46 protein-coding genes (2 of these 46 only partly in view) are annotated in these 57,671 nt (G+C 62.9%); 22 read left to right on the top strand and 24 right to left on the bottom strand.

Going from position 1 to position 57,671, the window contains the following annotated elements; translation table 11 throughout:
* The 4 genes from AB7290_RS11750 to AB7290_RS11735 all read right to left on the bottom strand — a co-directional run.
* A protein-coding gene (locus AB7290_RS11750) for an AI-2E family transporter (protein ID WP_063981849.1) crosses the window boundary here: on the bottom strand, nucleotides 1-754 show its 5' portion. 335 nt of this gene lie to the left of the window's left edge; only the first 754 of its 1,089 coding nucleotides appear in the window; the start codon lies at nucleotides 752-754; its stop codon lies beyond the left edge, outside the window.
* Nucleotides 755-1,005: 251 nt separating this feature from the next.
* The gene (locus tag AB7290_RS11745) at nucleotides 1,006-1,878 is read right to left on the bottom strand and encodes an ABC transporter permease (protein ID WP_063981848.1); all 873 of its coding nucleotides are present in this window, start codon (nucleotides 1,876-1,878) and stop codon (nucleotides 1,006-1,008) included.
* The gene (locus tag AB7290_RS11740) at nucleotides 1,875-2,816 is read right to left on the bottom strand and encodes an ABC transporter permease (RefSeq protein ID WP_028149199.1); all 942 of its coding nucleotides are present in this window, start codon (nucleotides 2,814-2,816) and stop codon (nucleotides 1,875-1,877) included. The genes AB7290_RS11745 and AB7290_RS11740 overlap by 4 nt, the downstream gene beginning before the upstream one ends.
* Before the next feature lie 57 nt (nucleotides 2,817-2,873).
* Nucleotides 2,874-4,385, bottom strand: coding sequence for an ABC transporter substrate-binding protein (locus AB7290_RS11735; protein WP_283017296.1), 1,512 nt, complete (start codon nucleotides 4,383-4,385; stop codon nucleotides 2,874-2,876).
* Between the two features lie 231 nt (nucleotides 4,386-4,616).
* Between AB7290_RS11735 and AB7290_RS11730 the strand changes: the two genes are divergently transcribed.
* Genes AB7290_RS11730 through AB7290_RS11710 form a run of 5 tightly spaced genes read left to right on the top strand, consistent with a single transcriptional unit; the run spans nucleotide 4,617 to nucleotide 11,115 of the window.
* On the top strand, nucleotides 4,617-5,825 hold the full coding sequence (locus AB7290_RS11730) for an ROK family transcriptional regulator (protein WP_354096543.1): 1,209 nt from the start codon (nucleotides 4,617-4,619) through the stop codon (nucleotides 5,823-5,825).
* Entirely contained in the window at nucleotides 5,822-6,598 is a 777-nt protein-coding gene (gene nagB / locus AB7290_RS11725) for a glucosamine-6-phosphate deaminase (RefSeq protein ID WP_231142809.1), read from the top strand. The genes AB7290_RS11730 and nagB overlap by 4 nt, the downstream gene beginning before the upstream one ends.
* On the top strand, nucleotides 6,595-8,190 hold the full coding sequence (ggt, locus tag AB7290_RS11720) for a gamma-glutamyltransferase (protein ID WP_283017297.1): 1,596 nt from the start codon (nucleotides 6,595-6,597) through the stop codon (nucleotides 8,188-8,190). The genes nagB and ggt overlap by 4 nt, the downstream gene beginning before the upstream one ends.
* A 36-nt stretch (nucleotides 8,191-8,226) precedes the next feature.
* Nucleotides 8,227-9,852, top strand: a complete 1,626-nt coding sequence (locus tag AB7290_RS11715) for a dipeptide ABC transporter ATP-binding protein (RefSeq protein ID WP_231142813.1) — start codon at nucleotides 8,227-8,229, stop codon at nucleotides 9,850-9,852.
* Between the two features lie 33 nt (nucleotides 9,853-9,885).
* The gene (locus AB7290_RS11710) at nucleotides 9,886-11,115 is read left to right on the top strand and encodes a Gfo/Idh/MocA family protein (RefSeq protein ID WP_028149204.1); all 1,230 of its coding nucleotides are present in this window, start codon (nucleotides 9,886-9,888) and stop codon (nucleotides 11,113-11,115) included.
* Between the two features lie 92 nt (nucleotides 11,116-11,207).
* Here AB7290_RS11710 and AB7290_RS11705 read toward each other — a convergent pair whose 3' ends face one another.
* From AB7290_RS11705 to madL, 4 genes are all read right to left on the bottom strand, one after another.
* Complete coding sequence (locus AB7290_RS11705) at nucleotides 11,208-12,356, bottom strand: ABC transporter substrate-binding protein (protein ID WP_283017298.1); 1,149 nt, start codon at nucleotides 12,354-12,356, stop codon at nucleotides 11,208-11,210.
* A 466-nt stretch (nucleotides 12,357-12,822) separates the two neighbouring features.
* Nucleotides 12,823-13,509 carry a GntR family transcriptional regulator gene (locus tag AB7290_RS11700; RefSeq protein WP_085402438.1) on the bottom strand — a complete coding sequence of 229 codons (687 nt, stop codon included), beginning with the start codon at nucleotides 13,507-13,509 and terminating at the stop codon, nucleotides 12,823-12,825.
* Complete coding sequence (madM, locus tag AB7290_RS11695; protein WP_063981840.1) at nucleotides 13,510-14,274, bottom strand: malonate transporter subunit MadM; 765 nt, start codon at nucleotides 14,272-14,274, stop codon at nucleotides 13,510-13,512.
* Nucleotides 14,271-14,711 (bottom strand): malonate transporter subunit MadL, encoded by a 441-nt coding sequence (gene madL, locus AB7290_RS11690; protein WP_028149209.1) that lies wholly within the window; start codon nucleotides 14,709-14,711, stop codon nucleotides 14,271-14,273. Before madL ends, madM begins: the two co-directional genes overlap by 4 nt.
* A 193-nt stretch (nucleotides 14,712-14,904) precedes the next feature.
* Between madL and mdcA the strand changes: the two genes are divergently transcribed.
* From mdcA to AB7290_RS11655, 7 genes are read left to right on the top strand one after another with little or no spacing between them, the layout of a single operon-like run.
* Complete coding sequence (gene mdcA, locus AB7290_RS11685) at nucleotides 14,905-16,551, top strand: malonate decarboxylase subunit alpha (RefSeq protein ID WP_283017299.1); 1,647 nt, start codon at nucleotides 14,905-14,907, stop codon at nucleotides 16,549-16,551.
* A 10-nt stretch (nucleotides 16,552-16,561) separates the two neighbouring features.
* Complete coding sequence (mdcC, locus tag AB7290_RS11680; protein ID WP_071911406.1) at nucleotides 16,562-16,879, top strand: malonate decarboxylase acyl carrier protein; 318 nt, start codon at nucleotides 16,562-16,564, stop codon at nucleotides 16,877-16,879.
* On the top strand, nucleotides 16,876-17,790 hold the full coding sequence (locus AB7290_RS11675; protein WP_283017300.1) for a biotin-independent malonate decarboxylase subunit beta: 915 nt from the start codon (nucleotides 16,876-16,878) through the stop codon (nucleotides 17,788-17,790). Before mdcC ends, AB7290_RS11675 begins: the two co-directional genes overlap by 4 nt.
* Entirely contained in the window at nucleotides 17,777-18,517 is a 741-nt protein-coding gene (mdcE, locus tag AB7290_RS11670) for a biotin-independent malonate decarboxylase subunit gamma (RefSeq protein WP_354096545.1), read from the top strand. The genes AB7290_RS11675 and mdcE overlap by 14 nt, the downstream gene beginning before the upstream one ends.
* Nucleotides 18,510-19,157, top strand: coding sequence for a malonate decarboxylase holo-[acyl-carrier-protein] synthase (gene mdcG, locus AB7290_RS11665; protein ID WP_283017302.1), 648 nt, complete (start codon nucleotides 18,510-18,512; stop codon nucleotides 19,155-19,157). Before mdcE ends, mdcG begins: the two co-directional genes overlap by 8 nt.
* The gene (gene mdcB, locus AB7290_RS11660) at nucleotides 19,154-20,017 is read left to right on the top strand and encodes a triphosphoribosyl-dephospho-CoA synthase MdcB (protein ID WP_283017303.1); all 864 of its coding nucleotides are present in this window, start codon (nucleotides 19,154-19,156) and stop codon (nucleotides 20,015-20,017) included. The genes mdcG and mdcB overlap by 4 nt, the downstream gene beginning before the upstream one ends.
* Nucleotides 20,017-20,937, top strand: a complete 921-nt coding sequence (locus tag AB7290_RS11655; RefSeq protein WP_354098183.1) for an acyltransferase domain-containing protein — start codon at nucleotides 20,017-20,019, stop codon at nucleotides 20,935-20,937. The genes mdcB and AB7290_RS11655 overlap by 1 nt, the downstream gene beginning before the upstream one ends.
* Here AB7290_RS11655 and AB7290_RS11650 read toward each other — a convergent pair.
* A complete protein-coding gene (locus AB7290_RS11650; protein ID WP_283017305.1) occupies nucleotides 20,877-21,902 on the bottom strand; it encodes a hypothetical protein in 1,026 nt (341 codons plus the stop codon). The two genes, AB7290_RS11655 and AB7290_RS11650, sit on opposite strands and share 61 nt — an antisense overlap.
* Nucleotides 21,903-22,250: 348 nt before the next feature.
* Here AB7290_RS11650 and AB7290_RS11645 point away from each other — a divergent pair, with 348 nt between their 5' ends.
* From AB7290_RS11645 to AB7290_RS11630, 4 genes are all read left to right on the top strand, one after another.
* A complete protein-coding gene (locus tag AB7290_RS11645; RefSeq protein WP_283017306.1) occupies nucleotides 22,251-23,687 on the top strand; it encodes a hypothetical protein in 1,437 nt (478 codons plus the stop codon).
* Between the two features lie 250 nt (nucleotides 23,688-23,937).
* Nucleotides 23,938-24,396, top strand: coding sequence for a hypothetical protein (locus AB7290_RS11640; protein ID WP_028150787.1), 459 nt, complete (start codon nucleotides 23,938-23,940; stop codon nucleotides 24,394-24,396).
* Between the two features lie 141 nt (nucleotides 24,397-24,537).
* A complete protein-coding gene (locus AB7290_RS11635; protein WP_283017307.1) occupies nucleotides 24,538-26,274 on the top strand; it encodes a type I secretion system permease/ATPase in 1,737 nt (578 codons plus the stop codon).
* Complete coding sequence (locus tag AB7290_RS11630) at nucleotides 26,271-27,743, top strand: HlyD family type I secretion periplasmic adaptor subunit (protein ID WP_063981831.1); 1,473 nt, start codon at nucleotides 26,271-26,273, stop codon at nucleotides 27,741-27,743. The genes AB7290_RS11635 and AB7290_RS11630 overlap by 4 nt, the downstream gene beginning before the upstream one ends.
* 55 nt (nucleotides 27,744-27,798) lie before the next feature.
* Here the strand turns inward: AB7290_RS11630 and AB7290_RS11625 are convergent, their stop codons facing one another.
* The 3 genes from AB7290_RS11625 to AB7290_RS11615 form a co-directional block, all read right to left on the bottom strand.
* Complete coding sequence (locus AB7290_RS11625; protein WP_441253419.1) at nucleotides 27,799-28,581, bottom strand: helix-turn-helix transcriptional regulator; 783 nt, start codon at nucleotides 28,579-28,581, stop codon at nucleotides 27,799-27,801.
* 1,096 nt (nucleotides 28,582-29,677) lie between these two features.
* Nucleotides 29,678-30,238: a hypothetical protein gene (locus tag AB7290_RS11620; protein WP_063981830.1), complete on the bottom strand. Its 561-nt coding sequence runs from the start codon at nucleotides 30,236-30,238 to the stop codon at nucleotides 29,678-29,680.
* Between the two features lie 264 nt (nucleotides 30,239-30,502).
* Nucleotides 30,503-32,284: a caspase family protein gene (locus AB7290_RS11615; protein ID WP_085402427.1), complete on the bottom strand. Its 1,782-nt coding sequence runs from the start codon at nucleotides 32,282-32,284 to the stop codon at nucleotides 30,503-30,505.
* A 211-nt stretch (nucleotides 32,285-32,495) separates the two neighbouring features.
* Here AB7290_RS11615 and AB7290_RS11610 point away from each other — a divergent pair, with 211 nt between their 5' ends.
* The 3 genes from AB7290_RS11610 to AB7290_RS11600 all read left to right on the top strand — a co-directional run bounded on the left by AB7290_RS11610 (nucleotide 32,496) and on the right by AB7290_RS11600 (nucleotide 36,654).
* Nucleotides 32,496-33,266 (top strand): methyltransferase family protein, encoded by a 771-nt coding sequence (locus AB7290_RS11610; RefSeq protein WP_441253418.1) that lies wholly within the window; start codon nucleotides 32,496-32,498, stop codon nucleotides 33,264-33,266.
* A 383-nt stretch (nucleotides 33,267-33,649) separates the two neighbouring features.
* A complete protein-coding gene (locus AB7290_RS11605; RefSeq protein WP_231142830.1) occupies nucleotides 33,650-35,527 on the top strand; it encodes a caspase family protein in 1,878 nt (625 codons plus the stop codon).
* 140 nt (nucleotides 35,528-35,667) lie between these two features.
* Nucleotides 35,668-36,654 (top strand): hypothetical protein, encoded by a 987-nt coding sequence (locus AB7290_RS11600; protein WP_063981828.1) that lies wholly within the window; start codon nucleotides 35,668-35,670, stop codon nucleotides 36,652-36,654.
* Nucleotides 36,655-36,671: 17 nt separating this feature from the next.
* Here AB7290_RS11600 and AB7290_RS11595 read toward each other — a convergent pair whose 3' ends face one another.
* The 3 genes from AB7290_RS11595 to AB7290_RS11585 form a co-directional block, all read right to left on the bottom strand.
* Nucleotides 36,672-37,229 (bottom strand): DUF4384 domain-containing protein, encoded by a 558-nt coding sequence (locus tag AB7290_RS11595; RefSeq protein ID WP_224580845.1) that lies wholly within the window; start codon nucleotides 37,227-37,229, stop codon nucleotides 36,672-36,674.
* Nucleotides 37,230-37,337: 108 nt separating this feature from the next.
* Nucleotides 37,338-39,119, bottom strand: a complete 1,782-nt coding sequence (locus AB7290_RS11590) for a caspase family protein (protein ID WP_063981826.1) — start codon at nucleotides 39,117-39,119, stop codon at nucleotides 37,338-37,340.
* Nucleotides 39,120-39,176: 57 nt separating this feature from the next.
* Nucleotides 39,177-40,901, bottom strand: a complete 1,725-nt coding sequence (locus AB7290_RS11585) for a hypothetical protein (protein WP_063981825.1) — start codon at nucleotides 40,899-40,901, stop codon at nucleotides 39,177-39,179.
* Between the two features lie 157 nt (nucleotides 40,902-41,058).
* On the opposite strand from AB7290_RS11585, the gene AB7290_RS11580 reads away from it, so the two are divergent.
* A complete protein-coding gene (locus AB7290_RS11580) occupies nucleotides 41,059-41,340 on the top strand; it encodes a hypothetical protein (protein WP_028156828.1) in 282 nt (93 codons plus the stop codon).
* 98 nt (nucleotides 41,341-41,438) lie between these two features.
* The gene (locus tag AB7290_RS11575) at nucleotides 41,439-42,422 is read left to right on the top strand and encodes a DUF4424 domain-containing protein (protein ID WP_441254526.1); all 984 of its coding nucleotides are present in this window, start codon (nucleotides 41,439-41,441) and stop codon (nucleotides 42,420-42,422) included.
* A 9-nt stretch (nucleotides 42,423-42,431) separates the two neighbouring features.
* Here the strand turns inward: AB7290_RS11575 and AB7290_RS11570 are convergent, their stop codons facing one another.
* Genes AB7290_RS11570 through AB7290_RS11530 form a run of 9 tightly spaced genes read right to left on the bottom strand, consistent with a single transcriptional unit; the run spans nucleotide 42,432 to nucleotide 56,021 of the window.
* Nucleotides 42,432-44,240, bottom strand: coding sequence for a protein kinase domain-containing protein (locus AB7290_RS11570; RefSeq protein ID WP_441253417.1), 1,809 nt, complete (start codon nucleotides 44,238-44,240; stop codon nucleotides 42,432-42,434).
* A complete protein-coding gene (locus AB7290_RS11565) occupies nucleotides 44,237-45,013 on the bottom strand; it encodes a PP2C family protein-serine/threonine phosphatase (RefSeq protein WP_014493500.1) in 777 nt (258 codons plus the stop codon). Before AB7290_RS11565 ends, AB7290_RS11570 begins: the two co-directional genes overlap by 4 nt.
* A gap of 6 nt (nucleotides 45,014-45,019) precedes the next feature.
* On the bottom strand, nucleotides 45,020-45,721 hold the full coding sequence (tagF, locus tag AB7290_RS11560; protein ID WP_441253416.1) for a type VI secretion system-associated protein TagF: 702 nt from the start codon (nucleotides 45,719-45,721) through the stop codon (nucleotides 45,020-45,022).
* Nucleotides 45,718-49,260 (bottom strand): type VI secretion system membrane subunit TssM, encoded by a 3,543-nt coding sequence (gene tssM, locus AB7290_RS11555; RefSeq protein WP_063981821.1) that lies wholly within the window; start codon nucleotides 49,258-49,260, stop codon nucleotides 45,718-45,720. The genes tagF and tssM overlap by 4 nt, the downstream gene beginning before the upstream one ends.
* Nucleotides 49,261-49,303: 43 nt before the next feature.
* Entirely contained in the window at nucleotides 49,304-50,830 is a 1,527-nt protein-coding gene (tssL, locus tag AB7290_RS11550) for a type VI secretion system protein TssL, long form (RefSeq protein WP_063981820.1), read from the bottom strand.
* Nucleotides 50,827-52,164, bottom strand: coding sequence for a type VI secretion system baseplate subunit TssK (tssK, locus tag AB7290_RS11545; protein ID WP_014493496.1), 1,338 nt, complete (start codon nucleotides 52,162-52,164; stop codon nucleotides 50,827-50,829). The genes tssL and tssK overlap by 4 nt, the downstream gene beginning before the upstream one ends.
* A 48-nt stretch (nucleotides 52,165-52,212) precedes the next feature.
* Nucleotides 52,213-53,571 (bottom strand): type VI secretion system-associated FHA domain protein TagH, encoded by a 1,359-nt coding sequence (gene tagH / locus AB7290_RS11540; protein ID WP_063981819.1) that lies wholly within the window; start codon nucleotides 53,569-53,571, stop codon nucleotides 52,213-52,215.
* Between the two features lie 12 nt (nucleotides 53,572-53,583).
* Nucleotides 53,584-54,147 carry a DUF6931 family protein gene (locus AB7290_RS11535; RefSeq protein WP_063981818.1) on the bottom strand — a complete coding sequence of 188 codons (564 nt, stop codon included), beginning with the start codon at nucleotides 54,145-54,147 and terminating at the stop codon, nucleotides 53,584-53,586.
* A gap of 5 nt (nucleotides 54,148-54,152) precedes the next feature.
* Entirely contained in the window at nucleotides 54,153-56,021 is a 1,869-nt protein-coding gene (locus AB7290_RS11530; RefSeq protein ID WP_063981817.1) for a type VI secretion system Vgr family protein, read from the bottom strand.
* A 352-nt stretch (nucleotides 56,022-56,373) separates the two neighbouring features.
* Here AB7290_RS11530 and AB7290_RS11525 point away from each other — a divergent pair, with 352 nt between their 5' ends.
* Nucleotides 56,374-57,671: the 5' portion of an ImpA family type VI secretion system protein gene (locus AB7290_RS11525; RefSeq protein ID WP_085402486.1), read on the top strand. Its footprint extends 16 nt past the window's final position; the window shows 1,298 of its 1,314 coding nt (coding positions 1-1,298); the start codon lies at nucleotides 56,374-56,376; the stop codon falls past the right edge of the window.

The raw sequence follows: 57,671 nt of genomic DNA, 5'->3' as shown, positions 1-57,671 counted from the left end.
GGACGAGGAATGCCAGCAGGCCGGCACTCGGGGCGCCTGCGAGCTTGAAGCCGATGCCGGCCAACAGCGACTGCACGATTGCGACACCGATGATGCCCTGCGACACCGCGCGGATGGTCGCGCCGGCGAGCTCCAGAAAATGCTCGCTCTGCTCCGGTACGACCCGGAACAGGAAGCCGCGCACCGCGTCGACGAGCTGCGGACCGTAGGGAAAGAGGAAGCCGGCGACGAATACCGACAGCAGGAACTGGAGCGTGCCGACACCGGCATCACCGGCGAGCGACAGCATGATCCCGGCAAGCGGTTTCAGATACGGCATCACCTCGCTCAGCGCCGCGCGAATATTGCTGTTGGCCTGGGTCCAGAGATCGTAGAGCTGGGTGCCGATCAGCGGCCAGCTCTTGATCTGTTCGGGCGCCTCCGTAAGCGTGAGATCGCCGCTGCTGATCTGGCCCGCGAGATCCTTGATCCCGTCGACTGCGCTCATGCCGAGCCAGGCCGCAGGACCAATGACGATGCCCAGCGTAACCAGCGTGAGAATGGACGCGGCGGTGCGCGGGCGGCCCCCGAGGCGCTTGGCAAGCCAGCCGAAGACTGGATAGAACGCCACCGCGAGCACCGCACTCCAGGCCAGGATTGGCACGAAGGGGCGGATGATGAGGAAAGTCCACAGGATCAGCAGCGCCAGCAATCCGAGCCGGATCACGAGCTGGATGACTCCGTCGATAGACCGATGCTGGCGAAGAGTGTTCAAGGCCTGTGTCCGGGCAGCGCTCCTGCTGGAAGCCTAGCGGCCCCTATCCCGCGGCGGGCTTGATACAGATCAATGGCGCGCCCAATGCTCGCGCCAATACACGCTAGTCTACGACGAGCACGTCATCGACCTGTGTCATCGGATCTGCGCGCTGCAGCGCTCGGACAAGACAGGCTTTGGTCTGCCGCCTGAAATCAAACAGCCCTAGGCCACGCCGCGGAGTCCCTCAGCGGAACAGGCTCGCCTTCCACCTAGTGCCTGGGATTGAGGGCATCATTCAGGCCGTCACCCATCAGGTTGAAGCCGATGACGAGCGCAATGATCGCGAGCCCCGGCCAGAAGGCCATCCATGGCGCCTCGCCGAGAAATTGCCTGGCAACGTCAAGCATGGCGCCCCATGACGGGGCCGGGGGAAGCTGGCCAAGCCCCAGAAAGGCCAGGCTCGCCTCGGCGAGAACTGCAATCGCCATGGTCAGCGTCGCCTGCACAATCGTGGGGGCAAGCACGTTCGGCAGCACCTGTCCGGTCAGGATGGCGAGATGGCCGAGGCCCTGGGACCGGGCCGCGGCGATGTAATCCTCGGTGCAGACAACCAGCGTCTCGGCACGCGCGACACGAACGAACACCGGCACGGCGGAAATGCCGATGGCAATCATCGCATTTTGCAGGCTGGGGCCCAGGAACGCGGCGAGCGCAATCGCCAGCACCAGAAAGGGGCAAGCGAGCAGCGCATCGGCGAAGCGCGAGATCACCATGTCGGTGAGGCCGCCGAAATAGCCGGCCATGAGACCAAACGGAAGGCCGATCAGCACCGCGACCGTCACGGAGACGATGCCGGCGGAAAGCGAGGCTTGCGTGCCGAAGATCACGCGCGACAGCACGTCCCGACCGAGATCGTCGGTGCCGAACCAATGTGCCGCACCGGGTGCCGCGCGAATCGCCATCCAGTCCGGCGAGTTTGGATCGTACGGCGCAATCCACGAGGCAAACACCGCCAGCACGACGAAGAACAGGATGATCGTGGCCCCGATGACGGCGGATGGTTCGCGCAACAGGCGACGAATTTCCGAAGGAGCGGCGGCGCGTGCCTGACTTGCGACCGGCACCGTCTCAATCGAGCTCATGACCTGAGCCTCGGATTGAGCAGCACATACGCCACGTCGGCAATCAGGCTCATCAGGAGGAATACGGCTGCTGTGCAGAGCACGACCGCCTGAACCACGGCATAATCGCGGCTGAACACGCCGTCGACGACCATCTTGCCGAACCCCGGGATGGAAAAGACCTGCTCCGTCAACACCGCGCCGGCCAGCAGTTCGCCAAATTGCAGTGTGCCCAGCGTGACCACGGGAATCAGCGCGTTCGGCAGCGCATGACGCAGCACGATGGTGCTTTCGCGGACGCCCTTCGCGCGGGCGGTGCGCACGTAGTCCTGCTTCATCGCCTCGATCATCGCGCCGCGGACATGGCGCATCATGATCGCAGCGGTGCCCGTGCCGAGCACCAAAGCGGGCATCAGCATCGAAAGCAGGTTGCCTCCCACGCTCTCGGACGGCGGAACGAAACCTCCGGCCGGAAGCCAGCCGAGATTCACCGAGAACAGAAGGATCAGCATGATCCCCAGCCAGAAATGCGGGATCGACAGTCCGGCAAGCCCGAACAGACTGGCGCCGTAGTCGAAGGGCGTCCCGCGCCCCAGCGCCGCGAAGATCCCGATCGGCAACCCGACGAGCAGCGCGACCAGCATCGACAGCATCGCGAGCTCAGCGGTCACCGGCAATTTTTCCGCCAGCATGGTGCCGATCGGCAATCGGGTGCGTACCGACGTGCCGAAGTCACCGTGCACCAGGGCTTTCAGCCAGACGGCGTATTGCACCGGGATCGGATCATTGAAGCGATACTTCTGCCGAAGATACTCAACGACTTCGGGATTACGCTCTTCTCCGGCGAGCGCCAGCGCAGGATCGCCGGGCAGCAGTTTCTGCAGACCGAACACCATCATCGACACCAACAACAGGGTCGGCAGCAGGACGGCAAGCCGGCGCAGAAGCAAACTCTTCATCGGGCCAGACTGGTCCTCACCAGGGCGAGCGCATCGGCGGGCGCGAGGCGTTGCGCATCAATTCACGGGCCTGACACCGACCAGACGCAACAGACCGTCCGGCACCATGACGATGCCGCCGACCGATTTGCGGGCCGCAAAGAACCAGTTCGGGTGATGGAGCGGAATCGACGAGAGCGCCGTCAGGTAAATGTCCGTCGCTTTGGCGTAGAGTGCCTTGCGCTTGGCTTCGTCAGCCTCGCCCCGGGCCTGGTTCAGGATCGCATCGAGATCCTTGTTGCAGTACTTGTTGACGTTCTGGGAGCCCGCGCAACTGAAAAAGGCGACCAGTGTCGGGTCCGGGTCAGCGCGGCCGCTCCAGTTGCCGATATAGGCTTCGAAATTGCCGTTCATGTAGCGCTCGATGGCCGTGGTCGTTTCCATGGGCAGCAGCTTGACGTCGAAACCGGCCTCGCCCGCCATCGACTGTATGATCTGTGCGACCCGGGAATCGCCGGCCGTATTCTCGTACTGGATCTCGACCGGCACGCGAGTCATTCCGGCGGCGGCAATCATTGCCTTGGCCTTGGCAACATCGCGAGCCGGCGCCTTGCGCGCGCTATCGTAGAACGGAGATGACGGCGGGATCATCTGGTTATCCGCCAGGAACTCGCCGTTGAAGGCGACGCGGTTGATGACATTGCGATCGATCGCCAGCTCAAAGGCCTGACGCAGCGTCGAGTTCTTGCCGAGTGGCGTATCGGCCTTCGCGCCCGCGCCGACATTGAACATCAGATGCGAGACGGCAAGTCCCTGGCCGGAATGCAGGGCGAGGTTGGGATCGTCGCGCACGGTCTTGAGATCGGTCGGCGCGATACGCTCCGCGAGATCGAGATCGCCCGCCCGGACACGCGACAACCGCACGGTCGAGTCGGGAACGTAGTAGTAGACGACCTCGTCATAGCCGACCCGTGCAGCGTCCCAGTAGCCGGGATATTTCTTGACCCGAATGAGGTCGCGCGACTTGCGCTCGGCAAATTGATACGGACCGGCACAGACCGGCGCGGCTGCAAATTCCCCGGCTTTCTCCGTGGCGGCCTTGGGCGAGACCATCATGCCGGCACGATCGCTGAGATTAGCAAGCAGCGGCACGAACGGCTCCGACAGGTTGAACTTCACCTTGTCCGCGGCAAGCGCTTCGACGCTCGCGACCGGCGCCAGCTCCGCCTTGCGCTTGGAATCCGGCATCGACTTCATGCGCTCGATATTGAACTTGACTGCCGCTGCATCGAACGCGGTGCCATCGTGGAACGTGACATTCTTGCGCAGCGTAAACGTGATCGACTTGCCGTCCGCGGACCACTCCCAAGCCTCCGCCAGCTGCGGCACGATCTTGAGGTCGGGGGAGATATCGACAAGCTTGTCGCACAGCGCCGCAAACACGAAGCGGCCGGAGTATGTGCCGCTGAGTGCCGGGTCGAGCGCATCGGGATCGTCCTGGATGCCAACCCGCAATGTCGCGGCACTCGCCGAAACAAGGCCCGATGCGATCATCAGAATTGCCGCCAACGCCGTGCCCGTCCGCTTCATACGGAATTCCTTTCGTCGCACGCCTATCCCAAAGCTTCCAAGGCTCTGCTGTTGAAGGTCAAGACAAGCACGACTGAACCTATTTGTAAACATCTCGAACAAATCACCCTAGGATATGGAACTAAATTACAACACATCGCTCTTGGAGGCGAAAAATCCTTACACCACGCCCCTTGACGGCAGATCAGGCGAGGTATTAGTTCGGCATATTGACTAATTGGATTGAGGCCCATGCCAGACGCCCCCTCATCGCCCGTTGCGCGACAGCAATCCGTGCGCCTTGTGGTTGAGCGCCTGCTGCGTGATCGCTCGGTATCGCGCGCCGAAATCGCCCGCAGCACGGGCCTGTCCAAGCAGACCATCTCCGAAGTGATGCGTGATCTCGAGCGCGACGGCTGGGTCCATGAGGACGGTCAAATCCAGGGCAGCGTGGGGAGAAGCGCCGTCACCTATGCGCTCCGGCCGGACGCCGCCTTCGTGTTGGGTATCGACCTTGGCGGCACAAAACTGCACGTCGCACTTGCCGATCTGCACGGTGAGATCGTCGCCGAGAGCATCGAACCGACATCCTGCGACGGCGGCGCTGCCGTGGTCGCACAGATCGATCGCATGAAGGATGCCCTGCTTCAGCGTGCGTCCGTATCGGCGCAACGCTTGCGCGGCGGCGTGATGGGAAGTCCGGGGATGGTCGACCCCGCGTCGGGCAGCATCGCCATCGCGCCCAATATCCCCGGACTGGATAGCCTGGACGTGAGGGCCGCGCTGCGCGAACGGCTCGGAATCGACGTCGCCATCGAAAATGACGTCAATCTCGCCGCAATCGGGGAGCATTGGCGCGGCAACAGCCGCAAGGCGCGCAGTTTCGCCTTCATCGCAGTCGGCACCGGCATTGGCATGGGCATCTTTTCGGACGGTTATCTCGTGCGTGGTGCACGCGGGGCGGCCGGCGAGATTGCCTACCTGCCGCTTGGGGGCGATCCCTACGATGCGCGTGGCCTTCGGTTCGGCACCCTGGAAACCGCGATCGGCAGCGCCGGCATTGTCGAACGCTACATCGGGCTCGGCGGCGCGCCCGGCAGTACCGTGCGCGATGTCTTCGATCGGCTCGCGGTCGAGGAGGCGGCACGAGTGACGATCGACGAAGTCAGCCGGATCCTCACGACCGCGATCCTGGCGGTGCACAGCATCCTCGATTCGGAAATCATCATCATGGGCGGCAGTATCGGCGCGCGGCCCGAGTTGAAGGTCCGGATCGATGAACATCTGGGACGCTGCATGCGCGAGCCTGTTCGTATCGAGCTCAGCGCGCTCGGCAATCGCGCCACGCTGATCGGCGCGATCGGCAGCGCGATCGACCTCGTGCATCGCTCGCTGTTTGGCATCGGCAAGGATGCGGGCCCACTGGCTCTTCCTTTCACGGCAGCAGATGTCGCGGCATGAGAGAGCAGGCGCCGAGAATCGAGATTGTCGGCAATGCCGCCGCCGTCGCGGAACGAGCAGCCGCGCTTGTCATCGCGCGGCTGCACGATCGACGGCCGGTTACCCTCGGTCTTGCGACCGGAGCGACAATGGCGCCGCTCTATGCCCGCCTTGTCGCCGCGACCCGCGCCGGCCTCATCTCATTCCGAACGGTGTCGAGTTTCAACCTCGATGAATATGTGGGCGTCGCCCCCCAATCGGCCGGAAGCTTCCATGCCTACATGCAGCAGCATTTGTTCGGGCATGTGGATATGGAAGCCGGTCGGGCAAAGATCCCCGATGGCACGGCCGACGACGTCGCCGCCGAGGCCGCGCGCTATGAGGCGCAGATTGCGGCTGCCGGGGGCATCGACCTCCTGCTCCTCGGCATCGGCGCCAACGGCCATATCGGCTTCAATGAGCCAGGTTCGGATTTCGCTTCACGTACCCGCGAGGTCAGACTCGATGAAGCAACCCGCATCGCGAATGCCATTAATTTTCCCGATCCGGCGTCGGTTCCCGAACGTGCGATCACAATGGGCATAGCAACAATCCTGGAGGCTCGGAGCATCCTCCTGATCGCCAAGGGGCCGGAGAAAGCAGCCGCACTCGCAGCCGCGATCGAGGGTCCGATCACAGCAGCTTGTCCTGCCTCGGCACTCCGCCTGCACGGCAACGTCGATATCCTTTGCGATGAACCGGCTGCCGGAGCCCTCGCCACGCGGCCCCACAACAACAATCGGAGAAGGGCATGAGCTGGGGACAGCGCGATTTCATGGTGCCGGGGCGCTCACTGGCGGTGGGCGACCGGGGCATGGCCGCGACCTCTCATCCGGCCGTCACGCTCGCTGCGGTCGAGATCCTGCGCAGTGGCGGCAATGCGGTCGATGCCGCCATTGCCGCGATCGCCCTCCAGGGTGTCATTGATCCGCATATGACCGGCATCGGCGGCGACTGTTTTGCGATCTATGCTCCCGCCTCCGGCAAGCCCGTCGCTGTCAACGGCTCGGGCCGAGCGCCGGCGAAGGCCGAACTCGGCTGGTTTCGGCAACGCGGGCTGGCGTCGATCCCGGACGATTCACCCCATGCAGTCACAGTTCCGGGTGCGGTCGATGCCTGGTGCCGCCTCTCTGGCGACTATGGTTCAAAAGGCCTGGACGAGGTTCTGGCGCCGGCGATCCGCGCGGCCGAGACCGGCTTTGTGGTGACGCCCCGCGCCGCGCTGGATTGGGCACGCTACGCCGATCGCATCGAACGACATCGGACTGGCGTACCGGTCTATCTGCCCGGTGGCGCTGCGCCCGCCGTCGGTAGCAAGCTCAATCATCCCGCACTCGGCGCGACGCTGCGCCGGATCGCACGCGAGGGGCGCGCCGCGTTTTACGAAGGTGCCGTCGCCGAAGAAATCGTCGCGACATTGAAGGCGCTGGGCGGAATGATGCAGCTTGAAGATCTCGCAAGTGCCCGATCGGAGTACGTCGAGCCGATCAGCGCCGACTACCGCGATCATCAAATCCTGCAATGTCCGCCTAACGGACAGGGCGTCGCGGCGCTGCTGATCGCCCGCATCCTTGCCGGCTTCGACATGGCCAATCCGGCGCTCGGCGAGGCGGATCGCATTCACCTCCTTGCCGAGGCAACCAAGGCGGCCTACCGGCAGCGCGACGCGCTGGTAGCCGATCCGGAATTCCGTCCGCTCGATGTCGACTCGCTGCTCTCGGAGTCGTCAGTCGCGGCATTGCGCTCCTCCATCGACCGGAAGCGTGCCGGCGCATCAGCAGATTTTGACATGCCTGTTCATCGTGACACGGCTTACGTTGCGGTCGCCGACCGCGACGGCAACATGGTATCTTTCATCAATTCGCTTTTCTTCGCGTTCGGCAGCGGCATCTACGCTCCGCGCGCTGGCGTGCTATTACAGAACAGGGGTTCGGGATTCTCCCTTCTCGAAGGACATCCCAATGCGATTGCGCCGCGAAAACGTCCCTTTCACACCATCATTCCGGGTCTGCTGGCGAAGCATGGCAAGCCGATCATGGCCTTTGGCGTGATGGGTGGACAATACCAGGCGGCGGGACATGTGCAGATCCTGAGCGGCGTGCTCGACCGTGGGCTCGACATTCAGCAGTCCTCGGATGCGCCGCGCAGCTTTGCGTTTGATGGTACGCTGAGCCTCGAACCCACGATTCCCGGCTCCGTCGCCGACGAATTGATTGCGCGCGGTCACCGCGTGATCAGGGCGGACGAACCGCTCGGAGGCTGTCAGGCCGTGCACGTCGATCTTTCCAGGGGCGTCATTCTCGGCGCGTCGGACCATCGCAAGGACGGCATTGCACTGGCGGCGTGACCAGGATGAGAAAGACGTGATGTCGGATCGGGCAGCATGAGCGAGACAACGGAGGCGATCCTGTCGATCGAGCGGCTGACGCTGGCGCTGCCCGCCGGCGGAGATCGCGCCTCTGCCGTCGAGGACGTTTCGCTTGCCCTGTATCCGCGGCAAATCCTCTGCGTCGTCGGTGAATCCGGCTCCGGTAAATCGGTCTGCGCCTCTGCCGTAATGGGCCTGCTGCCCAGGGCTATTCGCCCGGTTGCAGGGGCCATACACTTTGAGGGACGCGATTTGCTGAACCTCCCCGCAGCAGAATGGCGGACGTTGCGCGGGCGACGCATTGCGATGATCTTCCAGGAACCGATGACAGCGCTCAATCCTGTGATCAGGATCGGCGACCAGATCATGGAAGCGTTCGAGGCGCACGGACAATTCACGCCAACTGAGCGGCAAACCCACTTGCGCGCCCTCCTCGAAGAGGTAGGCATGCGCGACCTCGAGCGGATCATCCATAGCTACCCGCATCAGTTGTCGGGTGGCCAGCGTCAGCGTGCCATGATCGCAATGGCCCTTGCGCTCGAACCATCGATCCTGGTCGCGGACGAACCAACCACGGCACTCGACGTCACGACACAGGCACAGATCCTTCGATTGATCCGGGACATTCAGCAGCGGCGCGGCATGGCGGTGCTGTTCATCACCCATGATTTCGGCGTCGTCGCCGACATCGCGGACCGCGTCGCGGTCATGGAGAAGGGTCGCGTCGTCGAACAGGGATCCGTGGAGGACGTGCTCGAACGCCCGCAGCATCCCTATACGCGCCGGCTGCTCGCCGCGGTGCCCGGCGGGACCCCGCCGGTCCGGGCCCGGGTCCAGGACGAACCGATCGCCTGCGCCGCGACCGGACTTGCGAAGATCTATCGTGGCAGCGACTGGTTCAGCTCGCAGACCGAGGTCGCAGCCGTAAAGAATGTGACCTTCGAAATCCGGCGCGGCGAGACGCTCGGCCTCGTCGGAGAGTCCGGCTCGGGCAAGAGCACGATCGGTCGGCTGGTGATGCGTCTCACCGACGCCGATGCGGGCGTGGTCCGTATCGGCGAACTCGATTTCTCCAAGGCTCGCGGTGCCCGCCTGCGGGCCGCCCGCAAGCATGTCCAAATGGTGTTCCAGGATCCCTTCGCCTCGCTCAATCCACGCCGCCGCGTCGGGCGAATTATCGCCGACGGGCCGATCGCGCACGGCGTCCCGCCGGCGCAGGCCTTCGCGCGTGCCGAGGAACTGCTGGCGCTCGTGGGTCTCGACCCGAGCGCCGCGCGACGCTTTCCGCATGAATTCTCCGGAGGGCAACGCCAGCGGATCGGAATTGCGCGCGCGCTGGCGCTCGACCCGGAGGTGCTGGTGGCCGACGAACCGGTGTCAGCGCTCGACGTCTCTGTCCAGGCGCAGGTGCTCACCTTGCTCGAGACATTGAAGGCGCGGCTGCGGCTGGCAGTGCTGTTCATCACCCACGATCTCAACGTCGCGGCCCAGGTCTGCGATAGGATCGCAGTGATGCGCCTCGGAGAAATCGTCGAGATCAGGCCGACGGTAGATCTGCTGGAACGGCCGGAGCATCCCTACACGCAGGCACTGCTGGCCGCGATCCCGGGCAGGCAACGCAGAACGTCCACGTCGGTCTGAACCACCACATTTTCATTGAAGGAGGTCTCTGACATGCAGAAGCTCACGGAACTTCCAATGCTGCGCATCGGCCTTGTCGGCAGCGGCTTCATTGCCGCGTTCCATCTGCAGTCCATGCTCGGCGTGCGCAACGTCAGCGTCGGCGGCGTCTACAGCCGTTCCGCCGAACGGCGGACGCGCATTGCCGACAAGGCGCGCAATCTTGGCCTTGGGCCGGCGCATGTGTTTGACAGCATCGAGGCGATGGCAATGTCCGGCGAGGTCGATGCGCTTTGGCTGCTGACGCCGAACGACAGCCGTCTCGACATCATGCGCGAGATCCACCGCGTGACCAAGGCCGGGGCTCCCCTGCGCGCCATTGCTTGCGAAAAGCCGCTCGCCCGCACGCTTGCCGAAGCACGGGAAATGCGCAGGCTCGTCGAAGATGCAGGCCTGCTTCACGGTTATCTGGAGAACCAGCTTTTCTCGACCGCGGTGATGCGCGGCAAGGACATCATCTGGCGCCGAGCCGTACCCGGAAGTGGACGCCCCTATCTCGCGCGTGCCGCCGAGGAGCATTCAGGACCGCACGAGCCATGGTTCTGGCAAGGCGACAAGCAAGGAGGGGGCGTGCTCTCCGACATGATGTGCCATTCAGTCGAGGTCGCACGCTTCATGCTGACCGCGCCCGGCGCAAAGCGCGACTCCTTACGGCTGGTCAGCGCCAGCGCCACGACGGCCAATCTCAAATGGACGCGCCCCCACTACGCTGCCGACCTCAAGAGGCGAATGGGTGTCGATTTCACCAAACGTCCGGTCGAAGATTTTGCGCGCGGGATACTTACGATGGAAGATACCGACGGGCATCAATTGATGATCGAGGCGACAACCTCATGGGCATATGTCGGTGCCGGCTTGCGCATCCAGCTTGAATTGCTTGGTCCCGAATATTCGATGGAGTTCTCCTCGCTCTCGACTGGCCTCAAGGTCTTCCTCTCCCGCGCGATCAGCGGATCAGAGGGCGAGGATCTCGTCGAGAAGCAGAATTCCGAGCAAGGTCTGATGCCGGTGGTCGAGGACGAAGCCGGCATCTACGGCTACACCGACGAGAACCGCCATATGGTGGAGGCATTCAGGCGAGGCATGAGTCCGGCAGAAACCTTCGATGACGGGGTCGGCGTCATGGAAATGCTTATGGGGCTCTATCGCTCCGCGGAGCTTGGCCGGACGATCCATTTCCCCGATCCCGAACTCGAACACTATGTTCCTCTCGTGGCTCGCTGACGGCATGAAGCCTTGTCCTTCAGGCCGAGGAGTCGAGATCACCGACGAGAAGCTCGGCTTCAACATCGTGTCTTCCCGAGGATGGCGCGCTGCTATTTCGCCAAGCGGAACTTCCCACCCTCGACCTTGATCAAAAAGGCTGAGCGTTCATCATAGCCGTTGTGGTCGGTCTTGCTCATGTTCGATAGCCCGTTGTTGAGATAGACGTTCTCCCCGCGCTCGAGTTCGTCCCGCAGAGCTGCACGAAACTCGGGCGTGCCCGGCTTCGTCGTCTTCAGCGCGTTCGGAGCAGCTTTCCCGATCAGCGCGACGACATCCCAGAGGTGAGCCGCGAACATATTGGGCTTCTGACCGTTCACCGCCTCATAGGCGGTCACGAACTGCTCCGTGGCGTGACGGAACGGATCTCCTGCCGGAAGATCGGCCGCAATGGTAAAGGCCTCACCGGCGAAAATAGCGCCTTCGACGGTCGCGCCTCCGAGCTTGATGAACTCCTCGCTGGCCACGCCATGCGTCTGAAAGATCTTTCCGGTGTATCCGCGCTCACGGAGCGCCTGTTGCGGCAGGACCGCCGGGGTACCAGCAGAAGCAATGAAGACGGCGTCAGGATTCGTCGACATCACCTTCAACGCCTGGCCGGTGACGCTGGTATCCGCACGCGCGTAGACTTCATGTGTGGTCACCGTCAGACCCAAGGTCGGCGCAAGGCGGCTCACCTCCTTATAGTAACCTTCGCCATACCCATCCGAAACACCGATAAATCCAAGCGCCTTCGCGCCGGATTTCGCGATGTATTTCAGAATGGCGCTCGCCATCAGGTCATCGTTGGGGACGACCTTGAAGGCCCAGGCCCGTTTGTCGTCCAGCGGCTGAACGATGGCGGTGGCGGCCGCAAGCGATAGCAGCGGCGTCTTCGACTCCAGCGCGACGTCGAGCATCGGCATGGTCACCGGCGTCAGAGAAGACCCGACCAGCACGTCGACCTTGTCCTGGATCACGAGCCGGCGCGCGTTCTGGATCCCTTTGGTGGAATCAGACTCGTCGTCCAGGATGATGTAGGTCACCTTCTCTCCGCCGATCTCTTTTGGCAGAGCTGCGACAGTCTTGAGCTGGGGTTGCCCCAACGCAGATCCCGGGCCGGTGGCCGAAATCACAATTCCGACTTTAATTTCCGCATGCGCCGCGTATCCATAAAGTACGCAGGCCACAACAAGACAAACTCGCGTAAAACCGATAGTCATGTAGCTCCTCCCTGTCCGCCCCGGTGCTTCGGCCAGTTGCATCGGACCCGCGGGGCAGCATCAAGGACCCGGAGGAGATCGTCCGATGTTCGAGCCCTGTCCCGGGGTTACGAGCAACCAGGCGAGCGACCCTAAGCGGATCGCAGGGCTGTGTCTGTCCCTATGCCTAGGGACAAGGACCCGCGTATCAAGCCAGGCGCTGGCCCAAGCCGCAGGAGTACGGTTCATTGCGTATGTTTTGCTTCGGACTATTGGCCTAACAGCTTCCTGATACCTGCCAAACCGGCACGCAGGAACGGATCTGAGTGGATGTAGAAATATTTGACGCCGCGCTCAAGCCAGCTCGGCGCGATGCGAGCGCGGCGCGCCTCGATCAGGCAGAATGGGGATGCGACCTTACCAATAGTCCATGCCTGCGGCCGCCGGATGCGGTCAAGCTATCGGCCCGATCGTGCGATCGGGCTACTCAGCCGAGGCGATCATCGATGTAGCGCCTGAGCGCGGACGCGGCATTCAGCATATGCGCACGCATTCGGCGGGCTGCGGTCTCTCCGTCACCTTCCGCGATCGCCTGCATGATGGCGTCATGCTCGTCGCGGGACTTGCGAATGCGATCGCCCTGCCGCAATTGGGTGCGGCGGAAGGCGCTGAGCCGCGAACGCACGTCCTGCGCCTGCTCGGCGAGAAATGAGTTGTGCGTTGCGCGGTAGATGCATTCGTGGAATTCGCGGTTGAACGCGTCATAGGCATCGACATCGTTGGCCTCGACCATCTTGAGCGAGGCGTCATGAAGCTCGATCAGATGGCTGCGCTCGAGCGGCGTCATGCGGTAGGTCGCGAGCCTGACGCACATGGCTTCCACCTCGGCGCTGGTCTCGAACATGTCCATGATGCGCTCCGGCGTCATGCGCGCAACGACGAGGCCGCGGCGGCCGCGCACCTCGACGAGGCCGCTGACCACGAGCTGGCGAAGCGCCTCCCGCACCGGCGTGCGGGAAGCTCCAAAACGATCGGCAAGCTGCTGCTCTTCCAGGGCCGAACCGGCGACGAGCGCACCTGAGGCAATCTCGTCCGTAAGCGCATTCCGGATGCGATCGGAGAGCAGCCCGCCATCGTCCTCCGCGTCGACCGCGACCTTCAATACTTCTGCCATTCAGCCTCCCGTGATCGCGCGCACCGCGAAGTAAAGGATCGAGGGCGCGACCAGGCATCCGAGCCCGGTGTGGAATGTCGCCGTCAGCGCACCGTAGGGCACCAGACGTCGGTCCGTCGCCGCCAACCCTCCAGACACGCCGCTGACCGTTCCCATCAAGCCGCCAAACACCATCGCGCTACGCGGATTGTTCAGGCCGATCATCTTCGCCACAAAGGGCGTGCCGATCATGACGATCACTGCCTTGAATACACCGGTCGCAATCGAGAGCGCAATAACCGGTGAGGATGCGCCGATCGCCGCACCCGTGACCGGGCCCACGATGTAGGTGACCGCACCGGCGCCGATCGTCGTCAACGATTCCGCGTCAGTGTAGCCAAACGCCGCGGCGACGAACACGCCGAGAATGAACGGCACCACCGTTCCCAGTCCGAGTGCGACCGCACCGATCACCCCGGCCTTGCGCGCATGGACGACATCGACCTCGAAGGCGGTGGCGACGATGGCGAAATCGCGCAGCATCGCTCCGCCCATCAGGCCGATCCCGGCCAGGGCCGGCAGGTCGGCCACGCCCTTCTCGCCGCCGGTGGAGATGCCTCCCCAAAAGGCCAGCGCAAGGCCCAGCATGATCGCAATCGCCGAGGCGTGAATGCGCCCGAAGGTGAGATATTTCGAGATCGCTCCGGAGATCCACATCAGGATTCCGACGACCGCGAACGCAGTGATCAGCGCATTGGCGGCGAGAATGTGAGACATCATGATCATCCGATCCTCCCGGACTTGAAGTGGGGCACAGGTGCAGCGAGCGCCTCGGCCTCTCGCGCCTCGATCTCGTCCATGGTCTCGACACGACCGCTGAACCGGCCGATCAGGGCCACCATCGCGAAACACACCGCGACCGCGCCGATCCCCGCAATGACGACGATCGGACCGCCTTTTGCCGCGGCGACCACATTCTGCTGCGCGGCCATGGCGACCACGATCGGAATGTAGAAGCTGCCCCAGAACTCGACGCCGGTCTTGAGCCCGTGGCTGAGTATGCCGTGCCGCACCAGCCAGAGCCGGGCCGCGATCAAGAACATCATGGCGATGCCCACGCCGCCGACATTGGCCTTCACGCCGAGGGCGACGCCGAGCAGGTCCCCCAGCAGGCCCCCTAAGAGGGTGCAGATCGCGAGCAGCGCTACGCCGGAAATGGTCACGGGCGCCTCCCCTCGGCGAGCAAGGCACGATCCCCAGGACGTGGACTATCTGCATGCATTCGCATCGCAAATTCCCTCCTGTGTATGCGAATATCCATCACTTATGGGTTAATGTATACATTAATTGACAAAGGTAGGCAATACGCATACATTGGGGCAATCGAAAGCCAACCCCGCATGCCAAGGAGCCGAAATGAGCGATTGGGGTATTCAAAAGGCCGCCCTGGCGGAGCGCCTGGCGGCCGGCGGCCAGCACGCGAAGGGCAAGATGGTGCCCATTGCCAACCTGCCTGCATTCCTGAGGGCGGTGATCCGGTCAGGGGACCGGGTGTGCCTGGAGGGCGATAATCAGAAGCAGGCCGACATCCTCGCCTCGGCGCTCGCGAACCTCGACCCCCAGGATGTCCATGACCTGCACATGGTGCAGTCGGGGGTGGTCCTGCCCGCCCACCTCGACATCTTCGACAAGGGAATCGCGCGGCGCCTCGACTTCTCCTATTCGGGCCCGCAATCGGCCCGCATCGCGCGCATGCTGTTCGGCCGCAGGATCGAGCTCGGGGCCGTGCACACATACCTCGAGCTGTTCGCCCGGTATTTCATCGATCTCACGCCGAACGTCGCACTCATCGCGGCGGTGAGCGCCGACAAGGACGGCAATCTCTATACGGGGCCGAACACCGAAGACACGCCGACGGTGGTCGAGGCGACGAGCTACAAGAACGGTCTCGTCGTGGCGCAGGTCACCGAAATCGTCGACAAGGTGCCGCGCGTCGATATTCCCGGCGACCTCGTGCATTTCGTGGTCGAGGCCGGCCGCCCCTTCTATGTCGAGCCGCTCTTCACCCGCGACCCGGCTGCGATCACCGAGACCCAGATCCTGACCGCAATGCTCGCGATCAAGGGCATCTACGCACCCTACGGCGTGCGCCGGCTCAACCATGGCATCGGCTTCAACACCGCCGCGATCGAGCTGCTGCTGCCGACTTATGGCGAGAGGCTCGGCCTCAAGGGCAAGATCTGCACCCATTTCGCGCTCAATCCGCATCCCACGATCATTCCGGCGATCGAATCCGGCTGGGTCGACCAGATCCACTGTTTCGGCTCGGAAGTCGGCATGGAGGATTACGTCGCGGCGCGTTCCGACGTCTTCTTCACCGGGCCCGACGGCTCGCTGCGATCGAACCGCGCCTTCTGCCAGACGGCGGGCCTCTATGCCTGCGACATGTTCATCGGATCGACGCTCCAGATCGACCTCGAGGGCCACAGCTCGACGGTGACGACCAGCCGCATCGCCGGCTTCGGCGGCGCGCCCAACATGGGCTCCGATCCGCGCGGCCGGCGCCACCCGAGCGAACCCTGGCTCAAGGCCGGCGCCGAAGCCGATCCCGACTCCAACGCGGCGCTGCGCCGCGGCCGCAAGCTGGTGGTGCAGATCGGCGAGACCTTCGGCGAGCGCAATGCGCCGCTGTTCGTCGAGCGGCTCGATGCGCTCGATCTGGCACGCGAGCTCAAGCTCGATCTCGCGCCGGTCATGGTCTACTCGGACGACGTCACCCACATCGTCACCGAGGAAGGCATCGCCAACCTCTTGATGTGCCGTAGCAAGGACGAGCGCGAGCAGGCGATCCGCGGCGTTGCCGGCTACACCGACATCGGACGCGCGCGTGATGCGAAGCTGGTCGAACAGCTCAGGCAGCGCGGCGTGATCCAGCGCCCCGAGGATCTCGGCATCGATCCGCTCGACGCCGACCGGCGCCTGCTGGCGGCCCGCTCGATCAAGGACCTCATGCTGGCCTCCGGCGGTCTCTACCGCCCGCCCAGCCGCTTCCGCAATTGGTGAGGAGTTTTGCATGGAAAAGCTCAGCTTCAGACTGACGGCCCCGAGATGCGCCGGCGGCACCCGCACCCAGGCGATCGTCGGCGTCGTCGCCTCCGGCAATCTCGAAGTCCTACTGGAACGCGTCTCGCCGGCAGATGTCTGCACCATCGACATCGCAACGGCCGCTCATGGCTTCGGCATGGTCTGGGACGCCGTGGTCCGCGACTTCGTCGCGCGCCGCTCTGCCGGGGGCTTACGCATCTCCATCAATGACGGCGGCGCGAGGCCTGACACAGTGGCGCTGCGCCTTGCGCAAGGCGTCCGCAAGATCGAGGAGCCGGAACGATGACAGCGACCACAGCCGACAATGCCTCGCTGAGCTGGTACGAGGCCAGCGCCCGCCAGCGCATCGACACGCTCGTCGACGCCGGCAGCTTTGCCGAACTCATTGGCCCCGAGCTGCGCGAGATGAGCCCGCATCTGGCAATCTTCGACCTGCCGGAACAGTTCGACGACGGCATCGTCGTCGGGCGCGGCCGCCTGGACGGCGCGCCCGTGCTCGTCGCGGCGCAGGAGGGACGCTTCATGGGCGGTGCCTTCGGCGAGGTCCATGGCGCCAAGCTCACGGGCCTCTTGGGCGCCGCGCGTGCGCTTCATCACGACGTACTGATCCTGTTCGACACCGGCGGCGTGCGGCTTCAGGAAGCCAATGCGGGCGAGCTCGCCATCGCCGAGATCATGCGCGAGATCATCGAGGCACGGCGCGCCGGCGTCAACGTCGTCGGGCTGATCGGCGGACGCGCCGGATGCTACGGCGGCGGTAGCCTGATCGCCGGCACCTGCTCGCGCCTGATCGTATCCGAACAGGGGCGGATCAGCGTCAGCGGCCCCGAAGTGATCGAGACCAACAAGGGTATCGAGGAATTCGACTCGCGCGATCGCGCGCTGGTGTGGCGCACGATGGGTGGCAAGCATCGCTACCTCATCGGCGGCGCTGATGCGTTCGTCGACGACGAGGCGCAGGCGTTTCGTCAGGCGGCGGTCGACGCGCTCAAAGCCAACAGGCGATGCGACGTGGCGGTGCTCGAAGCCGAGCAGACGCGCCTCGAGCGGCGATTGCAGCGTTTCGGCGAGGCCGAGGACGCCGTCGAGATCTGGCAGACGCTTAGCATCGACCAGCCGACCCAGATCCCCGCACTTCCGACCGGCGCATTTCTTCGCGCGGCAAGCAACAGGGAGAACGCCGATGACGCTCGATGACATCCTGGCCAGTCTCTTTCCAAACGGCAGCAAGATCGCAACCACGGGCGCGATGATCGCGGGACAGGCGATTCTGCCCGATGGAGGTCCCATCCACGTGCTCGGCATCACGCAGGGTCAGCCGCTCGGCGTCGACGAGGCGATCGTGCTCGCAGGGCGCGTGATCGAGATCGTCAAATCCGGCGATCGCGCGCCGATCCTGGTCCTGGTGGATTCCGCCAGCCAGCGCATGAGCAAGCGCGACGAGCTGCTGGGGCTCAGCGAGTACCTGTCGCATCTTGCCAAGGCCCTGCTGCTGGCGGAAGCCGAAGGACATCGTACCGTCGGCCTGCTCTATGGCGGCAGCGCGGCCGGTGCGTTCATCGCCACCGCGCTCGCCACCGCTACGCTGGTGGCGCTGCCCGGTGCGCATCCCGCGGTGATGGACCTGCCGTCGATGGCGCGGGTCACCAAGCTGCCGATCGATGTGCTGAAGGCCAAGGCGGAAGCGACGCCGGTGTTCGCGCCCGGCCTCGACAACATGGTGCAGACCGGCGGCATTCACGCCGTCTGGGATGAAAATGCGCCTTTGGCGCCGCAGCTTGCGGCCGTGCTGCAACGGCCGCAGGGAGAGGACGATCGCGCGCGGCTCGGCGCCGAGCGTGGCGGCCGGCGGAAGGCGGCCGAGATCGCCGACCGGGTTGGCACACTCGCGGCAGCCGCGCATCAGGAGGCGCCACATGGCTGAAGCCCTCCAGCGCCATACGATGGTGACGGCCTCGGCCACCGGCTGGGCCGCCGCGATGAGCCGAAATCCCGCGCTCGCCAGCGAGCCGATTATCAAGGGCTGGGCGCGCGCCGGCCGCCCGCTCGTGGTTCGCAGGCCGGCCTGCAACGATCCCGCAGGCATGATTCCGCTCGGAATGCCGCTGCCGCCGAGCCACGGCAAGCGGCGTATCGCCGTCGCGCTCGCCCCCGGCGAACTCATCACGCATGCTCCGCCGCCATTGCTGGCGGATGCGGCAACATCGGCGCCCGCGTCGTGGCGCCAGACCATCGACCTGCTCGTCCGCCTTCTGCCGGAGACGCGCACATTCGGCAGTCTGGCCTGGCAGCATCTCACCGGCCTGCCCTATCTGTCCGATGGATCGGACCTCGACCTGCTCTGGCCGCTGTCGTCGGCGAGGCACGCGAACACCCTACCGTCCGACATCGCGCGGATCGCAGAGACGGCGCCGATGCGGCTCGACGGCGAGATCGTCTATCACGCCGGCGGCGTGCAATGGCGCGAGCTGACCGGCGCTAACGAGGACGAAGTCCTCGTCAAGGGCGCGGCCGGCGTTCATGTCACCACGCGTGCGGCGTTTCTCGCGGGTGGCGCGTCATGAATGTCGCGCTGAGATGGCAAGCGCCGCCGCAACGCGCGCTCCGCGCGGAGCAGCTCGGTCATCTCGCATCGCTGTGCCTGAAGCTCGAAGTAGAGACCTATCCGAAGCCGGGGCTCGTCAGCCACGTCGACAACGGCGCGCATCGCGATATGGACGCCGGGCTCCTGTGCCGAAGTGCCGACACGCTGGCTCCGTTCTTCCACGACCTCGCAGCCGCGGGCGCCGAGGGCGCCGGCATGGACCGGTTGCGCGCGATCGGGGTTGCGGCGGAGCGCGCGATGTTGGCGGCGACCTCAGGTGTGAACACGCATCGCGGCGCGATCTTCGGACTGGGTCTGCTCTGCGCCGCGGCCGGGTATCGCGGCGCTCTCGGCATTCGCAAGCCGCTCGGCGAATTGGTGTCGCAACGTTGGGGCGACGCCATCTACGCAGGCCCGATATCCCTGCGCAGCCACGGCGCCGTGGCGTCACGTCGCTACGGCGCCGGCGGCGCCAGGGCGGAAGCGGCTTGTGGCTTCCCCTCCGTCTATGACATCGCCCTTCCCGCGCTGCATGCGGCGCGGACGATCGCGCCTCGGGATGAGGAGGCGGTTCGGGTTCAGACCTGCATGGCGCTGATCGCAGATGTTGCCGACACCAATCTGTTGCACAGGGGCGGAGTTGACGGATTGCGCTTCGCGCAGGCCAGCGCATCCGCGTTCCTTGCCGCGGGCGGAATCGGTTGCCCAGGCTGGCGCAAACACGCCGACGGCATTCACCAGGCGTTCGTCGCGCGCAATCTCAGTCCGGGCGGATCGGCAGATCTGCTCGCCATGGCTCTGTTTGTGGACGCTCTCTTCGTTGATCGGCTGGCCCCCTGATGCTTGCACTGCTCTGCGGCGGACAAGGCACCCTGTCGGACAATATCTTCGATCTCGTCGCCGATCGGCCTGCTGCGGAATCGGTCTTCGCCGCTGCGACCGCTTGTCTCGGCGAAGATCCGCGGAAGTTCATAAGGACGCGCCGCGCGGACGAGCTGTCCGCCAACCATGTCAGCCAGATCCTAACCGTCACATCGGCGCTCGCGATCCACGCCTGTATCGCGGACTTGCTGACTGAGGGCACCGCTGTCACGGGCTACAGCGTCGGCGAGATGGCGGCCTGGAGCGTTGCGGGAATATGGACCGCCGCCGAAGCGTTGCGACTGACCGATATCCGCGCCCGATTGATGGACGGCGTGGCGGGGCCGGATGGGCGGCTCGGCTATGTCCGCGGGCTCGAACGAGCCACGCTCGAACACCTGCTCGAGACGCACCGCTGCGAGATCGCAATCAGGAATCCCGGCCTTCTTGTCGTGGTTGGAGGCGCGGAGTGCGATGTCATCGCCCTCTGTCAGGAGGCGACGACACAGGGCGCCGCCCGCGCCGGTCTTCTCGCCGTCAAAATCGCCTCGCATACGACGCGTCTCGAACCGGCCTGCACGCCCTTGCAGCAAGCGCTTGCGACCAGCAGACGCGCTCCTGTCGCAGACCATCGAACCCTCCTCGCAGGGGATGGCGGCGAGCGCATCTTCTCCGTGACCGATGCGACAGCAAAGCTCGCATGCCAGATCGCGCGCCCGATCGACTGGGCGGCGACGCTGGAGGCTCTCGTAGAGCTCGGGGTCGATCAAGTCCTGGACCTCGGTCCAGGACACGCGCTTGCCGAGATGACGCAAGGCTTCCATCGATCGATCCGCTGCTACGCCGCCGACGGATTTCGCACGATCGATGGTCTGCGAAACTGGGTTGTTTCCGAATAGGCAGGGCGCCCGGCGGCTCGCGATTGAGCGAACGCATGAAATTTCTCGAGAGAACTCGCCCTCGACAAGAGAAGCCTCCAGATACTCACCGCGATCGGTGCTGAAAGCTGTGGTGTTGAGCGACGCCAGGCATTGCCCCATAAGCCCTGTTGGGCCCAAACCAGGGAGCCGCGCCGCCAGGGAGCTCGAGGCCCATTCTGCCTGCTGGCGTCAACTCGCCGCTGGCAAGCGAATAATAGCTGGGGCAGCAGCGCGGCCCACCGAATGGTTAGACTCGCGCTCAAGACGGAGACAAGCCCCAAAGCCATCAGCAGCATGCCAAGCCAGGTCCAAACCCGTCCGTCATCGCCCGCCTCTGCGGCGGAAAAGGCGAGCGGCGCCGCCGAGGCGGCAACCACGTCACTGGCGGCTGGCGCCGCCGCAAGGAGTGCCTCCACGTCGACCTGGCGCGGCGTGAACTCGTCGGCCGTGAGCGGGTCGCGTTTGGAAAGGGGGGCCGGCGACGCGCGGGTTGCGATCCCGGTGGCGAGGACGGGATTGGCATCAACCACCTGCGCGGGCACGGACGGGCTCGGCCGGGACGTATCCGCAGGTGCGGAGCGCGGCAGCTCCGCGCGCGCATCCACCACCGTCTTCCGCTTGCGCGCCGCGGTCTGGTTCTCTTCGGCCGCGGCGACACGATGTTTGGTGGCGCGTTGCTGAACCGGCTTCTTCGCCCTCTCAGTTCCTTCGGCGATCTGGAACCAGCATCTGCGCTGGCCTTCCACCCGATAGACCCAGTGCTGGCCATCGGCGGTCGACTTGCCGGGCCGCGTCAAGCACTCTGCTTCCGCGGAAGCGGGCGCAGGGGCTGTGGCGGGACCGGCATTGAAGAGTTCGGAAAGAGGCGTCGAAAACGCGGATGATGTCGAGAGACCTGCAATAAGCGTAAAAGCGGCGCAATAAACTCGCAAATGACCGGACATGGAAAACCCCGGTGTTGCGCCCCTGCCCGGACGGGAGCGTTGGCCGTGACCTAGGTCGCAATGCGACTTAAATCCGGCAACGCCGTGGATTCATTTTGGCCGCAGGCGATCTGGCCGTCAGCTCGATTGTCCATTTTCGCCATCCTCTCAAGGTCGCACTTTCAAGCATCGGCCCACGCAAAGTTGCAAAGGCTGTTTACCCGAACGGATGTAGCCGATGTTACGGGTGCCAGACGAAGCGCTATATCCGAACTGACGACTGGGCATTCGACCTTCCCGGGATGACAGTCTGTCCGGAGTGCAGAACCCGTCCGATCGCGCGGAGCGATTGCGATGAGGGAGGCTACGATGGATTTTTCGCGGATGTCGGATGGAATCCGGCTGCATCACGCCTCCCATCGCCACGATGGGTACGATGGTGACGACGAAGCGGGTCCGGCACCGAGCGCACCGTTCCTGACTGACGCGGTTGGCGGTGGCGCCCTGGTCCATGGTCCCCGCCCGTTTGCAGGTCAATTTGCAGATTCTGGAGCGCACCCCGCGAGCGCGAACACCCAGCACAATGACTCCGACCCGATTCAATCCAAACATCCCACGTCGGTGGGCGACACGGGCGGCCACGTCGGCAACCACGCTGCGGCGGGCCTGGATGTTTCGTCCAACACGCCCGCTTCCGGCGCATCACATCCCGGGATGGGCATTGCTGCGGTCGAGAGCGGAGCCAACACGGCCGGAAACGGCGGAGATGGCTACTTCTACGGAAGCATCATTCACGCGTCCCTGTTGATCTATCAACCGATCAACATCTCGGTGAGCTTGGGATACGGCTCGGTCGCCCTGGCCAACCAGTCCAACAATTTGAATGTCGATCAATCCGCTTTTCAGATGGCCGGCGTCGGCGGCCATGGCGGCAATGACAACATTGCATCAGGCGGCAGCGTCAGTACGTCCTTAGGCGCCGGCCTGATCGCGAGCGGCGACAACGGCGCCGGAAACGGCGGCAGCGGCTATTTCTCGGGTGCGATCGTGGACGCTCCCGTGGTGATCTATCATCCGATCAATATTGCGGTGGCAGCCTCGAGCGGCACTGCGCATGCAAGTCAATCGAACACGGTGGACATCGATCAATCGGCTATTCAGATCGCGGGCGTCGGCGGAAGTGGCGGACATGGCAACGTAGCCGTCGGCGGCAGCGTCATGACGCTCGACCCCGGCTGGGGATCAAGCAACGGAGGCGGCGTCTTTGGCGTTCAAACGGGCGGAAGCCAGGCCGGCAATGGCGGCGACGGCGTGTTCTACGGTGAACTCGTCCATACCTCGTTTGTAGTGTACAACCCGATCAACATCGCAATCGCGGGCTATGGCTCCAGCACTTACGCGGTCCAGATAAATGATGTCTCCGTGGATCAATCCGCGGTTCAGATCGCTGGCATTGGCGGGCACGGCGGCAACGACAACGCCGCAGCGGGCGGCCATGCAAGCCTTCTCTCCCATAATCTGTGGGGCGGCTCCGATACGATCGCGACCGGTTCGAACAGCGCAGGCAATGGCGGCAACGGCTATTTTGCCGGCAGTCTGATCGACGTCAGCGTCGCGATCTATGCACCCATCAACATCGCAATCGCAGGTCCCCATTCGACGGCCGTAGCCGATCAGGTCAACAACGTGCACATCGACCAGAGTGCGGTCCAGATCGCCGGCGTTGGCGGGGACGGCGGCCACGGCAATCTCGCACTGGGTGGCGATGCCGCGCATCTCTTGTCGGATCTTCACCTGGTGGCATAGCGAAACGTCGCATCGCTCGCATAGCCGATCGCATCGCGGCACGCGCCGTCGCCACTCTTCGCATGCAAAGCCTGCGCAGAGGCGCCTCTCCTGACGAAATGTCGTACTTTCGTACGTAGGCCCACCAAACCGGATGGTGTCCGATTTGACATCTATCGCCATCGCGCGTGGGCGGACCAGACTTGCCGCGCGCGTCCGCCTGATCGGGATGGATGTTGCACGACAGCCAACAAACCGACGGAGGCCTCAAATGATGCCAAAGGCAATCAACATCTCGGATACGATCAAAGTCAAATCGATCGACACCGGTGGTCAAAGTGCCGGAAATGGCGGCGACGGTACTTTCAAGGGAGCCATCATCAGCAAGCCGACTGTCAACTACGATCCGACCAACAAGGCGGAAGGTGCCGACGTGCACGTGAACACCGGCGATCACGTCAAACAGACGGCGGATTGGGATGCCGGCGGCGCAAACGCCAAGGCCTCGTATTTTTCGAAGGCCCATGGCGGAGACGCCGAGTCGAATGGAAGCCAAAAATCCTACAGCGGCTACGATACCTCCAAGGTCTACGCCAATACGGATGCCACCCAGATCAACAAGGTCATGGTGGACCAGCACCAGGAAGTTGTGGCCGGCATCGGCGGCGATGGCGGAGACGGCAACTTCGCATGGGGTGGCGGAGTGACCTTCCATCTCGATACGCTCTAACCAGCCGCTCGTCCGACTGGCAGGACCGGCGGCCGCGGCCGCCGGTCCTGGATTTCACGCCAATGATCTACCGATGCCGTTGCCGGATTGCGTTGGCCATCGGTCAAGCGCGCCGGACCTCGATTTCAGGCGGTGACGATCATGCTGATGCCGCCCATTCGGTTGCCTATCCTGCCGCAGATCGGGACGCCACTGCACGCGGCACTCCGGTCCTGCGCGGGACCGCTCGGTCTCGTATTCGCGTATAGCTGCAGCTACAACCTGCTCCTGTTTGCGCCCTCCATCTATCTTCTTCAGATCTACGACCGGGTGTTGTCGAGCCGGAGTGGCGACACCTTGCTCCTGCTCACGCTCATTGTCGCGATCACTGTGGTCGTCGGCGGCGTGTTCGATGCATTGCGGCGCGCCGTCCTGGGACGCCTTGGCGCCTGGCTCGACGATCGCCTTCGTCCTTGCGTGCTTTCGGCCGGCCTCGAATCGGCGCTTCGCAGCGATTGGACGCAAGCGTCGGGCGCGTATCGGGATCTCACGGTGCTGCGCCAGTTCGTCGAGTCCGGCGCATGTCCGATGCTGTTCGACGCGCTCTGGGCGCCCCTGTTCCTCCTTGTCCTCTTTCTGATCCATCCCCTGCTCGGCGTGGTGGGCGCCTGTTGCGTCGCCTTCCTGTTCGCGCTCACGGTTGCCGGAGAGCTGGTCACCGAAGACGTTCTGCTCAGATCCGGCGCCGCGCTGTCCAGAAGCTGCGGCCGCCTCCAGACTGCAGCGAGCAACATCCACATGATCCGCGCCATGGGAATGTTCGATAGCGCTGCGCGCATGATCCACCGTGACGCGCAGCACGCCCGCAGAGAGCACGATGTGGCACTCCGGCGAGGCGAGATCGTCTCGCTGGCCACCAAGCCGGTTCGCGCGCTGTCGCAGGTCTTGATCATGGGGGCTGCCGCATGGCTTGTCCTCGATCACGGGAAGAGTCCGGCCATCATCTTTGCTGCCACGCTGATGTTCAGCCGGGCGCTCGCGCCGGTCGAAAGTGCGGTCGCAGGCTGGAAATCACTCGTGACGGCCGTGAGCGCCTGTCAGCGGCTCGGCGCACTTCTCGCCGCATTCCCCGCCGCCCGGCAGCAGAGCGCGGAGGTTTCTCCGCTGCAGGCGCCAAGCGGCCTCGTCGTCGACAATGTCGGCGTGAGGCTTGCGGGGACCAGCCATCTTCTGCTGAACGGTGTCTCGTTCAGCCTCATGCCCGGAGAATGCCTTGGCATCATCGGTCCGTCCGGATCAGGCAAGTCCTTGCTCGGCCAGGTGATCGCCGGGCTGTCGATGCCAACGCATGGCCGTATCCTCCTCGACAATACCGACGTCTCGCTGCTTCGCGAGGGCCGAAGCGGCGACCGCCTCGGATATCTCCCCCAGGACATCAACCTGCTCGGCGACACGATCAACGACATCATCGCACGCCTTGAAGATGCCGACCGGCGGAAGGTCATCGAAGCGGCCAAGCTCGTCGGTATCCATGGGGCGATCATGGGCCTGCCGCTGGGGTACGACACGGTGGTTCAGAGCGAAGCAACCTTCTCGCGCGGGTATCGGCAGCGCCTCGGTCTCGCCCGCGCCTTTTTCGGCAGTCCACGCCTCGTCGTTCTCGACGAACCCAACGCCAGCCTCGACTATGGGGGCGAGCGAATGCTCCTGGATGCCATCGAGCGCATGAAGCTCGCAGGCGTCATCCTTGTCGTCGTCACCCACAGGATGGGTCTCCTCGCCGCCACGGACAAGATTGCCATCATGGAGGGCGGTGCGGTCGCCGCGTTCGGCGACAGCGAGGACATCTTTGAACGGCACCTGAGCCGACCCCAGGTTACTTCGCAGATAGCGCCATGATCTGGAACTCTCTCACCGTCTGGAAGCTTCCCGCCGTCTCGAGACTTCCCATGGTCTGGGACCAGCTCATGCGAGCGCCGGCGAGCCCGCTGCCCGCCCGGCGATCTGGCGTCGTGGTGACCGCAATCGACGATTTCGAGCCTCTGGAATTTCCATGGTGCTCGACGCCCACGCCGACCTCTCCGCGTGGAAGGCTTCGCGGTATCACCGTCGCGGGCAATCTGCTGGTGCTCTGCTTCATGCTGGGGCTTGGGACATGGGCGAGCCTCGCGCCGCTCGAGAGCGCCGCGATCGCGTCCGGCGTCGTGGAATCGGAATCGAGCCGCAAGACGATCCAGCATCTGGAAGGCGGTATCATCAGGAAGATCCTGGTTTCGGATGGCGATATCGTGCGCAGCGGCCAAACGCTGATCGAGCTGGACGACACCCGGGCCGGCTCGGAGATGCAAAGCCTCCAAGGCCAATTCTGGGATGCCGCTGCTCGTGCCGCACGGCTTCAAGCCGAGCAGCAGAGATTCGAGAGGATCGCAATCCCGGACGCGCTGGAACAGGACAGCAGGCAGAGCGAGGTGGCGGCCGCCGCGGTGTCGGCGCAGCAATTCATTTTTCAGGCACGCCTCCAGGTTCACGAGTCGCAGCTTGCGGTCATTCGCGAACGAAGGCGTCAAGTCGAGAAGGAGATCGAAGGTCTCAAGGCTCAGGAAACCGCCACCGGGCAACGGGTCGACATCGTTCGGGAGGAACTGGATATGGTCGCGACCCTCGTCAACAAGGGACTCGAACGGCGGCCACGGCTGCTGAACCTGCAGCGGGAGCTGGCCGACGTTGAGGGCCGCCGCGGCGAGATCGCCGCGCAGATTGCCCGCGCCGGGCAGGTCATCAGCGAACAGCAGGCCACCTTGTTCAAGCTCGAGAGCGAGAGGCAGAACGAGATCGCACAGTCGCTTCGTGAAGCACAGAACCAGATATTCCAACTCCGCGAGCGGTTGCTTGCGGCCAGAGATCAGCTATCGCGAACGGAGATCAAGGCGCCCGAGGACGGCGTGATAACCGATCTGCGGGTTCATACGGCCGGCGGCGTCATCGGAGCGGGCGCTCCGCTCATGGACCTGGTGCCCCGGCAAGACCGTCTCATCGTGACCGCGCGCCTGAGGCCCGAGGACATCGATGTGGTTCATCCCGGCCTCAATGCCGAGGTTCAACTCGTACCGTACAATCAGCGTCGCGTGCCTCGCCTGAAGGGAACCGTCGTGCACGTATCCGCAGACCGGCTGCTCGACAAGCGTACCGACCAGCCATACTACGCGACCAGGATCCGGATCGACGACGGACAGATCGTCGCGAACGACATCCAGATCGTCCCCGGCATGCCGGTTCAGGTGTTCATCACGACGGGGCGCGGCACCGTGGCTCTCTACGCGCTCAGGCCCCTGCTCGACAGCTTCCGTGGTGCATTCAGAGAGGACTGAAGCGCGATGAGATTGGGGTGAATCGTCATCGCGCCTTCCGGGTCCGGATCATGCATTAGGTCTCCGGCATGAGAGCCACGCCGGGGACGTGATCGCGACTCGGCGCGGGCAACCGGCCGCGCCAGCGGAGCACGGCCTCCGTGCGATTGTGCGCGGCACATTTCCTCATGATATGCTGAATGTGCATTTTGACCGTGCTTTCCGACAGGCCCAATTTGGCGGCGATCAGCTTGTTGGGCAGGCCGAGCTCCAGTTCCGCCAGAACCTGTTGCTCACGAGGCGTGAGATCGGTCACGCTCCTGTCGATAGCCACTCTGGCTCCCTCGTTCATCAGATATGCGGGCGCGAGCCCGCGCGCATCCGGCGGCTCGAAATCCGGTATCTTGTTCATCCCGGCCACAGGCAACGGCCTGTAGGCGCCGCCGACGAGAACAAGGCGCAGGCCGGCTATGGCGATCTCGATCGGTAGCGAGGTGGAAATAAAGCCGCGCACGCCCCGCTGCATCGCGGCCTGCACGGTCGGCTCGTCCTCGTGGTTTGACAGGACCACAGTGGCGGCGTTGGGACAACACTCCGCAACGAAGGCGAGATCATCCTCAACCGAGGGATCGCCGATGGGCTTGTCCGCGATACTCAGCATCACCAGACGAACATCGCGGGCTGACGTGCAGTCCAGGCCTTGGACCGATGCCATGTCAAGGATCTCAAGTTCGTCCAGCTCCCGCCTGAGGACGTGCAGAATGCATGTACGAGGCAACAGGAGCGGCTCGATGATCACCAGAACCGGCAAGTGAAGCGATTCATTGAGCCGTTTTGAAGCGTTGGTTATGTCGTGCATGATGTCCTCGAGATGAAAAGAACCTCCGCGATATTCCCATTCCGTATTGCGTCTCCCCTGCTCCTGCATTCAACCTGAATGCAGCATCACGAGAGCGGCGCAGTGCCGCCGCTAGTGCCAAATCCACTGCGGGGTCACCTGGCGCCTGGGTGGAAATTCTTTCCGCTCAAATCATTTCGACGCGCACCACGCCGTGGCGCAGTCGACGCATTCCCTCAATTGCAGATGTTTCGATACGCGGTTGACGCCGCCGACCCTGATTTGCCGTCGACGACATATGCTTCATCCTCCTTCACGAGATACAGGAACGGCCTCTCGCCAGTCTCGCCGCCTGACGCGCTTCTTCCTTTCACGCGGCCGCAAATCGTATCCACGGGGCGTCCAAACATGTTCTTTCGCATTGCGCGCTTCACGTAGCTGAGTTCGACCGTTTCCGGCCCCCTCATCTGCGTCGCGATCGCAACCTTCGCCTTGTCCAGAGCAGGGTCCGGCATTTCCGCGGGCCGTTCGGATGCCGGGACGCTGATGCTCGTCCGCGGGGACGCCGCTTTGGCAAGGTCGGTCGATCCGCGTTTCTTCGGAGATTTCGGAGATGATGTCTTGCCGGGCCTTGCCGGCGTTGCGGAACTCGATCTGACAGCCGCAGGCTCTTGCGCCAACGCCGTCGGCATTGGCTGCGCGGGTTGGGCGACAGCGAAACAGGGTCGTGACGCGCATCCGAGGAAGTACCCTCGGGAAGGCGCAAACCAGCCAAAGCCGATCAGGACTCCCGCCAGCACTCCGACAAAAAGCAGTCCCATCCGATTCCCCTCCTCCGGGAGCTCGGCTCGCACTCGTAACTAGGACTAATTCCGCGCTGGTGATCTATCTGTTGCGCAAAAGCATTAAGCGCCCATTAAGCGCGCGCCGTTGTCCGGCCCATGCCTGGATGGGCGGATTAGATCGGGCTCCAGACCCGTGCCGAAATGACCGCGCCGATTGCCACAATGTAGTCGTTTTTCTGAATTCGGCGGAGATCGCCACGCGAGGAGGACGTTCCCCCGCTTCGGACACGCGATCTGCAGGACGACGGCGACTTCGGCGGTCGGCCGACGACTTATCCGCCAAATCGCTTGATCAGCTTTGAGCCCTTGGCTGCATCGATCTGCTGGCCAGTCAAGTCGGAGCCGGCGCTCAATCCTTTCGTCATGAGGTTCTTGACGCGTTGCGCCGCCTGCTTCTCATTGGAATAGTCGATCTCGACATGATCGAGGCTCATCAGATGGCCAAGCTCGTGAGCCCAGGCGCGTCCATTGGCGTGGTCATTGCCATACCACTGGACGAAGCTTGCCGGCTCGGGTTCGCTATTGGGGTATGAACTTCCGCCGGCGGATAGATTTTCAATCGAATTGACGATGTAGATGTGGATGGCATTGTCCGGATCGTGCCGAGAGGCAAGAACACCCAGCAATCGCTGATCATTGCTGCGCGCGCTCTTTGCCATGTCGAGCGGCTTCTCCATCAAGCAATCGCTGATCACGAACGCGATCTTGGCCTTTGACCAGATCGTATTGACCACGTCGAGCGCCTTCTTGGCCGTGTCGCTGCTCCATTGCCCGGGCTCAACGACCCCCCTGTCGGCAAATGGCGTGATGTAAATCCTCAACGGAATGGGCATCAGCTTCTCCGAAGTCCGAAATTCCAATCGTGAGCGGTTTGTTTGACCCTTGTTAGCCACAACGGCGACTATGACTGAACGTGAATCGGGTCAGACGAGCATGTGCCCCTGGTGCGTGGGTCGGCCAATCCAGCTGGAAAATGTGTCGCGAAGACCCGGAAGTCTCCGCAAGGAAAGACTGGGGCCGGGCTTACGTTCAGAATGGCCGATGCAGACTCGAACGGCATGCTTGAACACGGCGCTACACGATATCGGCTGAAATCTTCAAGGCAGGAAGAACATGAATGGCATTCCGCCGCCTTCCGGCTTGTTGCTTGCGCTGGCCTCGGGTCTTGCGGGTCTTGCAGGAGCAGCCTCCCTCTCCCTTCGTTCAAGTCTTGCGGACGGGGCCTGACGGACCTTGCGCTTCTCGCATTCATCGTCGCCATTCAGAAAGTAACCCGCAGCGCAGGCAATCTTGACACAACGATCGCCGTCGCGCTTTAGGCCGGATCCGCAAATCAAAGGACAAACCCGCGCCGCCTTGAGCTTGATCGCATCGAGCGCATCGGCGCTCGCGGTCTTGGTATCGAACTTGGTGCCGGCGCTTTGATTGAACAGCTCAAGCGAGCGCCGCGACGCCGCATCCCACTCCCCACTGGCCGATCCCGTGAGGCAGCCGACCCGGCGCAATTCGCTTTGCACCGATTTTGCCAGCTCAGCTGGCGAAGGTGGCGGCACGGGAGCCTGTGGATTGGGGAGCGCTGCCACTTTTGTGTCCGTGTTTGCCTTCGCCTCTTGCGGCTGCCCTGTTGCTGATGGTGCGGCGTTCTTCGCGGCAGGTGCCGTTTCAGCCGCGACACGCCTTTGTTCGGCTTGAGCAGCCTGATGCTGCGCGGTTTCCTTGGCGGCCTCGGCGGCGGCCCGAGCTTCCTGCGCTGCCTTCAGATCCGACGCCGCCTTGGCAAGTTGCATCTGTTGTGCGCCCTCGTTGACGAGCCGCGCCTGCTCCTGCTCGGCCTGACGCGCCTTTTCGGCCGCAGCAACACGCTTCTCCTCCGCATCGATTTTGGCGAGCTGAAGCTTTGCGAGACTTGCGTAGTAACCATCCGGATACTGGACGATGAAGAAGTTCAGTGCATCCTTGTTGCCAACCTGCAGCGCGAGCTCGTAGTCGCGCCGTATTTCGGATCGCAGCGTTGGCGATGGAGCAGCTTCCTTCGCGGCCTCCTTGGCTGGTTCTCCGGCTGGTTCCCTGGTTGGCCCCTTGGCTGTTTCCTTGGCGGGCACCAGCGGCACGTCGTCGCCGCCAAGCGTGCCGTAAACATAGGGCTCCTGCCGATTGCCCGTTGCTTTCATGACGTCATCGCGAACGAAACCGAACACCCTGCGCAAATCCAGACCCGGAGTCCCGATATATTTGACCAATGCGGCAGCGTAGGGACTGTTCTTGCTGTTGCCGTCCGACGCTGTCGAGCCAGCCTTGGCGGCGAAGGCAACCAGAGTATTCGCCGTCGCCGGCTCAATTCGGGCAAGGCCCCGGCTGATGGACCGCGAGCCGACGGTCCGTTTCATCTTTTCGGAGAAAGGATTGTTGCGGCAAGCGTCGAGGATCACAAGTCGCAGCTGCCTTGCAGGTTCAATGGCCAGCATGACGCGATCGAGCGAAAACGCCTCATCGTACACATCCGTATCGCGCTCAAGGGTGGCGTCGACCGGGATCAGGTAGTTCGTACCTTCGATCTCCATACCATGACCGGCGTAGTAGATGACGGCCACATCTGCGTCGCGAGCCTGATCGGCAAAATCGCGCAGCGTGCGCCGCATCTCGATCGCCTGAAGATCCTGGCGGGTTTGCACAACGTCAAAACCTGCGTTCTTTAGTGTCGCCTCGACAATCGCAGCGTCATTGACGGGATTCGAAAGTGGCGCCGCGTTTTTGTAGGCAGAATTGCCAATGACAAGTGCGACGCGATTCCCCGCCCATGCCGGCTGACAGAAGAAGAGCAGCAGCACAGGAAGAAGGAACAAGATTCGGCGCAAATTCACGAATCCGTGCAAACCCATGGCAGTACTACTGTTTAATTATGCGCTTTATCATTCGTGTCGCCACGACAGGTTCGGTTCAATGACAACTCGACGATCCGGAAGGTCCGCGGAATGTGGAACCGCATGGGACTGGCTGGTGTGGCCGCGCCCGGAGATGTGGCCAGCCAATTGACCTCTCCAGAGGCCTGGCGTCTAGTGAGGCAGATTTTGAGCGAGCGAGATCACTGCTGTGACTGACGCGAAGGTCGGCCAGGAGGGGACAGCCAGGAACCGGATCGCCGGCGGCGTCAATCCCTGGCTGGACTGGACCTCCAGGGTGGCCATCGTGATCGTCTATGGCGGGTCTGCTCTCATTGGCGCCGCCAGCATCCATCGCCTTCCGTTGGGCAGCGTGGACAACTTGCTCATGATCGCAGCCAGTATTGCCAACGTCCTGTTCCTCGGACTCGTTGCACTGACAACCATCAGCCGGCTGGTCCCGACAATGAAGTCGAAGGGCGTTGAGATGCGGGTCTCGGCCCTGCTGGGCGCATTTCCGACCGTCGCACTCGCTTTTCTTCCGAAGGCAGAGCTCGGCCCGATCTGGTCGGCTCTGTCGACGACGTTGATCCTGGTGGGGATCTCGCTTTCTATCGTGGTACTCCGCTGGTTGAACAAATCCTTCAGCATTCTACCGGAGGCGAGGCGCCTTGTGACGGAAGGGCCTTATCGAGTCGTCCGGCATCCCCTCTACCTATGTGAGGGGATTGCGTTGGTCGGTGTCACACTTCAGGTCCTTTCACCACTTGCCGTGCTCATCGCCATCGTGGTTGCGATGATTCAGTGCCGACGAATGATCAACGAAGAGCGGATTCTAAGACTGGCCTTCCCTGAATATGACGTCTATGCCGCGGCAACGCCTTTTCTGATCCCTGCAGGTCTGATCCCCGCGAGACTCGGGCGGCGAGCTCATCAGGCCGGACCGGAGCTCTCGACCAAGGCGATCGATCCGCACGCCTGACACCGCTCTTCACGTCTCCTCGATGTGCGGCTCAGCGGAACTCGAGTTCGAACCAAGCCGGAGGCCTTGTGCCGCGCTGCCACGAGCAGCCCCCAGAAAAATAACCGTTTTATATCAATATCTTATTTTGTGATCGCGCCCTCAGCAGAGCACTGGCGGGCGCCTATCATCCACATGAATCGGCGGACAGCGCCCGGCGCAATATCTTCCATGCCTTTTGAACGCGTCCGCATTTCGCAACAACACATAGGAATGGATCGGGCTCGAGTTTGGTACTGTATGCAGATAGGCAGCCGCCGGTAGCGTACGAATTCCAAAAGTCATTTCTTATGCGGCCATCTTCGCGACGTCACCATTCTACGGGCATAGGTTGGGTGTTCGCCATGAGAGTGTACAGGCACCTTCGAGTTTTGCTTCTTCTCGCCGCTTCGCTGTTCCTGGCCTGTCAGCCAGCCTGGGCGACAAAGCGCGTGGCTTTGGTGGTCGGCAATGCCAACTATCAAAACGCCCCTCTGCTCCCAAACCCGGCCAACGACGCTGCGGCCATCACCGCAACCTTGAAGGGGGCAGGTTTCGATGTGGTTGACTCAAGACTTAACCTCGCCGCGACCGATATGCGGCGGGCCTTGAGAGAATTCGCCGATCAGGCCCGCAATGCCGACATAGCCCTGGTGTACTACGCTGGCCACGGTATCGAGATCGACGGGACAAACTATCTGATCCCGACCGACGCCAGACTCGAACGTGACACGGACATCTATGACGAAGCATTCTCGCTCGACCGCGTCCTGCTGGCGATTGAGCCTGCGAGGCAACTACGCGTGGTGATCGTCGACGCGTGCCGCAACAATCCGTTTGCCGACTCGATGAAACGTACAGTTGCCTCGCGATCGATCAGCCGCGGACTGGCCAGGGTCGAGCCCACCGTCTCCAACACGCTGATCGCGTTTGCCGCGAAAGCGGGACTGACCGCACTCGATGGCAACAGCCAGAATAGTCCGTACGCGACGGCTCTCGTGAAGTACATCGCAAAGCCGGGGCTCGACTTGCGAAGGGCTTTCGGCTTCGTCCGCGACGATGTCTTGCAAGCCACGGGCAACCGACAGGAGCCCTATGTCTACGGCTCGCTCGGCGGCGAAGACGTTGCGCTTGTTCCGGCTACCAAGGCCGAGGAGCCGGTACAGGCGGCCAACCCCCAGTCGGAAATTCGACGTGATTACGAATTGGCCTTGCAGCTCCGCAACAAGCCTGCTCTGAACGCGTTCCTGACCCAACATCCGGACGGATACTACTCAAATCTGGCCAAGCTGCAGCTCAATCAGCTCGACGCCGAGGACGCACGTGTCGCGGCCACGGCGAAAGCGCAGGAGGCCGAGCAGCAGCGAGCTCGCCTGATGTCCCAGGGCGCCCAGCGTGCCGACCAGGAGAAGGCGGCCGCGGAGCTGAAGGCTGCGGAAGAGGCCCGGATTGCGGCCGAGAAGACGAAGCAAGCGGCGCAGGAGCAAGCCGCCGAGGCGGAACGGAAACGTATTGCGTCCGAATCTACAATCGTCGCTGCACTCTCCGGGAATAAGCCGGCTGTTGAGAGTACCGTCGCGGATAACCCAGCGGCCGCTACGCCCGCTGAGGACAGCAAGACGCCCAAGCTTGCCGCGCTGAGCGACGAGCCGCGCCAGACCGATATCGCAAAGGCCGATCTCTCCAAGTCCGTAGATATCGCCAAGTCTGTACAAGGCGAATTGAGCCGCGTCGGCTGCTTCACCGGCGCCGTCAATGGCCAATGGAATGCGGCCTCACAGCGCTCGTTGGCTCTCTTCAACCAGCACGCGGGAACCAAATTCGACGCCAAGCTCGCAAGTCTCGACGCGCTTGACGCAATCAAGCTCAAGCCGTCCCGGGTCTGTCCCCTGATCTGTGATCATGGCTACAAGGCCGACGGTGACCAGTGCAGCAGGATCACCTGTGCCGAGGGTTCGTTCCTCAACGACGACAATGAATGCGAGAAGCGACGCGGGAAGAAACCGGTCGCAAAGCGCAACACGGACGAGCGTCCGTCACGTGCGGATCGTTCGGCCCGCGAGAGGCCGGCGCCGGCAGCCGACGTTCCGCGGCGACAAGCAACTGCGAGGTCCGGCGGCGGCGGTGGTCAGGTCGTTTGCGATCAATCTCTGTGCCGTCAGGTCCGTAGTGGCTGCCACCTCGAATACCGTGGCGGCGGCGGCCCCGGGGGCAACGTGGGTAATGTCGAGTCCTGCAACTAGCAACGCGCAAGGCTGCCACGGCGTCATGGAAGGCCAGGAGGCCGCGCGGATCTTGGTGTCGAGAAGGTGTGACGGGCGGCAGAGCTTAACACTGGGTCATCCAGGTCCGTGCCTGGATTGGCCGAAGCGGAGCGACCTGCGTGGTTGCGTGTGAGCTTGAGCAAAAGGACGCCAACGCCTTTCCCGGGGTGACGCTCTTCACGAAGCGGCAGGCCCCCGGCATGAAGCCGACGGCGGTTTATCTTCCGCCAAAGCACCCAACAGCTGCCACCAAGTTCGATGTCGTGATCTGGCTTCACGGCTTCTATGTCAAAAACCATGAATTCCTCTTCCACAGCGATCCAGCGCGGCTGCGCGAACAGGTCCGGGATTCCGGCAAGGACGTAGTGCTTATCGCGCCGTTCCTGGGCTACGAATATGCCGTTGGCGACACCTTTGCCGGAAACTACAGCGTGTCTGACCTGGCAACCGCGAACTGGGGCGAACGCTATCTCGAGGAGATCCTTGGAGCTCTTGCCAGGTTCCTGGGTCTCTCCTCGACGTCCATTCCTCAGCTCCAGATCGGCAAGCTCATCATCGCATGCCACTCCGGCGGTGGTAACGGCATGCGCAACCTCGTCGGGAGCCTTGGAAAGTATCAGGGCAAGCTGACGGCCTGTTGGGGATTTGACTGCCTCTACGGTGCCAATGCGCGGCCCGATGATGCGACCTTCTGGTACCAATGGTTGTCCGGACAGAGCGGCCGGGCGCTCGAGATCGTGTATGGTCCATCAACTCTGCCGCAATCGGTGAAGCTGGACCTGATCGGGCGTGGGCTGGCGACGACCGATGGCAATCAAACTCAGCCTCAGCGCCCTGCCCTCAAGAACCTCAGCGTAAGCTTGGGTCATTACGATCTATTCCCGGCATTTGGCCAGATGGTCAGGGTCAACGATCTTGACCCGGCTTTCGTGGATCGCTTCATGATACCGCAGGTCGCGGACCAGCCGCGGCATAAGCCAGCGCCGCAGCGCGGGGAATTCCTCCAGCACGCAATTTCCAACGTTCGCAGCGCTTTTCCCTTTCCAAAGGACATTCATTACATGATCGCCCGGGGTGGCTTCTTCAGCCGACTGAGCAAGCTATAACCCAAGCTTCACAGGGCTCACTTGATGGAATAGGATTTGACGTCGAACGACCAATTGTTCGTCACCAGCTTTCCGCTGCTGTTGTCCGGCACGCGCAGCTCGCTGGTCCAGGCCGATAGATAGCTCAATGCGTCGGCCTGACCTTCCAGCTTGCGGGGCATGTCCGGCAAATCGAGCAACTGCACGCGTCGCTCGCTCAGGATGGCGATCATCACTGCGGACCCTGTTGGCGGTGCGACGACGTATTCAAAACCACGCTGTCGCGCCGCCGGGGCAGGAACAACAAATTCGACACCCGGCTTGACGAGATTGATGTCGCGTTCGTTCGACTGCGCCAATAGCTCGGGGGTCGGAAAGATCTGGGACATCCGCCCTTCCGCGTCGACGTCGACCAAAATGAGATATCCAGTCTTCCTGGCTGTAACGCCGAACGAGACCTTGCCGCCGACGTTGACGGTCTGGCTCGGCAGGATCTGAAGGGACACACTCGCGGTATTGGTCTGCCCGCGCACCGCTTGTACCGGCCAAAGCCAACGTGCGTACGTCGTGCCGACATGCAACGACGCCGTCGGCAATGGTGCTGCGGGCGCAGCTCCGCTACCCGCCAGTAGCAGCAGGAATGCGAGCCATGGTCGCGCCTGGCGGATCGGCCGAGATGACGGCATGGCCTGCTCCCCTAAGAGTCAGGGGGCACTGAAGAAGCCGATCGAGGCGATTCGCGCGTCTGCGGGCAAGTAACGCTCGAGACTCTTGATCACTTGCCCCGAGGCGCGACGCCGGTTGAACTGCATTAGGGCTGTCTCAAGATCTACCATGCGTTGCTGCGAGGTCACCGCAACGATCTGTTCCGCACCGAACGGCTCGCCGACCCTGAGCGGTAAGCGCAAACTCGCCGATCGGGCCAGCGCCGCATCAGAACCCACCGGATACAACAATTGGATGGTGCCATCGCCAGACACATTGAACAGCAGCACCGCCCTTGACGCCACATCAGACAGGTCAACTTCGACAGTCTGGCCAGCACGCTGTTGGCGATCGTCTGGCCAGATGCGCATGATCTGCGGCGACCGGGTCGCAATGCGTTTCAGTTCACGAATTGCCGCTGTCCGATCGACTACCGTCGGCAAGTTCGCAACGTCGATCCCGTAGGCGACCACGTCGCCCCACGCGATCACGTCGTGCGACACGGGATCCCAGATCAGGTCGGGATTGTCCGTCGGTTGAACCGCCTGCACGGGAACATCCTTTGGCTTCACGCTTGCAAAATAGCTTGTCTTGCCGTCGAGCGCCGCCAGCCGGATTGGTGCAGCGAGGCGGAGAGGCCCCGGCGCGTCGCCGGTCGGAAGTTCCTTGGTCGCCGCCGCGGCAAGGGTCGGAGTGGTTGGTGCCTTGGCCGTGACAGCCGGTGGCGCGGGCGCCTGTCCCTCGACGGCCCCCCCGGATCCGGCCGGACCAGAGGCAGCTCTCGCGGCCGGCCCCTGAATCAGCACGACACCGCGCGTCAATTCGAAGGCGACGTCGGTATCCGGCGTCTGAGGCGGCGATGATATGGTCACGATGTTCTGGCGCTGGTCCGAGAGCTGATAGACCACCTGTCGAACATTGCTGAAGAGCTCCTTGAGCGTCACCTTCCCATCGTGATTGATGTCTGCGCTCCCCTCCACCGCCCGCGCGACCGCATAGCTGAGAGCCCCGCGCAAGCCATCGATGCCAGGGATGCGGACTTCCGGCGCCTTGGTGTAGCGGTCCACCGCAGCCAGGAACGCCGTGTGGTCAAGATCGAGTTCTGACTTCGGATCGTTGCTGTCCGACACCGGCTTCAGTTCGTCGACCAGCAACGTGTAACGCGGGACCTGCCGGAAGCTCATCTCAGCGGCACGCGGATCGATATCGCGCACCATACCGCCACCGTGGCAGGTATCAGCCACGAAGATCACCCTCGCCCCGCGCAGCTCGAACTGCCGGATGAAATGGTTGAACTCACTGCCCAGAACACGTTCAACCGACCCGGTTGGCGTGGTTTCAAAGCCTGGCAGCAAGAACACGTTTTCCATTCCGTCCGGCTCCGAGCCCTTGACGCGCTCCGGCTCCTGGGTGCCATGACCGGCGATCGACAGAAAGATGAGGTCGTTGTTCTTGGTCCGCTCCACCAGTGCACTGATCTCGCGCAGGACGCTTGCCCTGTCGGCCTGGGCGTTCGTCAGTACGACGACGTCGCCAACCCCCATGTTTTTCAAGCTGGTCACGATGTCAGTGGCGTCAGCGACCGCGCCCTTCAATTTCCGCACGTGCTGATAGTCATCGATCCCGATCACGAGCGCGCGCACCGCCGCCCCGTCCGGATTGCTGATCGACAGTCCTCCTGCCGCATATGCGTGAGGGGTTATCAGCCCGATCAACGCAGCGAGCCCGATGGTGGCGCATAGCTGCCTGATCCCGCAATAAAATCCTCTGGGCATCCGCATCGTGATCCACCTCGACATCATGCCTACCCATTTTGTAGCTCTGGCGACACACCGGGTTCAGCGCCTTTTGCTTGCCGTTTTGCGGCCCGCCGGCGATTGTTCGGTCTCCTGATAGGCGCTCGCTGAAACTGCCGTCTGATCGTCCGCGAAGGCTCGAAAGCGGACCGGAACGTAGCCGCGCGAAAGCAGGCTCGCCAACGGGTAGACGTTGCGGCAGACGCGGCCGTTGCAGCCGCCGGTCGAGGATTCCATCACCTCGGCCTTGCGATCGGGCGTGAACCGCAGGAACAACATCACGTGCGAGCCCGGCTTGTTCAGCGCATCGCCCGGCCTCAGGTCCCAGGGATTTGCCACGGGGGCTGCGATCGCGGGGATAGCGGCAGTCGTGTAGTGGACGGACAGCCCCCACGCGGCGCTGACGAAGGCCGAACAGTCGACGCCAGCCACATCCGGCCGTGGCGCATTGCGAGTGCACACATTGCCAGCCAGCGTTCCGCTCTCGATCCGCTGCCGGAAGTTCGCGAGCGAACCGTGGCAGCCCCAGCAATAGGGTACGCCGCGGACCTCCTGATTCACCTTTCCCTGCAGATACCACGGCCGACGAACACGGCTGAAGCCGCTGCATTGGCTGTCGGGATCGTTGCCGTAATTCGCCTGCGTCAGCTTCCACTGGATGCCCTCGAACGCAAACGCTGTCTCGATCGCCTGCTGGCGATTGGACGGTCTCACGGCGGCCGACGCGTCAAATTTGACGCCGGATTGCGGTGCCGGCGCGGCTGCCGTTCGCGACGGCCGCACGTCGATAATCGAAGCGTTGGTCAGAGGCCTGAAGCCCACGCCGACCACTTCAATACCGTCCGGTTTGGTCCGCAGGAAATAGACATCGCCATCGCCCGAAACCGTTACGAATCGCCGGGTCAGCGGCGTGTTTTCCAAAGGAAGCTCATAGATTCCTTCGAGACGGCCGTTCGCGGCATAGCGTGCGACGAACGTAGAGGCATTCTTTCCCGATGGCGGGACGTCCTCCGCCAACACATAGAAGCGGTCACTGTTGTCAATCTCGAGAAACTCTACCGTGCCGAGCTGGTTGCGCACCCGCAGGCCGAGCTGGCCGATCGTCTCGTTGGTGACCATGGTCTGGATTTCGACCCGTACGCTGGCATTGCCCTTGTCCGGAATGATGTCGGCGATCACCGAGCCCTTGCTTCGAGTAGCAACATATTGCCGGTCGGGCTGCCGCGTCGTCTTGATGATGGCCGCGCGGGTGTTCTGGTCGAGCAGGTCGGTCGCGCTGCCTGGCGCCTGTGATCCCATCTGGGCAAAAGCGGAGACGGCGACCTGGTCGTCCGTGCCGCGGCTCGAGACCTCTTCAAGCTGGATCACATCACCACCGAGGCCGCGCGTGGATTGCCCCGGCGCCGCCTTCAGCGTCCGTACGCCGCCGTCCCAAACCATGATGTCGTCGTTGTGGACGACGAGATCCGTCGGCTGGACGTCTTTCGGCATATTGAGGACGTCAGGATCCGAGCTCGGCTGTTTCGGATCAAATTGGAGGATGCGACCGTTGATCTGATCGAGCACAAACAGGTTGCCCTGCCCATCGGCGCTGAGTGCTTGCGGTCCCGCGAGTTCCACGTCCTCGCTGGCCGGGACGATGCCGACCATGGAAGCAGCCGAACCGCCGGCAAAGCTGCGTACAACGGTATCGTCGGCGTACGCCTTGGTTCCAAGAATGCCAGCGCCAACAATGAAGACCCAGATCCAATGATTTGGACGAAGCATGTTCGCCTCAATGTACCCCGAACCGATCGCCGCGTCGGATCGACTAATCCGAGATGCCGTTGATGCGGCGCGTCAATTAGTGGTGAGCAATCTCAATCACGTTCAATCTATCACTGGACGGTGATAGTCCGAATGTCTTCAGCTTGCGGTGCAAAACATGGCCCGGAATAGATTTGAGCAGGTGAGCGAAGTCCAGCCCGACGCGATCACGCTTGTCCTGAAACGCGACAATGACGGCATCTCCGGATCGATCGTGCTGCCGGCCGCCGCGAGCGGGGGACGGCTGACCACCGACCAGGTCAGCGCGCAGTTGCCGGCTCAGGATGCTTTTCGCGGCGCGATCCGGCTGGCAAACGACGTAAAGCTCGCGCTCGTAGTGTGCGATCCAGACGGGGTCTGGAAGTCCGAGTGGGGCGATCTTTATCAGCCGATCGATTGACCCGCATCGGATGGAACCAGCATATGCTGCGACGCCGCATCGAGACTAGCTTGTCGAACGGACCCTCCCCCCGACCATCGTTCCGGATACGGGCCTTGATGGTCGCGCTGCTGGTTGCGACGGGCTGGCCGGCACGCGCCAACGACTCGGCTGCGGAATTGTCGATCGGCGGGCTCCAGTTCGTGCGCACCAATGACGTGGCCATGGAGAGCGAGAACCTTCGTATCGCGCTCGACAGGATTAGCGTTCGCTACCAATTCGCCAACGTCACCGCCAGGCCGGTCACGCTTACCGTTGCCTTTCCGCTGCCCGACATCGACCTGTCGGAGGCTGAGAACATCGCACTGCCGTCAAATGATCCGATCAACTTCGTCGACTTCGAGACCAAGGTCGATGGCAGCCCGGCGCCGCTGACCGTCGATCAGCGCGCCATGGTCGGCAACAGGGATGTCGGTGCCCTGCTCCGCGAACTCAAGTTGCCGCTGCTGCCGATTGGTAGCCGCGAGATCCGGGTGAACGACCTGCCCGAGGCGACCCGGGCCCGGCTCGTGGACGACGGACTTCTGATACCTGCGGGAAAGAGCGACAACGGCCGGCAGCAATATGCGCCGGGTTGGGTTATCAAGACCTCGGCCGTGCGCCAGCAGGTGTTTCCGCCCATGCGCACCGTCTTGGTCGAACACCAGTACCGGCCGAGCGTCGGCTCCAGTCCCGACACCATCCTGCGCTCGAGCCTCCGCCGCAGCGGCGCACTCGCTCAGGAAGTCGCCCGTTACCGGAAAGAGTACTGCGTCCAGGATACGTTCCTCGCCGAACTCGACAAGCGCGCGGGCAGTAACCAAACCAACAGCGCGAAGCTGCAGGAGCGGCGCATTTCGTATGTGCTCAAGACCGGCGCGAATTGGGCCGGGCCGATCCGCTCGTTCAAACTGACTATCGACCCAGGCGGCAGCGACCGCTTGGTGAGCTTCTGTCCCGGGCGGCTAAAGGCATCGTCTGCTACTGGAAAGATGCTTGAATATACAGCAAGCGACTTCAAGCCGGATGCCGACCTGAAAATCCTGGTGATCGGAACATTCTGAGCGTGCCGGTCAATTGGTGAGCAGCACGTAGCGCGCGGCCGCGATGACGGTCACCTTGTTGCGCTGAGCCTCGCTTAGCGCCTGCAGAAAGAACGTGTCGGCAGCCATCGGTCGCGGCTGGCGCAATGAGTCCAGAACCTGCGGAACCGCCACGACCAACAGCAATTGCGGACCGCTCGCGCGCGCTGTCGGGAGCGTAAACGAAAGTGAGTCGATGCCCGGCTTCAGAAGGTAGGAGAGGCTCTGGACTTCGCCGCGATCTGACACCATGAGCAGCTCGACCACGCGGTTGGCAAAGTTCTCAATGGTCCCATTGAGGGTTTCGCCGCCCTTCAGCTCTGTCGCTGACAGGGTGATGCGTGGCATTCGCGCCTGATCGCTCCCGACCTGACTCAAGAACTTGACGGCAGGGCATTGCGCCTGGGTCACTTGCCTGACGCCGACCGAAGCTTCGAAACCCTGCTCACGCCGAAACGCTTTGTCGAAGGTGTCGAATGGGGCGGTCGAGGCACCGAACCCTTCGATGACAGCCGCATTTGGGCTCACAGCAATCGGCAAGACAAAGAAGCAGTCACCGCCAGAATATTGGGCCACGTATTTGCGGATGCGCTCAGCTCGCCCCGGCCCATCGAGCGCCGGAGACGGCGTTGCCGTCGGCTGCGCGGACAACTTCTCTGTCTCTTGGCGTCCGGGCTGTGGTCCAGCGGGCTCGACCTTCGGCGGCACCATTGTTCCAGCGAGTTTCGGAGGTGGCGGCAAAACCGCTGTGCCGGGCGCTGACCAGACCAGCTTGTAGAAGGCATATCCGCCACCGCCGACCAGCATCAACAATGCCGCCACGCCCGCCCCCAGCCAGAGGCCGCGCGCGCTCCGCGCGGTCGACGGCATCCTGTCCTGCGACGCCGGCGCCGCGCTTTCCGGCCGCCGTAGCGGATCGAAGCCATATAACGGCGCGGCCGGTGTCTGGGCCGAACCGGTTGGCGTCCAGTTGGCGACCTCCCCCATGGTCGGGCGCAATGCCGGATCAGGCTGCAGCATCCGCTCCAGCAAAGGCCGGATTCGCATATCCACCGCACCGAGATCGGGCATACGCCGTCGCTTCTCCACCAGTTGAAACTGGCTGCCGCCCATGTCGAGTTTCTGCCCGGTCAGCGCATGGAACAGCACAAGACCGAAGCTGTAGACATCGGATTTCGCAGTCACGTCATTGCCGTACAACCCAACCTGTTCCGGCGATGCGTAATTGTCCTTGCCGGCGAAGCCCGAGCCGATGATGGTCTTGTCACCCATCTGGGTCGACCGCGCGATGCCGAAGTCGATGATCTTGGCCCGCCTGACGTCGTCGAGCGGAACGATGATGTTGTCCGGAGAAACGTCACGATGGATGATGCCGTGCTCATGGGCGGCCTCCAGTCCCGATGCGACGCGCTGCATCAGCCTGATCAGCGCCTCGAAGGCCAACGGCCCATCATCGAGCATGTTAGAGAGCGAGCGGCCATTCACGAATTCCATCGCGAGATAAGGTCGCTGCAGCACCGGCTCCACGGTAAACAGGAAGTAGCGAACGATCGCGTCATGCGGAAGATTGTGGAGTGCCGCGGCCTCTCGACGGAACAGCGCGAGCGCCGCCTCGTTGTCAACCATGTCGGGCAGCAGCATTTTCACCGCAACAGGCGATCCAGTCTGGATCTCACGGCATTTGTACACCTCACCCATGCCGCCCGCGCCGATCACCGCTTCGATCTCGTAAATGCCGTTGAGACGCGTGCCGGGCGGCACGCCGTGATAGGACGATCGGAACGGATCGTTCGGGGTCATGGTTGCGGCTCCCGATTGAGCGGAGATCTTGTCGCCTCCTGAGATCGTGGCGTCAGCAGTCGCACGATCACAATCGTCACGTTGTCGAGCCCGCCACGATCAAGAGCCAGCGCGAGCATGTCATCGCAAGCCGCCTGGGCGCGTCGCGTAGCCGCGTGCTGCAGGATCTCGTCGTCCTGCACGTGCCTGGTCAGGCCATCGCTGCAGATCACGAAGATATCCTCCGGCTCGGCCGGGCCTGTCACCACCTCAAATTCCGGATCATCGGCGACACCGACGGCACGAGTAATGGCATTGCTCGGCCAATCATTCACGTCTTCGCGCGAAAGCGCACCTTCGGCGATCAGTTCCTCCAGTTCGCTGTGATCATGCGACACTTGGCTAATTGCGCCACGACTGATCAGGTAGACCCGGCTGTCACCCGCCCATATGCAGGCATAGTAGCTATCGCGAACGAGCAGAACCGCCGCTGTGGTCCCGACGGTGGCCCCCTGTCGTTCATGACTTAGCGCCAGTATCTGCTGGTTTGCGCTGAACAGCCGTTCCTCGCATTCCGCCAGCAGGTCTGCGGCTGATTCTGGCGTGCCGATCGCGTCAAGCGACTGCACGACAATGCGACTGGCGAGATCGCCGGCCTCGTGACCACCCATACCGTCGGCGACCGCCCAAAGGCCGACGTCGGTTCGTACCAAACATGAATCCTCGTTCCGCTCCCGCACCCGTCCGGCATGGGTGACGCTACCAACATCGAACAAGGATGGAATATGCACCATCGCGTGTCATCCATTCCCGGATGCCGCGTGGCCGAGATCACCGGTCAGCAGCGTGATGTAGTGAAACGGATCTGGTAATCCGCGGCAACTCAGCGCCACTGGCGGAAAGCCTTCCCCTCCGGCGGTCCACCAGAAGCTGGCCGCGGCGTAGACCTGTGGGTTGGCGGCGCAAAGTGCTGCAAACGACCCCGCGAAGGCGTCGACCGCCGAAGCCCTTCCCATTGTCGCACTACCAAGCGACGTGATCGCCGGACCGCCGGCGATGGTCTCCTGCAGTCGTGGCACCGCAAGCTGATCCAATGCATCGGAGATCTGCTCGAAGGTTGCCGCCCGATCCAGGGTCGAAAGCATGAACGCCTCCACTTGCCCGAACCATTCGTCCTGCGGATCAATGCTCGGCGGCGGCAGCGAGACGGCCTCGCCGGTCACCGCATGCAGGGTCAAGGGATAGTATCGCCCCACCCCGTCGAGCGAGGGCATGATCGCACCCGCCACTGTCGTGCCGCAGATCGCGGCGCCGAGCCAAAACCGCCAGACCGGAGCGGTCAGAAAGGCCTGCTGCCATCCTGGGCCAAGCTGGTGGCGACTTGCTGACAGCGCGGCCTGTACCCACGGCTCCCAGGCTTCCAGGAAGCTGCGCGGGGTCGCGATCGCGATGAAATCGCGCTTGGCGCCGATCTTGCCGAATAGCCCGCAACGCATGGTCATATCCCGGTCGGGCAACGAAACTCGCGCAGCACTGACAGATTCAGCGGGTTGCGCAACGACCCAGTCGAAATTTGATAGTTGAGCTCGCGCCCCGCGACGATGAAAGTCGCGCTGGCCGTTTCCGCTTTCACAACCAATGAGCCCGCCTCTAGCATCCGAAATAACGACCAGGGACCAATGCGCTCGAGCACGGATGGCGCGCCGGTGTCGTTACTAACTGAAATTGCCGTTCGCGGCGCTGGGCCCGGCCATAGGACGGTCGTTGGCGAGTTGCTCTGAGGCGGTGGTGGTGGCGGTGGCGTCGGTTGCGGACCGCCGAACAAGGACGACGTGGCCGGTCCGGGAATGGTTGGGCTCGCAATCGTGGTGCCGCCGATCTCGGTCTTAACGGTCACGCCTGGCCCCGGTGCCCCAGGAGGCCGGATCGCGAAAGAAACGGCGGGCACACCGCCGCCCGTCTGGAAGAACGCATCCCGGATATAAGCCGCATTCTGGAATTGTTTGAGCGTGTCGGGCGAGAACGACCGACCAACGGGGCTCTCCTTGCGCCAAGCCCAGTCCGACCGCGACGTGTCGGCATAAGGTGCCAGGTACTGGGTGAAGAACTTGTCCATAACGCCGTTCGGACTGAACAATTTGGCAAAATCCGCCAGCGGGACTTCCTGGCCGCTGCTGCGGACAAACGGGTAGCGGTTGGTCACGGTCTGTTGGCAGACCGGCGTGACCTGATCGCGCAACGTTTGCAGGATTTGCCCAGCGGTTGAAGCCGCGATGCTGCCTTCGAACTCCGCGGCTGCAGCGCGCAGCATGTCGGAGAATGGCGGCGGCATGCGCGAGGCATTGTTGCGGAGCGCTGCGACCTGGGTCTGAAGCGCAGCCGTGGCCTGTGCTGTCAGTTGGGGATTCTCGATGATCAACGTCAGGTTCTGCGCGATGTCGTTCAGGTTCGCGACGGTCGAGTCGATCGGCCGGCGGGTGCTCTCGCCTTCGAGCGCCGCGTGGTAAGGTTTGAACTGTGCCTCGATCGTCGCGCCAGGCGGTCCATCCTGGGCATTCGTGAAGAGTGCCGGCGCCGGTGCGGCAGCTGGCGCCGAAGCGTTCGCCGGCTTCGCCCGTTCCTTGGTCAGCACCGTCTCATCGCGCACCGATTCCAGAATTTGCCGCATCGGCGAGGTCGGCGCCGAAAGCGCCCGCAGCACCTCGTATTTCGGCTTGTCGGCGAGCAGCTTCTTCAGGCGCAGGCTCCCGAGCGCCGTTCGCCAGGTCGTCACGAAATCGTTGGAATAGATGTTGAGCAGATCGCCGGCCAGATTGTCGTACTGCTGGTCGATGGCCGACTGCTGGCCTGCATCACCCAAAACCCATCGCTCCCGCTTCATCCGCTCAGACAATCCGGACAGCCGGGCGACGAACTTCTGATGGAAGCCGTTATACGTGAAGAACTCAGGTACCCGCACCGCGTCCAAAGGCTGCCCCGTCGTGGTTTCGAACACGACACCCATGTCGGGTCCGCCATGGCGGCTAGCGATCCAGTCGCCAGCGGTCGATGCGCGAGCCTCCGATTTCAGAAACTCGTAGGCACGTTGCGACACGCTCAGGCGCGCCAAGGAGCTCTGGGCCTGCTTGATCAACCGGCCGTCGAGTTCGACCAGCGGCTGCTGCTCGGTCTCGAGGTCGAACATTGCCACGAGGTTCTCGTCGAGCAGACGCCGCCCTTCCGCGTTGGTGGCGCCAGGATAGAGGTTGTCCGCCCAGTCACGTTGCATCCAGGAGCGGATCAGCTCGCGGTCCGGCGACTGCAGGCCGCCGACCATCAGATAGACCTTGAGCGCCTCGTAGACGAAGGCAGGTTCGTTGATGCGCGCATTGAGCTGCTCCTCGAGGCGATACAGCAGGCGCGGCCGGAACATGCGCTCAAGCGCCGTATGATAGGCCGCCTTCGAGGGCGACAGCAGCCGGGCGTGCTGACTGAGCCCGTAGCGAGCCGACAGAGGCACCGACTCGCCGCGCGATCCGTAGCCTGCCGGGGCGTTGCGCAGCCGGTAGAGCAGCGGCAGCACCTTGTCGAGATCATGATCGGCAATCAGCGTCTGCTTGATAAGTGGTGCGCCGGCGGCCGCATACTCGCTATCCGCCTGCAGGCTTTGCTCGATCAAATCGGAGTTCCGCTTGTAGCTCATCAGCCAGGCTGCGATCAGTCCGATCGAGACCAGGCCGATCAATGACAGGGCCGCGGTTTTCAGGATCAGCGCGCGGCGCACCGCGGCACGGTCGGTCGAGACCCAGTCGGCCTCGCCGATGATGACCTTGGAAATCAGATCGGCGAGGAAGAAGCTCTTGCCCGTGCCCGAATAGGATCCGGAACCGACCTCCTCAGCGCCGAACGTACGTGCCAGCGACCCGATCAATTGGTCGATCGGCGTGCCCTGCTGCGTACCCGAGGTGAAGTAGAAACCGCGCAGGTTCGCGTTCACGTGATAGCGCGTCGGCTCGAAGATCTGGTTGAGGAAGTCGTGGATCTGGGGCTTGAGCCGCGCCATCTGTGCCGGAAAGCCGAACAATTGCACGCGGTGCTGGGGCGTCGGCTCGTCCTGCAGACGGTCGAGCGTCTCCTCGCTCAGGCGCTCCAGCAGACGGTCGAACTCGACCGGGATCTGCCCCACCAGATTCTGGGTCTTGTCTGCGGTCTGGAACGTGGCACCCCAGACCTGGCGGCGGCCGGCCTCGCCGAGATAGGCGAAATACTCGGTGAAGCCGGCAACGAGATCGGCTTTGGTAAATAGCGCGTAGACCGGGAAGCTGACCTTGAGCCTCTGATGCAACTCGAGCAGGCGCATCCTAATGGCATCGGCGTGAAGTGCGAGTTCCTGCTTCGGCAGCGTCAGGATGTCTTCGATACTGATGGCGACAAGGACGCCGTTGATCGGCTGGCGCGACCGGCTTTTCTTCAGGATGTCCAGGAACGCCAGCCAGCTATCCTTGTCGGCCTTGCTGTTGGAGTCCTGGGTCGTGTAGCGGCCGGCGGTATCGATCAGCACCGCCTCCTCGGTGAACCACCAATCGCAGTAGCGCGTACCGCCGACCCCCGCGATCGCTGCGGGCGTCGCCCCGCGCGCGAGCGGAAATTTGAGCCCGGAATTGACCAGCGCCGTGGTCTTGCCGGCTCCGGGCGGACCGATGATGACGTACCACGGCAGATCGTAGAGATAGCCCGACTTGTTGCCGCTGGCGGTCTTCAGCGTCGCGAGCGCATCCTTCATGCGCTCCTTGAGCACCGGTTCATCGCTGACGGGCTGGTCCGCACCAGCGATGCCATCGGCAATCTCCTTGGCACTCTTGCGCCGCTTGAACAGATTGAGGCCAACAATGCCTGCCACGACCGTGGTGAGCAGCAGAATAGCGATCTGCCGGACGATATGGTTCTCCAGCGGCCGCCAGTCGCCGAACGCGATGAAGGGACCGGCGAGATAGATCACCGCTCCGAGCGAGCTGAGCCCTACTCCGTAGAGAACGATGCGAAGAATGTCCTTGGCAAGCATCTAACCGTACCTGTCGCAAACCACCTGACCCGGCGGTATCTGCCTATTCGCTGCGTTCGATAAAGATCTCGACGCGCCGGTTCTTGGCGCGTCCCTCGGGTGTCGTGTTGCTACCGATTGGCGCATCTGCTCCTTTGCCCTCGACGTCGACGCGCGAACCATCGGTCAAGCCAGGCTTCAGTGCCGCGGCAACCGCCTTGGCGCGCTCGACCGACAACTCGAAATTTGTCGGGAAGCGGACTGTGCGGATCGGCGAACTGTCGGTATGGCCAACGACCCGGATCCGTCCCGGCTCCTTGTCGAGGGTTGCCGCGACGCGGAGTGCGATCGGCTTGAAGCCGTCGAGGATGGTCGCCTGGCCCGACGCGAACAACGCCAGGTCGCAGACCCTGATCACGATGAAGCTCGGGGTCTGGTCCGCCGTCATGGCACAGGCGGTGTTCTCCTTCGCGAGCGCGTTGCGGATGCGTTGCAACTGGGTGATGCGATCCGGTGGCGGCGGAGGTGGCGGCGGCGGCGGCGGTGCAACGATCTGGCGCTTGAGCTCGATCGGGCCGGCCGGATGGAGCGCGAGCGCCACCTCGGCAGCATTCTCTGCCCGGCCAGCGAGGAGCGTCCGCAGGACGAAGTAGGACCCGGTCAGCAGCGCGGCCACGACAGCCGCGACGAGCCAGACCGGAACGCGCAGACGCTGCCGGCGCCCCGCCAGCGCTTGCCCGCGCCAGTTGGGCGACAGGTCGCTCATCGTCTTCGGCCGGACCCGGCGCAGCAATTCATAGAGGTTACGCTGGATCAGCTGCAGGTTCGCAAGTCCGCCCCCTGACGTCCGGTGAATGCCCTGAAAACCAAGCGCAAGGCAGGCGTGCTGAAGTTCGAGGACCGGATAGTTGACCAGTGGATCAACCTTCAAATGGTCGAGAATCTCAAAGAAACGGACGCCGCCGACACGCTCGCCGAAGAACCGGCTCAGCATCGAATATTGCGTCCAGACGTGGCGCTCCTCGGTCGGGATGTGCTGCACGATATCGTCGGCAGTGGCACACAGGATGTATTTCGCTGTGTTGGCCTGGTGCTCGGATATGCCCGCGGAACGGATGTCCTTCTCGAAGAACTTGATCGCGTCTGCAACCTGCTCCATCAAACTCGCGAATGACGCGCGCATGAGCGCCACCCGCAACCGACCAAGCAGCTGCAGCAACGGGCCCGCAGCGCGCATCACTGGATTGGCATTTGGCGCGACGAGATCGTCGACGCGCAACGGCGGTCCCGGCGGTAGCATGGGCTGCTGCGCCTGGGCTGGCGCGGGTGTCGATATCCATTCCTCAGCGGGATGGCTGGCCGGCGCGGAGGCGTAGTTCGAGCCCTGCGGGACAGGAGAAAATGATGACGGTGGCGCCGGCGCGCCGGGAGAGGGTACCGGTGATGGCGAATAGCCTGGACGTGCCGCAGGGCCCTCGCCCGGCGGAGGCTGAGAGGTCGGCGCCGGCGGCAACTTCCCGCCGGGGTTGGGACGGATGATCGTCCGTTCGCCCCGACCGAAAGGATTGACCGGCTTGTCCCTGTCGCTCATGGCCTGTCTTCCAGGATGGCCCAAAGATACAGCTCAAGCTCCGGCCAGTCGCCGGAGAAATGCATTCCGATCGAGGCCGCCGTGCTGAACTCGGGCCACAGCGGCGACTTGCGGTCGAGATAGAAATAGACGTGATCCGTGATGGCCCGGATGTGCGGCGGCGGCGTCGGCAAATGCGCCAAGGTCAGGCCCGGCAGGTTTGCGTGCACGATCTCGTTCATCTTGGTGTTCGGCCCGACCTTGAACAGGTGCGGGAAATCGTTCTGGATCTCCACGAGCGGCCGCCGTGCGGCAACCTCCAGCACCAGGGTCGCGTTTCGGAATAGCGCGCGATCGCGGATCGGCGACACGAACGCATTCTGTGCGCGCTCGATGATCTCCAGGCGGATTGCCCGCCGGCCCAATCGCGCGCTCAAGAAGTCCTGGATGTCGCTCACCAAGGGTGTGAAGACGTTCTCGAGATCGTCGTGATCGTAAGCCGGATAGTTGCGCGCCCGCCGTTCCGCCGTAGAAAATGTCGCAAGTTCGCCCGCGAATCTCAGCAATTCCTCGTACAGGCGCTCGGGGTGCACGCTGCCGGAGCGCTGGAAATGAGTCAGGACGGGAATGGTACGGTTCAGCACTTGCAGGACCAGATAGTCGACACTCTGCAACCCACCGCCGGATGACGGATCGACCGCGTAACGCGCCAGCTCGTCGAGTTTCGTCTCAACCCAGCCGATGATGCGGTTGAGCCAGCCATCGATGATCGGATGCGCGGCGCAGATCAGCATCGGCGGCACGAATTTATCGTCGAACAGGATGTTCTTGTCGCGCACCTCGAGAATGCGCGCGATGCCGAGGCCCATGTATCCGGGCTTGCTGCTCTTGCGCAGTTCGAACGACAAGCGCGGATAAGCGATGTCGATCTCTTCCTCGATGCGTAGCGCAGAGGTCGAGTCAATGAAGGTTTCCGAACTACGAACATAACGACTGGCGCTGTCGGTGCGATCCTCGTCGACCTCGCGGGTGTTTGGCGCCGCGACCGGCATCATCAGCCAGACGACCTGGCCTGCCGCCGTCTCCGGCACATCGATCGCTTCGGGAATTTGGCTGTCCGCAGGGATATCGAACGGCGTACCGTCCGGCATGACGCCGGACGCATTGCGCACCGCGAACTTGCTCTGTTCGGTAAGATCCTTGTCGATCTCCAGCTGGGCAAAGCCCCACGGGTATGGTGTCGTGTAGCGAACGCGCTTTTCCAGCAAGTGTTCGATGTAGCGGTCGTTCTGCTGCAGATGATGCGGCCGCAGAAACAGACCTTCCGACCAGAAAACTTTGCTGTACCAAGACATTCCTACATCCACTTAGAAATTGTCGGCAGCCGCGTGGTCGCCGATAGTTTACTTTGAACCGGGCTTGTCACCGCGGTCGTAATAGTTCGAGAAATGCAACATAAAGGTTTCGATCGGCGCGCTGTTGTCGCGGCCGAGATGCGCCTTCCACCGCGTCAAGAACTCGTCCCAGAGTTTGCCCTTGTTCGTGCCGAGCCAGGAGCTTGCGCCACGCTGAAGCTCGAGCTCGCGGGCCATCAGCGTCGGATCTATGCCCGCAATCAGTTCATGGACAGCGTGCTGCATCGCCATATAGGTCTTCAACTGATGTGACTTGAGATCACTGAAGCCCTGCGCAAAGGCGCGCTGTGTGTCGAGGTAGCTGCGCGTCGGCGGCCCAAAGAGAATGCGCATCGCTTCTTCCGAGGTCGGCGAGAACTTCAGCGGATTATTTTCGAGGGCTTGGACGGTGGTTTGGCTAGTGCTACGGGTCAGCTGCTTGGCTTGGGTCCGCGCCTGCAGCAGCGCCATCAGATTATCCACGGTCATACGCAAGATGACGCCAAGCTGTTCGGCGAGTTCGGCATCGGACTTGCTGGCAAAGAAATTGTCCGGCAATCCTGCAGCGCGCGCCACCAGTCGCGCGAACTCGGGACCGCCGACTGGCTTGGCCGTGACAGGTCCCTCGTCTGCCGCTTGCGCCGGGCGCGATGGCGATGCTGGCGGCTGGGCAGCGGCTGGTTCATCATCAATCCATACCGACGGCCGGCGTGGGGTCGGCATGATGGGCGGGCGCTCGACTTGCGGTTTCGGCGCGTTGGCTGGACCGGCTGCCCAGTTCATGTCGTCGTCCTGCTCGGACGGTTGGTACGGAGACGCCGGCTGTGACCGTCGGAATGGGTCTACACCAGGTGCCGGGACGCTCGCCGCCCAATCCAGGAACCCCGGATTGACGGGCCGCGCAGCCTCGCGTGGCTTCTTCAGCAGTTGCGGATCGATCGGCGGCGGAATGTCACGATCGGCTGTCCAAAGCTCTCCGTAGTCGGCATGCTGCTGGACCGAGGGTTCGCGCAGTTGCGCCTCGTGGTTTGGGCTGCCCCCGCCAGCCTCATTCTCCAGCGAAACTCCGATGATGTAGTGGCCGATCGTGAGTCGGTCACCGTCGCGCAAGCGGTGCGGCCCCCGCATGCGCTGGTCGGCACCATTGAGAAAGGTGCCGTTGGTCGAAACGTCGTGCAGCCAATAGCCACCGTCGCGAAAGTGCACCTCGCAATGCTTTCCGGAAATCGTCCGCGCCGGATCCGGCAGCGTCCAGTCGAGGTGACGGTCCCGGCCAATATCGACTGAACGCCTGCCGGTGACCGTAAACGACACAGGTCCGCCATCCGGAAGGTTCGGTTCGTTCTCGATATTAAAGCGAAGCACCATCACATCGTCTCGTTAGCGCGGAGGGCGCGGTTCGCCGCGTGCCAATTGAATACCATCCTCTAGGCATGACGTCATTATCCGGTCCCGGGCGTCACGGGGGAGCCGGCAGAGGCCGATCAGCAGTGCTGCACGCACCGCCCGCGCGGCCTGATCTGGCTTAGCTTCCACGGGCGCAAATTCCGGGGGAACCACGCTTCCGCCGGACCAGCCGGCCGCCAGCGCCAGCCATGTCGCCGGCTGCTCGGGATCATTGGCATTGCCGACAGCCAGCGCCTTGTTCCGGGACTGCTCGTCCGGTTGCCGGACCCAGGTCTCCACAATATTGAGCGACCTGGTATCGCTGGCGTCGAAATGGTCGAACATCAGTCGCAGAGAGCGACATCCCCAGGCAACTGCTACGCGCCTGGGAAGCAGATAGGCACAGTAAGACACGGCCGGGTGCCAATTCCGCGCATCGGCGGCCTCCTGAAGGAAGTCCAGCGAAGGCTTGTCAGCGTCGGCTTTGCCGACATCATAACGCGCCAAGGGATAGGCCTGAAACAGATCCTGAACCGTACCGAACCGAACTTGTCCCATGACCGTCAACCAACAAGGGTTGGAGTACCGTGGGCGACCAGCGGACCACCGGCAGCAAGCGCCATGCCGGCCTGCGCCGTCATGGCGATCGTCGGCGCGTTGATGACGATGCCCGCCGGGGTCAGGATGATCTGACTAGGACCCACCTGTAGGGTGATGTTCGCATTGGCCATGAGCGTGATGCTGAGGCCTGCATTGACAGACTGGTCCATGGCCAAAGTGATGTGCTGACCACCCAACTGGATATCGAGCTTATCATTGCCGTTCTTGAGCGTGGTGTTGCGCGTGTCGCCGCCAAATGCAGCTTCGCCGATGGTACGTGTCTCGGTGTCGCGGACCGTTACGTCGTGGTCCTTCTCGGCATGCACCGTGATCTTCTCGGATCCCTTCTTGTCCTCGAAGCTCCACTCGTTGAAGCCGCCGCCACCTTTGGTGGAGTCCGACTTCAATCCCCCGATCGTCTTCTTCGACGGCAGATCGTAGGGCAGCTTGTATTCGTCGTTGTACACGGTGCCGATCACCAGGGGCCGGTCCGGATCCCCCTCCAGGAATTCGATAACGACTTCCTGTCCGACGCGCGGGATGATCTGACCGCCCCAGCGCTTGCCAGACCAAACCTGAGCCACGCGCAACCGGCACGACCGCTTCTTCTTCCGATCCCAGAAAAAGCGGACATAGATTTCGCCCAGGGACTCGACGTCGATTTCCTCGCTCGAATTATCGTCTTTGGTCACCACCTTGGCCGTCTGGATGCCGTTGATTCTTGGCTTCGGCGTCATCATCAGCGCTCGAAACGGCCGATCGCTAGGCAAGAACTCGTAGCTGCCGAAATAGACGTGTTGCCCTGCGTCGCTCGGACCGCCGGTGCGATAGGATTCGATCGAGAACGAGTGCACAGCTCGCACCACGAGGTATTCGACGTTCTGCGAGTCCTTGGAGTGCTTTTCGAGCTTCGTCAGCCCGCCAGGGAACAGGTTGACGGCGTCGCCATTGCCGCGGCGACGCCGATCCATCGCTTGCTCTGCCTGGAGCTGGATCTTCGCGTAGCGCTCCCCGTCGGATTTCTCCTTGAACTTCCCGGGATAGTCGTAAAACTCCATCTCCGACCGAGTGTAATGCTCGGAGCCCTTGGCGTCGCTGATCATCTGAGCGTTGGGCTTCTGATAGTTGTAATCGTTGAGTTCGATCTTGCCGGTACGAAATCGCCGCTCCGATACCCATTCATAGATGTGCTGCTCGCCTCGCCGGTCGGCACCCGCCAGCGGGATGTAGGGAATCGTAGCAAGACCATTGATCGGACTGTGCGACGATTTGGAGTCCGCCAACACCAGCGTGTGCTTGCCGCCCTCATGCTTGAAGAAGTAGTAGATGCCGTGCTGCTCCATCAGCCGGCACACGAAGTTCATGTCGGTCTCGCGGTACTGAACGCAATATTCGAGCTTCGGACAAGAACCCTCTTCGGTGAGTTTGGATTCATAGTCGGTGAAGCCGCGTTCGTTGAAGACCTCTTTGATGATGTCGGGCGCCTTCTTGTCCTGAAAGATCCGGCAATCGGTGGTTCGCGACAACAGCCATAACCAGGGCCTCAGCACGATCCGGTAGCTGAAATAGTCGTTCTTCACCCCGAGCCACTGGGCCTCCGTCAGAATGCCGCTGAACTCGCGCTCCTTTTCATGCAGCTTTATGGTCAGCGTGCACTGCTGGCCGATAGCGCGGTCGAAGTCGAGGTCGGCATCCTCACTGAGACACTCGATGCGATACTCGAACAGTTCGCTGAGACCTTCCGAGCCTTCGAATCCGGCAAAAACCAAAACGTCCTTGCCAAGAGGCGTCTTGAGTTCGCAGAGGCGGGTATCCTGAGTAAGCTGGCCCATGTGGGCTTAAACTCCCTCCTTCGATCGAATGACCCGCTGCAAAAAAGCTGATCAGACGTTATGCAAGAACGACGGAAATCCTGCGTGCCGCCGGCTGTGCCGGCAAGCCCGCCCCAGGGCTGGGCTTCCTGACGTTCCACAACGGCCGCCAAAGATCTACCCCGGGCCATCAAGTAGTCGGCTCCAAGAGCTTGCCGGTTCACGCGAAAATGGCATGATCTTCGGGAATGAACCAAGGTCGGCAGGCATCTGACCCATAGGTATAGATTCCGGATCATGCGCCCCCGCGCGATCCCCTAGTCGCCACGGGCTCGGCAGCGGGGCCGTGATCGAGCAGATGGACGGTCCGCATATGCTTGACGTCGCCTCCCTGACGCAGCCCATTGCCGCTGACGATCCCTGCGGACCGGATCTCGACGCCATCGGAGACGTCCAATATCTGAACTTCTTCGCAGGTGCGGAATCGCTGCTACCGATGTCGTTCTTCGAGGTCGTCAATGCCAACGGAGAGCGTGGACGCTTCGATCCAAAAGCGGTCGATTTTGCCGGCCAGTTTGCCGCCGCGCAGCCCATTCTGGCGCGTACCCGCGATCTGCGTCTGAACCTGCTGCTGGCCAAATTTTCAATCCTCAACCGCGATCTCGACGGCTTTCTCTGCTGCCTGAAGGCGACCAACCTGCTGCTGCGCGAGCAGTGGGAAGCGGTGCATCCGAAGGGCGAGGACGGCGACTACGCACTTCGCGCCGTCACAGTCGAGGCAATCGACGTGTTCCCGACCGTGATCAACCCGCTCCAGTTCCTTCCCCTGATCGAGAACCGCAGACACGGCAACCTCAACTACCGTGCCTATCAGATCGCTCACGGCGAAATTCCCGCCGGCGACGCCGACGCCGACGGGCCTGATCTGGCGGCCATCGAGCGCATCGTCAGCGAGACAGATCTCGACACTCTCAAGGCAGCCAGCGGGCGGTGCTCTGCGGTCGCTGCTGAAATCGCGGCCATCAAGCAGACCTGGCACGAGAAGTTGAACGCGGGGCAACCGATCAGCCTCGACAGGCTCTCTGGCTTGGTTAACGGCATGGCTGCCTGGCTTGCGGGTCTTGTCGCGTCGCGCGATCCGGCCGCGATCGCCGCAACCGCGGAAGATGTCGGTCCTGTCGATGCACAGGCGCCGTCAGACACGACCGGTGTGGTGACTTCATCCGCACAGGCATCTGCAGCGCTTGCAGCAGTGGCAGACTATTTTGCCCGAATGGAACCGTCCAACCCGGCACTGTTGCTGGTGCGTCAAGCGCAGGAGATGGTCGGCAAGTCATTTATTGAAGTCATGCGGATGCTGGTGCCTGCGCACGTGGGGAGCGCTGCGATCAACATCGGACGCGACAAGGTCTTCGACCTGCCGATCGAACGGATGGCGGAACTCGCCACGTCATTCTCATCGACGGCCGAGAACAACACCCAAGACATTGTATTTTCAGTGGAAAGCAGAACGCAAGCCTTGGGCCTGCTGGCGAAGGTGGCGTCGTTTTTCCGAACCGCAGAGCCGTCCAGCCCCATCCCCTTTTTGGCAGATCGCGCGCGCGACCTCGCGCAACGAGACTTTCTCAGCCTTTTGAATGATGTTCTTCCTGAGGGAGCGCTTAAAACAAT

It is taken from the genome of Bradyrhizobium sp. 613_E4_N2_2 (genome assembly GCF_052075995.1).
GTDB lineage: Bacteria > Pseudomonadota > Alphaproteobacteria > Rhizobiales > Xanthobacteraceae > Bradyrhizobium > Bradyrhizobium barranii.
Note: the sequence above shows the minus strand (reverse complement) of the source record. Positions and strands in the feature narration are given on the sequence as shown.

Coding starts and splice junctions, on each gene's coding strand:
- mdcA (WP_283017299.1), top strand. CDS start 14,905: ATGAGCGATTGGGGTATTCAAAAGGCCGCCCTGGCGGAGCGCCTGGCG.
- AB7290_RS11675 (WP_283017300.1), top strand. CDS start 16,876: ATGACAGCGACCACAGCCGACAATGCCTCGCTGAGCTGGTACGAGGCC.
- AB7290_RS11735 (WP_283017296.1), bottom strand. CDS start 4,385: ATGAAGCGGACGGGCACGGCGTTGGCGGCAATTCTGATGATCGCATCG.
- AB7290_RS11625 (WP_441253419.1), bottom strand. CDS start 28,581: ATGCACGACATAACCAACGCTTCAAAACGGCTCAATGAATCGCTTCAC.
- AB7290_RS11620 (WP_063981830.1), bottom strand. CDS start 30,238: ATGCCCATTCCGTTGAGGATTTACATCACGCCATTTGCCGACAGGGGG.
- AB7290_RS11570 (WP_441253417.1), bottom strand. CDS start 44,240: ATGACCCCGAACGATCCGTTCCGATCGTCCTATCACGGCGTGCCGCCC.
- AB7290_RS11740 (WP_028149199.1), bottom strand. CDS start 2,816: ATGAAGAGTTTGCTTCTGCGCCGGCTTGCCGTCCTGCTGCCGACCCTG.
- AB7290_RS11615 (WP_085402427.1), bottom strand. CDS start 32,284: ATGGGTTTGCACGGATTCGTGAATTTGCGCCGAATCTTGTTCCTTCTT.
- AB7290_RS11590 (WP_063981826.1), bottom strand. CDS start 39,119: ATGCGGATGCCCAGAGGATTTTATTGCGGGATCAGGCAGCTATGCGCC.
- AB7290_RS11705 (WP_283017298.1), bottom strand. CDS start 12,356: ATGACTATCGGTTTTACGCGAGTTTGTCTTGTTGTGGCCTGCGTACTT.
- AB7290_RS11745 (WP_063981848.1), bottom strand. CDS start 1,878: ATGAGCTCGATTGAGACGGTGCCGGTCGCAAGTCAGGCACGCGCCGCC.
- tagF (WP_441253416.1), bottom strand. CDS start 45,721: ATGACCATGCGTTGCGGGCTATTCGGCAAGATCGGCGCCAAGCGCGAT.
- AB7290_RS11650 (WP_283017305.1), bottom strand. CDS start 21,902: ATGTCCGGTCATTTGCGAGTTTATTGCGCCGCTTTTACGCTTATTGCA.
- AB7290_RS11585 (WP_063981825.1), bottom strand. CDS start 40,901: ATGCTTCGTCCAAATCATTGGATCTGGGTCTTCATTGTTGGCGCTGGC.
- tssL (WP_063981820.1), bottom strand. CDS start 50,830: ATGAGCGACAGGGACAAGCCGGTCAATCCTTTCGGTCGGGGCGAACGG.
- AB7290_RS11635 (WP_283017307.1), top strand. CDS start 24,538: ATGCTGATGCCGCCCATTCGGTTGCCTATCCTGCCGCAGATCGGGACG.
- mdcC (WP_071911406.1), top strand. CDS start 16,562: ATGGAAAAGCTCAGCTTCAGACTGACGGCCCCGAGATGCGCCGGCGGC.
- tssK (WP_014493496.1), bottom strand. CDS start 52,164: ATGTCTTGGTACAGCAAAGTTTTCTGGTCGGAAGGTCTGTTTCTGCGG.
- AB7290_RS11700 (WP_085402438.1), bottom strand. CDS start 13,509: ATGGCAGAAGTATTGAAGGTCGCGGTCGACGCGGAGGACGATGGCGGG.
- AB7290_RS11715 (WP_231142813.1), top strand. CDS start 8,227: ATGAGCGAGACAACGGAGGCGATCCTGTCGATCGAGCGGCTGACGCTG.
- ggt (WP_283017297.1), top strand. CDS start 6,595: ATGAGCTGGGGACAGCGCGATTTCATGGTGCCGGGGCGCTCACTGGCG.
- tagH (WP_063981819.1), bottom strand. CDS start 53,571: ATGGTGCTTCGCTTTAATATCGAGAACGAACCGAACCTTCCGGATGGC.
- nagB (WP_231142809.1), top strand. CDS start 5,822: ATGAGAGAGCAGGCGCCGAGAATCGAGATTGTCGGCAATGCCGCCGCC.
- AB7290_RS11730 (WP_354096543.1), top strand. CDS start 4,617: ATGCCAGACGCCCCCTCATCGCCCGTTGCGCGACAGCAATCCGTGCGC.
- AB7290_RS11640 (WP_028150787.1), top strand. CDS start 23,938: ATGATGCCAAAGGCAATCAACATCTCGGATACGATCAAAGTCAAATCG.
- madM (WP_063981840.1), bottom strand. CDS start 14,274: ATGATCATGATGTCTCACATTCTCGCCGCCAATGCGCTGATCACTGCG.
- AB7290_RS11565 (WP_014493500.1), bottom strand. CDS start 45,013: ATGGTGCATATTCCATCCTTGTTCGATGTTGGTAGCGTCACCCATGCC.
- AB7290_RS11535 (WP_063981818.1), bottom strand. CDS start 54,147: ATGGGACAAGTTCGGTTCGGTACGGTTCAGGATCTGTTTCAGGCCTAT.
- mdcE (WP_354096545.1), top strand. CDS start 17,777: ATGACGCTCGATGACATCCTGGCCAGTCTCTTTCCAAACGGCAGCAAG.
- AB7290_RS11530 (WP_063981817.1), bottom strand. CDS start 56,021: ATGGGCCAGCTTACTCAGGATACCCGCCTCTGCGAACTCAAGACGCCT.
- mdcG (WP_283017302.1), top strand. CDS start 18,510: ATGGCTGAAGCCCTCCAGCGCCATACGATGGTGACGGCCTCGGCCACC.
- AB7290_RS11645 (WP_283017306.1), top strand. CDS start 22,251: ATGGATTTTTCGCGGATGTCGGATGGAATCCGGCTGCATCACGCCTCC.
- AB7290_RS11655 (WP_354098183.1), top strand. CDS start 20,017: ATGCTTGCACTGCTCTGCGGCGGACAAGGCACCCTGTCGGACAATATC.
- AB7290_RS11580 (WP_028156828.1), top strand. CDS start 41,059: ATGGCCCGGAATAGATTTGAGCAGGTGAGCGAAGTCCAGCCCGACGCG.
- AB7290_RS11630 (WP_063981831.1), top strand. CDS start 26,271: ATGATCTGGAACTCTCTCACCGTCTGGAAGCTTCCCGCCGTCTCGAGA.
- AB7290_RS11710 (WP_028149204.1), top strand. CDS start 9,886: ATGCAGAAGCTCACGGAACTTCCAATGCTGCGCATCGGCCTTGTCGGC.
- AB7290_RS11575 (WP_441254526.1), top strand. CDS start 41,439: ATGGTCGCGCTGCTGGTTGCGACGGGCTGGCCGGCACGCGCCAACGAC.
- mdcB (WP_283017303.1), top strand. CDS start 19,154: ATGAATGTCGCGCTGAGATGGCAAGCGCCGCCGCAACGCGCGCTCCGC.
- tssM (WP_063981821.1), bottom strand. CDS start 49,260: ATGCTTGCCAAGGACATTCTTCGCATCGTTCTCTACGGAGTAGGGCTC.
- AB7290_RS11605 (WP_231142830.1), top strand. CDS start 33,650: ATGAGAGTGTACAGGCACCTTCGAGTTTTGCTTCTTCTCGCCGCTTCG.